Origin of the sequence: Klebsiella terrigena (genome assembly GCF_006539725.1) — a bacterium.
Lineage (GTDB): Bacteria > Pseudomonadota > Gammaproteobacteria > Enterobacterales > Enterobacteriaceae > Klebsiella > Klebsiella terrigena.
This window is the reverse complement of sequence record NZ_BJNO01000012.1, coordinates 1-56,524: the sequence shown is the minus strand read 5'-3', so window position 1 is coordinate 56,524 and position 56,524 is coordinate 1. Positions and strand designations below refer to the sequence as shown.

The window sequence follows — 56,524 nt, the reverse complement described above, 5'->3', positions numbered from 1 at the left end:
TGGTGTCCGGCATGTCGCGCTGATAAACAAAGCGCACCGGCTCGGCGGTGAGGCGCTGTTTCAGGCTGGAGGACATCAGCTCCATCAGGCTCGATTCCATCTCGTGCACCAGATCGTACTCGGCATCACGGGTCATTTTCATCGAGTAGGCGTTCAGCGCATCGTAATCGAAGAAGCCTTTAAAGATATCATCCAGGCAGTAGCGCAGAATGTTATCGAGCAGGATCATTGGCTTGCGGCGGCGCGGGGCTTCCGGCGGCAGGTTAACAAAGCGCGGAACTTTATCTGACGGAATTTCCAGCAGGGCGTAGTTAATGGTGTCGCCGCGAATGATTTCCACCGCCAGATAGGTGTAATCATCTTTCAAAAACTGGATCAGGTCCGTTTCGCGGTTAATCAAAATAGGGGTTATGTGCTGGCGCAGGTACTGCTTAAAGTAGTTGCGCAGCCAGGACTGCTGGTTGACCGACAGCTGGCGTTCGTTAATCAGGAAGATCTGATTTCGCGCCATCTCCAGCAGCAGCTCATTGTAGAGGCTGTCAAACTCCTGGTCGGCCTTCAGCACCCGGGCCTGGATTTTACCTAATAAGTGGCGAGAATGGGCGGTACTACCTTGCTCTTCACTGATGATGATGCGGCGCTTAAGTTCAGCGAAGCGCACTTTATAAAATTCATCGAGGTTGTTGGAGTAAATGCCCAAAAAACGCATGCGCTCAATCAGCGGGTTGCTCTTATCCGCCGCTTCCTGAAGTACGCGTTCGTTAAAGGATAACCAGCTGAGTTCTTTCTCGATGTATAGCTTTTCCTGGCCCATTACAACTCACACTCCGGTTGATTGATGTTGCTTTTTCATTATGGCGAGCTTTGCCATTGAATGTCCAACTATGTCAAAGAAGTATGACAGTTTTCTTTCAACGCGCTGCGAAGAAAAGGCGGTCGCTTTCCTTTGCTCGTTCTGTGTGCAAAAAACGCTGATTCTGATGTTTGCTGCCGCGCGTCGGGCGCAAAAAGGCATCCGTCGCCCGGGGTTATGGCGCAGATGAGCGGTGACTGCGGTGGCAAAAAAAAACGCCTCTGACGGATGTGAGAGGCGCTATCTATTACTCTTCTGCCGCATACCCCTGCGGCGGCAGAGGCGCATCGTCAAGCCAGGCCTGACCGCCCTCCATGCGCAGACGACCGTCGACAAACCAGCTGACGACGAGCGGGTAAATGGCGTGTTCCTGAGCCTGCACGCGAGCGGTAACGTCATCTTCGCTATCGCCGGCGAAAACCGGAACTTTGGCCTGCAGAATAACCGGGCCGCCGTCCAGCTCATCGGTGACGAAATGCACCGAAGTGCCGTGCTCCTCATCGCCGTTTTCCAGCACCTGGCGATGGGTATGGAGTCCGGGATATTTAGGCAGCAGGGAAGGGTGGATATTCAGCAGCCGCCCCTGATAGTGGGCAACAAACGCCGGGCTAAGAATGCGCATGTAGCCCGCAAGCACCACCACATCCGGCGCGTAGGCGTCGATCTCGTGCATCAGCTCGCGATCGAACGCTTCGCGGTTGGCGAACTGGCTGGCGGTGAGCGCATGGGTCGGGATACCGGCCTCACGCGCGCGTTCAAGGCCGAAAGCATCGGCCTTGTTGCTAAATACCGCTCGCAGGGTGCCGCCGATCTGTTTCCGCGCGCAGGCGTCAATCATTGCCTGCAGGTTACTGCCGCTACCGGAAATCAGCACCACGATGTTTTTCATTCAATGACCACACGCTGTTCGGAATCAGAGGCTTTGATATAGCCTATTTTCCACGCGTTTTCACCTTTTTCGTTCAGCAGAGCGAGGGCGCTATCGACGGCTTCCGGCGGCAGCGCGATGACCATGCCGACGCCGCAGTTGAAGGTCCGATACATTTCATGGCTGCTGACGTTGCCGGCAGTTTGCAGCCATTTGAAGACTTCCGGCCACTGCCAGGAGGACTCGTCGATCACCGCCTGGGTGTTATCCGGCAGAACGCGCGGGATATTTTCCCAGAAGCCGCCGCCGGTCAGGTGCGCAATAGCGTGAACTTCAACATTTGCGATCAGGTCCAGCACCGATTTTACGTAGATGCGGGTCGGCGCCAGCAGATGGTCGGCCAGTGACGCACCGTTCAGGTCGGTGGTCTGCGGGTCGACGCCGCTGACTTCAATAATTTTACGCACCAGCGAGTAGCCGTTGGAGTGCGGGCCGCTGGAGCCCAGTGCGACCAGCACGTCGCCGTCGGCAACTTTGCTGCCGTCGATAATTTCTGATTTTTCTACAACCCCGACGCAGAAGCCCGCGACGTCATAATCATCGCCATGGTACATGCCGGGCATTTCTGCGGTTTCGCCGCCAACCAGCGCGCAGCCTGACTGCAGGCAGCCTTCGGCGATGCCGCTGATAACGCTGGCCGCCGTATCGACGTCCAGTTTGCCGGTCGCATAGTAGTCGAGGAAGAAGAGCGGCTCAGCGCCCTGAACCACGAGGTCGTTGACGCACATGGCTACCAGGTCGATACCGATAGTGTCGTGACGCTTGAGGTCCATTGCCAGACGCAGCTTGGTGCCGACGCCGTCAGTGCCGGAGACCAGTACCGGTTCGCGGTATTTCTGCGGCAATGCGCACAGTGCGCCGAATCCGCCCAGTCCACCCATCACTTCAGGGCGGCGGGTTTTCTTCACCACACCCTTAATACGGTCGACGAGCGCGTTGCCTGCATCAATATCTACGCCGGCATCTTTATAGCTGAGAGAGGTTTTATCGGTCACTGCGAAGTCTCCACACATTTGCGGTAGCAAGAAAAATCGGCGCAATTCTAACAGGGATAGCAAACGTTTGCGAGCCTGCTTTACAGTCGGTGTTAATCGGCGGTGAGATGGACAAATTTGATACTGTTCACGAAAATGAAACCGGGTACATTCTTGTGCTTGCCTCGGCGCGCCAGAATGACCATCATGCCACTGAAACCGGTTTCTTTTTTTGTTTAAGCGAACCAAACGACGGTACCGAGGGGATTCAGGAGAGTGGACAGGATGATAATTGCCGCATTTGATATTGGTGGCACGGCACTAAAAATGGGCACTATGACCAGCACCGGCGAGCTGCTGGAGAAGGGAAAGCAGCCGATTCGCGACAGCGACGGCGAGCAAATTTTGCAGGCCATGCTGGCGTGGATCGCCGCGCACCCGGAGTGTGAAGGGGTGGCGATCAGCGCGCCCGGCTACGTTAATCCGCACACCGGCTATATCGAAATGGGCGGCGCTATTCGCAGATTCGATAATTTCGCTATCAAAACCTGGCTTGAACAACGGACCCGACTTCCCGTCGCCATTGAAAACGACGCTAACTGCGTGCTGCTGGCCGAGCGCTGGCAGGGCAAAGCCGCCAATATAAGTGATTTTCTGGTTCTGACGATTGGCACCGGGATCGGCGGGGCTATCTTCTGTAATGACCGGCTGGTGCACGGCGCAAGCTTTCGCGCAGGCGAATTTGGCTATATGCAGACCCAGCGCCCGGGCGCCCGCAACGTTCGTCGCTACTCAATGAATGAGAACTGTACCCTGCGCGTCTTACGCCAGCGCTACGCCGAGCATTTCGGAAAAACGCTGGAAGAGGTGACCGGGGAAGAGATATTCGATCGCTACGACAGGGGCGATGCGACCTGTCATCGGCTGGTGGCCGAATTCTTTAACGGCCTTGGCACCGGCCTTTATAACCTCGTCAACGTGTTCGATCCGCAGACTATCCTCATCGGCGGCGGCATCGTGGAACGGCCGGGCTTTTTGACGCTGCTGCGTGAACATCTGGCCTGGTTTGGCATTGCAGACTATATCGACACCGTTAGCCACGGCAACGACGCCGGGCTAATTGGCGCCGTTTACCATTTCAATCAGCAATACCGGTCGCCGACGGGCGATCGCTCATAAGGAAGAGAACATGTCTGGATTTAAAGAAGGTTTTCTGTGGGGCGGCGCGGTTGCGGCGCATCAGCTGGAAGGTGGTTGGCAGGAGGGCGGCAAGGGCGCGAGCGTTGCCGACGTGATGACCGCAGGCGCCCACGGCGTGGCGCGTGAAATTACCGACGGCGTAGTGGCGGGTAAAAATTACCCTAACCATGAGGCGATTGATTTTTATCATCGTTATAAAGATGACATTCAGCTGTTTGCGGAAATGGGCTTCAAATGCTTTCGTACCTCTATTGCCTGGACGCGTATTTTCCCGCTGGGCGACGAGCAGGAGCCGAATGAAGCCGGGCTGCAGTTCTATGACGATCTGTTCGACGAGTGCCTGAAGCACGGGATTGAGCCGGTTATTACGCTCTCCCACTTCGAGATGCCTTATCACCTGGTGAGCGAATACGGCGGCTGGCGTAACCGTAAGCTGATTGATTTCTTCGTGCGCTTTGCGCAGGTGGTGTTTAAGCGCTATCAGCATAAAGTGAAGTACTGGATGACCTTTAACGAGATCAACAACCAGGCAAACTTCCACGAAGACTTTGCGCCGTTCACCAACTCGGGGCTGAAGTTCCTGCCGGGTGAGGATCGCGAGCCGGTGATGTATCAGGCCGCGCACTACGAGCTGGTTGCCAGCGCCCTGGCGGTGAAAGCCGCGCGGGAGATTAACCCGGCGCTGCAGGTCGGCTGCATGATTGCGATGTGCCCCATTTACCCGCTCTCCTGCGCGCCGAACGATATGATGATGGCGATGAACGCCATGCACCGCCGCTACTGGTTCACCGACGTTCACGTGCGCGGTAAGTACCCTCAGCACCTGCTCAACTACTTTGAGCGCCGCGGCTTTGCGCTGGATATCACCGAAGAAGATCGCGTGGCGTTAAGCGAAGGCTGCGTCGACTATATTGGCTTCAGCTACTATATGTCGTTCGCCACCAAGGCCACCGAAGATAATCCGCAGCTGGATTATGATGAGACGAAAAGCCTGGTCTCCAACCCGTACGTGCAGAAATCGGACTGGGGCTGGCAGATTGACCCGGTTGGGCTGCGCTACTCCCTGAACTGGTTCTGGGATCATTACCAGCTGCCGCTGTTTATTGTTGAAAACGGCTTTGGCGCTATCGACGTGCGCGAAGCTGACGGCACGGTAGACGACCAGTACCGCATTGATTATCTCTCCGCCCATATCGCCGAAATGAAAAAAGCGGTGGTGGAAGACGGCGTTGACCTGATGGGCTACACCCCGTGGGGCTGTATCGACCTGGTCTCTGCCGGAACCGGCGAGATGAAAAAGCGTTACGGCTTTATCTACGTCGATAAAGACAACGAAGGTAACGGCACCCTTGCCCGCAGCCGCAAGAAATCTTTTGCGTGGTATCAGCAGGTTATCGGCAGTAACGGCGAAATACTCTAAACCGCCTGGAAGCCCCGTGAAACCCCGCCTGCGCGGGGTTTTTTTATTTTGATTTATACTGGCTCAGGCAGCGCAAAGCATTTTGGTTGATCCCGGTCAAACATATCGGCTATGGCGCAAATGGGAAAAAGCGGTATAATCCCGCGATTTTTTTTGTGGCTGCCCCTCAGAGGAGAAAGAGAATGAAGATTGTGGAAGTGAAACACCCACTCGTCAAACACAAGCTGGGCCTGATGCGCGAGCACGACATCAGCACCAAACGCTTCCGTGAACTCGCCTCAGAGGTTGGTAGCTTACTAACTTATGAAGCCACCGCCGACCTGGCGACCGAAAGGGTCACCATCGAAGGCTGGAATGGCCCGGTTGAAGTTGAGCAGATCAAAGGTAAGAAAATTACCGTCGTGCCTATTCTGCGCGCCGGTCTCGGCATGATGGAAGGCGTTCTGGAACACGTCCCGAGCGCGCGCATCAGCGTCGTTGGCATCTACCGTGATGAAGAAACCCTCGAGCCGGTGCCTTACTTCCAGAAGCTGGTCTCCAATATCGACGAACGTATGGCGCTGGTGGTTGACCCGATGCTGGCAACCGGCGGTTCGATGATCGCCACTATCGACCTGCTGAAAAAAGCGGGCTGCTCAAGCATCAAGGTGCTGGTACTGGTTGCCGCTCCGGAAGGGATTGCCGCGCTGGAGAAAGCGCACCCGGACGTCGAGATGTACACCGCGTCCATTGACCAGGGCCTCAACGAGCATGGATATATTATTCCCGGGCTCGGCGACGCCGGCGATAAGATTTTTGGTACCAAATAATTGCAGCATTAATAAGAAGCCGACTTTAAGAGTCGGCTTTTTTTTGAATAAAACACGCCAACAGCAACTAATAAACGACACTCAGAGGAAAACACTATGACGCGCCGCGCAATCGGGGTGAGTGAAAGACCGCCGCTTTTACAGACAATCCCGCTAAGTTTGCAACATCTGTTCGCTATGTTTGGCGCAACGGTGTTGGTGCCAGTCCTGTTTCACATCAACCCGGCTACCGTGCTGCTGTTTAACGGTATCGGCACGCTGCTGTACCTGTTTATCTGTAAGGGCAAAATCCCGGCCTATCTGGGGTCGAGCTTTGCGTTTATCTCCCCGGTTCTGCTGCTGCTGCCGCTGGGCTATGAGGTCGCGCTGGGCGGCTTTATTATGTGCGGCGTGCTGTTCTGCATCGTCTCCTTTATTGTTAAAAAGGCCGGCACCGGCTGGCTGGACGTGATGTTCCCGCCGGCGGCTATGGGGGCTATCGTCGCGGTTATCGGCCTTGAGCTGGCCGGCGTCGCGGCGAATATGGCCGGCCTGCTGCCCGCTGACGGGCAGTCGCCCGATAGCAAAACCATTATTATCTCAATGGTGACGCTGGGAGTGACGGTGTTTGGCTCGGTGCTGTTCCGCGGTTTCCTCGCCATCATCCCGATTCTTATCGGCGTGCTGGTGGGCTACGCGCTCTCCTTTGTGATGGGCGTTGTCGATACCACTCCTATCGTTGAGGCGCACTGGTTTGCGCTGCCGACCTTCTACACCCCGCGCTTTGAGTGGTTTGCGATTTTCACCATCCTGCCCGCCGCGCTGGTGGTGATTGCCGAACACGTCGGGCACCTGGTGGTGACGGCGAATATTGTTAAAAAAGATCTGATTCGCGATCCCGGCCTGCACCGCTCGATGTTTGCCAACGGCCTGTCGACGATGATCTCCGGCTTCTTTGGCTCGACGCCCAACACCACCTACGGTGAAAACATCGGCGTGATGGCGATTACCCGAGTCTACAGTACCTGGGTTATCGGCGGGGCGGCGATTATCGCCATTCTGCTCTCCTGCGTCGGCAAGCTGGCGGCGGCCATTCAGATCATTCCGCTGCCGGTAATGGGCGGCGTATCGCTGCTGCTGTACGGCGTGATCGGCGCATCGGGTATCCGCGTGCTGATTGAATCGAAGGTCGATTACAACAAGGCGCAGAACCTGATCCTGACCTCGGTGATTTTGATCATTGGCGTCAGCGGCGCGAAGGTGCACATCGGCGCGGCGGAGCTGAAAGGCATGGCGCTGGCCACGATCGTTGGCGTCGCCCTGAGCCTGATCTTCAAATTAATTAGCGTCCTGCGTCCGGAAGAGGTGGTTCTGGACGCGGCTGATTCGGCTGATGACGCCGAGGCAAAACGCTGATCCTCCAGCCGGGCGGCGATCCCGCCCGGTTCTCTCACGGCAGACTTCGTGATAAACTCTTCGCGTTTTTCTGTCAGTCTATGATGAGGTCCATCTGAACGCACCGGCACAGCTCTCCTTGCCACTGTACCTTCCTGACGATGAAACTTTTGCGAGTTTTTGGCCAGGTGGTAATCCTTCTCTTCTCGCTGCCTTACAGAACGTTCTGCGGCAGGAGCATAGTGGGTACATCTATATCTGGTCGCGTGAAGGCGCGGGGCGCAGTCACCTGCTCCATGCCGCCTGTGCGGAGCTTTCCCAGCGCGGCGATGCGGTGGGCTACGTGCCGCTGGATAAGCGTACGTGGTTTGTTCCGGAAGTGCTGGAGGGGATGGAACAGCTTTCGCTGGTTTGTATCGATAATATCGAATGCGCGGCCGGCGACGAGCCGTGGGAGATGGCGATCTTCAACCTTTACAACCGCATCCTGGAGTCGGGTAAAACCCGTCTGCTGATCACCGGTGATAGCCCTCCGCGCCAGCTCAATCTTGGCCTCGCGGATTTGGCATCGCGCCTCGACTGGGGACAAATCTACAAGCTGCAGCCGTTGTCCGATGAAGACAAGCTGCAGGCGCTGCAGCTGCGCGCGCGGCTGCGCGGGTTTGAGATGCCGGAAGACGTCTGCCGCTTCCTGCTCAAGCGCCTCGATCGCGAAATGCGCTCGCTGTTTATGACGCTCGATCAGCTCGATCGCGCTTCTATTACCGCCCAACGTAAGCTGACCATTCCCTTCGTTAAAGAGATCCTTAAGCTCTAGCGAGCCATTGGGTTCGGCGCCATCATGACGATGGCGCATCCTGCTTAATTCACGATATCCAGCACCTGCTCCGGCGGTCGGCCGATCCGCGCTTCGCCGTGGCTGACGACGATAGGGCGTTCAATCAGCTTCGGGTTGTCGACCATCGCCTGAATCAGCGCATCTTCGCTGAGCTGAGGATCGGCAAGTTCCAGTGACTTATACAGATCCTCCTTCTGGCGCATCAGCTCGCGGGCACTCACCATACCCAGCATTTTCAGCAGCTGGCGCAGCGTCGCCGCATCCGGCGGCGTCTCCAGATAGAGCACCACTTCAGGGTCGATACCGTTAGCCTTCAGCAGGCTGAGGGTGTCGCGGCTCTTGGAGCAGCGAGGGTTATGGTAGATTTTTACCGCGTCAGACATGGGGTCTCCTTACATTTTTTGATATGGGCGGAAGCGTTCCTGCAGCTGGCGCAGCTGATCGATGCGCGCATCGTAGCGAGCCTGCTGCAGGCTGCCCAACTTCACCTGTGAACTGGCGCTGCTGAGCAGCGAAATAGACTGTGCAAGCTGGCCGACCAGCGCCATCCCTTCCGCACGGGCCGCCAGCTCCTGATCGCGATGGCCAAGGGCCGCTTCCGCCTGCGCCAGCAGGTCCCAGCCGTTGCCGTCGTCTTTATTATTGAAGGTGTAGCGGTTAAGGATATTCGCCGCCTCTGCCGGCTGCCCGCCCTGCAGGTAAGCGTTGGCGAGGTTCAGCTGCAGCACCGGGTTGGTGCGGATTTCGCGGGCGTTCTTCAGGCGGTTAATCGCATCGGCCGTTTTCTTCTGGCCAAGGTCAATATCGGTTGCCAGATCGAGATACCAGGCATTTTGCGGATCGGCGCTCAGCAGGGGCTGCAGGGTTTTACGCGCAAGATCGTAGCTATTGTTGCCCATCGCCAGCAGGGCGCGGCCGTACTGCGCGGCGTGCTGCTCGCGGATATTGCCTTTCGCCCATGCGTTCAGCAAATCGTCGCCGAGCTTATTGTCCCCGGAGTTATACATCCCCAGCGTTCGCGCCTTGGCCATATAAAAATCGGCCGACGATTGCACCACCACCGGACGCATCTGATTCGCGCGGTTGCGGGCGTCGGACAGGCGGCTTTCCGGCAGCGGGTGGGTGAGCAGCATTTCCGGCGGCCGGGTGGAGTAGCGCGACTGGTCAAGCAGCTTGCTCATAAACGCCGGCATGGCCTGCGGATCGAACCCGGAGCGCTGCAGCACCTGAATACCGATGCGGTCGGCCTCTTCTTCATTCTGGCGGGTAAAGCTGATTAATCCCTGCTGGGTACCGGCCAGCGTGCCGGTGAGCGCGGCCATACCGGCCTGTGGGCTGGCCATCGCCAGCAGAATCGAGCCCAGCGCGCCGACCCAGGTCAGCGGGGCGTTGCGCTTTTGGTCTTCCATCGCGCGCGCGAGGTGGCGCTGGGTGACGTGCGAAATTTCGTGCGCCATGACCGACGCCAGCTCGCTCTCCGTATCCGAGTAGCGGAACAGGGCCGAGTGCAGCACGACGTTGCCGCCAAAGAAGGCGAAGGCGTTAATCTGGTCGTTGTTAATCAGGTAGAAGTGGAAGGGCGTTCGCACCGAGTTGGCGTGCGCAACCAGGCGCATGCCTAATCCGTTAATGTACTGCACCAGCAGCGGGTCGTTGATCAACGGAGCGCTGCCGCGGAGCTGGCGAACGTAGTAATCCCCCATCTGCATTTCCTGACCGATGGAAAGCGTGCTTCCTGCAGAGGTACCCATATCCGGCAGGGTATCTGCGGAGTCAGCAAAAGCAGGTAAAATCGAACCCAGCGTCAGCGACGCTATCACGGTTGCCACCAGCGTTTTCTTTAACTGCCTGAACATAACCTCTGTCCTGTGTATGTGGGTGTGCCAGTTTGACCGGTAGGGCGGCGTAATGTTCCATTTCCGCGCGTCCTGCGAGTTTAGCTGTCGTTGACGCCGTTGAAAATATGATCTTGCTGCGGGAAGTCATGTTTGTGGTTTTGCTAATAAAAAGCGAAGTCTTTTTTGTGACATTTAGATACACTTCCTCGGGTTGTTGCGGTTTTGCGCTTCAGGGAAGGGTTTATGCTTGAGATGTTAATACAGTGGTACCGCCGTCGGTTCAGCGATCCGGAGGCGATAGCGCTGCTGGTTATTTTGCTGGCTGGGTTCGGCATTATGTTCTTTTTCAGCGGTCTGCTGGCGCCGCTACTGGTGGCTATCGTGCTGGCCTATCTGCTGGAGTGGCCGACCGTCCGGCTCGAGCGTGTGGGGCTGTCTCGTACCTGGGCGACATCGTTCGTTCTGATACTGTTTGTCGGTATTTTGCTGCTGATGGCCTTCGTGGTGATGCCCGTCGCCTGGCAGCAGGGTATCTATCTGATCCGCGATATGCCGGGGATGCTGAATAAGCTCTCCGATTTTGCCGCCACCGTGCCGCGCCGCTATCCGGCGCTGATGGACGCCGGGATCATCGACGCGATGGCGGACAATATGCGCAACCGCATGCTGACCGTTGGCGATTCGGTGGTGAAGTACTCCCTGGCCTCGCTGGTGGGCCTGTTGACGCTGGCGGTCTATCTGGTGCTGGTGCCGCTGATGGTTTTCTTCCTGCTGAAAGACAAAGAGCAGATGCTCAACGCCGTACGCCGCGTGCTGCCGCGTAACCGCGGGCTGGCAGGGCAGGTGTGGAAGGAGATGAATCAGCAAATCACCAACTACATTCGCGGTAAAGTGCTGGAGATGATCGTCGTCGGCGTGGCGACGTGGATCGGCTTTATCCTCTTCGGGCTCAACTATTCGCTGCTGCTGGCGGTGCTGGTCGGCTTCTCGGTGCTGATCCCCTACATTGGCGCCTTCGTGGTCACCATTCCGGTGGTGGGCGTGGCGCTGTTTCAGTTCGGCGCGGGCACTGAGTTCTGGAGCCTGTTTGCGGTCTACCTGATTATTCAAGGACTGGACGGTAACCTGCTGGTGCCGGTGCTGTTCTCGGAAGCGGTTAACCTGCATCCGCTGGTTATTATTCTGTCGGTGGTTATCTTTGGCGGGCTGTGGGGATTCTGGGGCGTATTCTTTGCCATCCCGCTGGCGACGTTAATCAAGGCGGTGGTGCACGCCTGGCCGGACGGACTGGTGGTTGAAGAGGATAAATAGCGCGACGGCTTGATGAACCAGGCGCTAAAACGGACGCCGGGGCGGTGAAATGCCCCGGCGTCCTGCGTTCGATAAAACGTTAGCCGTTTTCTTTCAGCCAGTTCAGCACCACGTCGTGGTGATTGCTGGTTTTGAAGTTATCAAACACGTGTTCAACTTTGCCATCTGTATCAATCAGGAAACTAATACGGTGAATACCGTCGTAGGTTTTCCCCATAAACGATTTTTCGCCCCAGATACCAAACTGCTCGCAGACCTGATGGTTTTCATCAGACAGCAGCGTGAAGTTCAGCAGCTCTTTTTCGGCGAAACGGGAGAGTTTTTCTGGTTTATCCGTACTGATGCCCAGTACCTCAACGCCCGCTTTTTTTAAGTCATCCATATTATCGCGCAGGCCGCAGGCCTGGACGGTACAACCGGGGGTCATGGCTTTCGGGTAAAAATAAACCAGAACACGCTGTCCCTGGAAGTCGGTCAAATTTACTTCCTCGCCGTCCTGGTCTGGTAAGCTAAATTTCGGTGCAATATCACCGGCTTTCAGTGGATTCATTACTCAAACTCCATCCTGTTCATCATGCTGTGAATAATTAACGATGTTAATACTGCCTTGTGCATTGAGTTCTGTACATAGGGCTTTGAACGCTTGTTCGATATTTGATGCATTTTGCGTAGCGGGACTGTGCGCCGTTATCTGGATGAACAGTTGGGCTGAATCGTCATCGCTGCCGACCTGGGTACGAGAAACCAGCTCGGCGATATTCATATTCCACGCGTCAAACAGGGCGGTGAAGCGCTCGATAATATGCGGCGAGTCCGGTACCTCAACCTGGACCCAGACCGTATTCGGCATGGCCTGAGGCGGGCGAGCGGTCGTCCGTTTCATCACGATCAGCAGATCCAGCTCGGCACCTTTCAGCGGTAGAGTCGATTCAATCAGGTTAATCGCGTTCCACGTACCAGAAAGCAGCATGATAAACGTAAATTCGTCACCGAGCATGGCCAGCCGGCTGTCTTCGATATTACAGCCGCAGCTGCTGACGTGGCGGGTGATCGTATTCACGATGCCGGGACGGTCAGCGCCCAAAGCGGTAATAACCAGATAGTGTTGTAATGAGGCGGTCAAACCTGTTCTTCCTTTAAAAAGGTGAGGTAACATTAGGAAAGCATAAAAAAAACCGGCATACAACATCCCTGAAGGCATCGGGTCTCTTGCTTTTATTACGGCACCAAACGTAACATTGAGAATCTTGTCGCACTTCTGCTCTGAGGATGGCCCATGTTCACGGGAAGTATTGTAGCGCTTGTCACGCCGATGGATGAAAACGGTAACGTCTGCCGGACAAGCCTGAAAAAACTGATTGATTACCATGTCGCCAGCGGAACCTCGGCGATCGTTTCGGTAGGGACTACCGGTGAGTCCGCGACGTTGAGCCATGAAGAGCATGGCGACGTTGTGATGATGACGCTTGAGCTGGCTGACGGGCGTATCCCCGTTATCGCAGGGACCGGTGCAAATGCAACCGCAGAGGCGATCAGCCTGACCCAGCGCTTCAACGACAGCGGCATCGTTGGCTGTCTGACGGTAACCCCTTATTACAACCGCCCGACCCAGGAAGGCCTGTTCCAACACTTTAAAGCCATCGCAGAACACACCGACCTGCCGCAAATCCTGTATAATGTGCCGTCCCGTACCGGCTGCGATATGCTGCCGGAAACCGTCGGGCGTCTGGCGGAAGTAAAAAATATTATCGGTATTAAGGAAGCGACGGGGAACTTAAGTCGCGTTCATCAGATCAAAGAGCTGGTTTCAGACGACTTTATTCTGCTGAGCGGCGATGACGCCACCGGAATGGACTTTATGCAGCTGGGCGGTCATGGCGTAATTTCCGTTACCGCAAACGCTGCGGCTCGTGAAATGGCGGATATGTGCCGACTGGCTCTGGCCGGTCAATTTGCCGAAGCGCGGGCGATTAACCAGCGTCTGATGCCATTGCATACAAAATTATTTGTCGAACCCAACCCTATCCCTGTGAAATGGGCATGCAAGGCGTTGGGTCTTGTGGCGACCGATACGCTGCGCCTGCCGATGACGCCGATTACCGAAGACGGTAAGAAGGCGGTAACCGCAGCGCTGAAGCATGCCGGTTTGCTGTAAAGTTTAGGGAGATTTGATGGCTTACTCAGTACAGAAGTCGCGCCTGGCGAAGGTTGCGGGTGTTTCATTGGTCCTGCTTCTTGCGGCCTGTAGTTCGGATTCGCGCTACAAGCGTCAGGTTGGCGGTGACGAGGTTTACCTGCAAGCTACGCCGCTCAGCGAGCTTCACGCGCCTGCGGGGATGATCCTGCCGGTTCAGGTTGGCGATTATAATATTCCGGTTGCGACCAGCACCGGCGCGGTGGGTAAAGCTCTGGACATTCGTCCACCGGCCCAGCCTTTGGCCCTGGTAAACGGCGCACGCACTCAGTTTAATGGTGACACTTCGACGCTGATGGTGGAGAACGGCCGCAGCGGTTCGCTGTGGGCGCAGGTCAACACCATTCTGCAGTCAAAAAACTACGTCATCACCAAACGTGACGATGCCAGCCAGACGCTGAGCACCGACTGGGTGGAGTGGAATCGCCTCGATGAAGACCAGCAGTACCGTGGTCGCTATCAAATCTCAGTTAAACCGCAGGGCTATCAGCAGGCGGTTGTGGTGAAGCTGGTTAACCTCGAGCAGGCCGGGAAACCGGTATCCGATCCGGTATCGCTGCAGCGCTACAGCACCTCTATGCTGAACGTCATTTCCGAAGGTCTGGATATGAACGCCACCAGCGCGCAGAACGCGGCGCAGAAAAACGCCGGCGCGACCTTCGACGTGCAGAGCGCCGCCGACGATACCGGTCTGCCGATGCTGGTTGTTCGCGCGCCGTTTAACCTCGTGTGGCAACGTCTGCCTGGCGCGCTGGAAAAAGCGGGCATGAAGGTGACCGACAGCACGCGTTCTCAGGGCAGCATGGCGCTGACCTACAAGCCGCTGTCTGACAGCAGCTGGCAGGCGCTGGGTGCCCACGATCCGCAGCTGGTCTCTGGTGACTACAAGCTGCAGGTTGGCGACCTTGATAACCGCAGCAGCCTGCAGTTCATTGACCCGAAAGGTCATACGCTGACCCAGTCGCAGAACGACGCGCTGGTTGCCGTATTCCAGGCCGCATTCGGTAAGTAATAAACAGGGCTGGAGCAATCCAGCCCTTTTTTCTGTATAGTGACGCAAACGTGTGCGTCGGCACAGAAACGCCTTTTTTATCGTCTATATCTTCACTGGAGTGACAAAGATGAACAAGCAAGCTGAGTTGTATCGTGGTAAAGCGAAAACCGTTTACAGCACCGAGAACCCGGACCTGCTGATACTCGAGTTCCGTAACGATACTTCAGCAGGGGATGGCGCGCGCATCGAACAGTTCGACCGTAAGGGGATGGTGAATAACAAGTTCAACCATTTCATTATGAGCAAGCTGGAAGAAGCCGGCATTCCGACCCAGATGGAAGCGCTACTTTCTGACACCGAGTGCCTGGTGAAAAAGCTGGAGATGGTTCCGGTTGAGTGCGTAGTCCGCAACCGTGCGGCCGGCTCTCTGGTTAAGCGTCTGGGCATCGAAGAAGGTATTGAGCTGAATCCGCCGCTGTTTGACCTGTTCCTGAAAAATGATGCGATGCACGATCCGATGGTCAACGAGTCCTACTGCGAAACCTTCGGCTGGGTGAATAAAAAGAATCTGGCCCGCATGCAGGAGCTGACCTTCAAAGCGAACGACGTGCTGAAAAAGCTGTTTGACGACGCGGGCCTGATCCTCGTCGACTTCAAGCTGGAGTTTGGTCTGTTTAACGGCGAAGTGGTGCTGGGCGACGAGTTCTCGCCGGACGGCAGCCGCCTGTGGGATAAAAATACCCTCGACAAAATGGACAAAGACCGCTTCCGTCAGAGCCTCGGCGGCCTGATCGAGGCCTACGAAGAAGTGGCCCATCGTCTTGGCGTTAAGCTCGACTAATCCTCCTTTCGCCAGAAGGTATCTCTATCTTCTGGCGCTCTTCTTGTTGTTTCCAGTGGTAATCCTGCGCCGAACCGCCTACGATCTCTCATATTCGAGAACTTGATCAATTGAGGTGCCTATGCGCTGGCAAGGGCGTCGCGAAAGCGACAATGTAGAAGATCGACGTAATGATTCCGGTTCCCCCCTCGGCGGCGGCGGTGGCGGTTTCCGTCTTCCCAGCGGGAAAGGCGGTATCGTTCTGCTGATTATCGTGCTGGTTGCCGGCTATTACGGCGTGGATTTGACCGGCATGCTGACCGGAGAGCCGGTTTCACAGCAGCAAACCACCACCCAACGCTCCATCAGCCCGCAGGAAGAGCAGGCCGCGAAGTTCACTAAGGTGATCCTTGCGGATACCGAAGACACCTGGGGCGCCATCTTCCAAAAGATGGGCCGTCAATACCCGCAGCCGAAGCTGGTGCTCTATCGCGGCGCGACGCGGACCGGCTGCGGTACCGGCCAGTCAGTGATGGGGCCGTTCTACTGCCCGGCCGATAGCACGGTCTACATCGACCTCTCGTTCTACGATGAGATGAAAAGCAAGCTCGGCGCGGACGGCGATTTTGCTCAGGCCTACGTGATTGCGCACGAGGTTGGGCATCACATACAGAAGCTGCTGGGCATTGAATCCAAAGTGCGCCAGCTGCAGCAGAACGCATCGCAGGCTGAAGTTAACCGCCTGTCGGTGAAAATGGAGCTCCAGGCCGACTGTTTTGCCGGCGTCTGGGGTCACAGCATGCAGAATCAGGACGTGATGGAAACCGGCGATCTGCAGGAAGCGTTGAATGCCGCAGAGGCCATTGGCGACGACCGCCTCCAGCAGCAAAGCCAGGGGCGCGTTGTCCCGGACAGCTTTACCCACGGCACCTCCCAGCAGCGCTATACCTGGTTTAAACGCGGTTTTGACAGCGGAGATCCGGCGCAGTGCAATACGTTTGGTAATGCGCTCTGACCGCTATTGTAGATGGACGAAATCCTTAACCTGACGGCCCGGATGGCGCAGCAGGGCATTCGTCGCCTGCTGGTGCTCAGCGGCGACGAGGCGTGGTGCCTGCAGCAGGCGCTGGCGCTGCGTGAACGGCTGGCCGGGGATGGTCTGTGGATCTCTCCCCAGCCGATGCCGGCGCCCTCTGGCTCTCCCGGCGCCCTGAAGTCTCTGCTCGGGCGCGAATACCAGCACGCCTTTTTTGACGCCCGCAGCGGCTTCGACGTGGCGGCGTTTGCCGCCCTCTGCGGCACGCTGCGCGCCGGAAGCTGGCTGGTGCTGCTGACTCCTCCTTTTGCACGCTGGCCGACGCAGCCGGACGCGGATTCGCTGCGCTGGAGCGATGCGCCGGAGCCTATCCCAACCCCCAACTTTGTGCAGCGCTTTTGCCAGCGGATCGCAGCGGCTAAAGAGGCGCTGGTCTGGCAGCAGGGTGAGGCGCCGCGCCTGCCGGATGCCGCGTCCCGGCCCCTGTGGCATCCCGCTGACGGCCGCCCGCAGGCGGAACAGGCGGCTATCCTTGCCGACCTGGCTGCTTTCCCTCCCGGCATTGCCGCGGTAACCGCCGAGCGCGGGCGGGGGAAATCGGCGCTGGCGGGGATGCTGATCCGAGAGCTAAGGGGCGAGGCGATCGTTACCGCCCCCGCCCGCGGCGCCACGGACGTTATCGCCGCGTTTGCCGGGGAAGATTTTCGCTTTATGGCCCCCGACGCGCTGCTGGCGTCTGGGGTCAACGCCTCGTGGCTGATCGTTGACGAAGCGGCCGCCATTCCCGGGCCGCTGCTGCGTCGGCTGGTGGCGCGCTTCCCGCGCACGCTGCTGACCACGACCGTGCAGGGATATGAAGGAACCGGCCGCGGCTTTCTGCTTAAGTTTTGCTCAGGCTTCGCACAGCTGCGCCAGTTTAGCCTCTCTGCGCCCGTTCGCTGGGCGCCGGGCTGCCCGCTGGAGGCGCTGGTGAGCGAGTTGCTGCTGTTTGGGGATGAGGCCTTCAGGCATCCACCGCTGGGTCAGGTGACGCTGGAAACGGTACATCAGTCCAGCTGGCAGCGGCAGCCGGCCCTGCCGGAGGCGATGTATCAGCTCCTCTCCGGCGCCCACTATCGCACCTCCCCGCTGGATCTCCGCCGAATGATGGACGCTCCCGGACAGCGGTTTATCTGCGCGCGCGCCGGGAGCCACGTTGCCGGAGCGCTGTGGCTGGTGGAGGAGGGCGGTCTTGCCCCCGCCCTCAGTCAGGCGGTGTGGGCGGGATACCGCCGCCCGCGCGGCAATCTGGTGGCCCAGTCGCTGGCGGCGCACGGCGGCACTCCGCTGGCCGCTACGCTGGTGGCGCGACGAATTGGCCGCATTGCCGTGCATCCGTCGCGCCAGCGTGAAGGGGCAGGCCAGGCGCTGGTGGCGAAGGCCGTGGCCGAGGCGGAGGGGCTTGATTACCTCTCGGTGAGCTTCGGCTACACCGCCGAGCTCTGGCGCTTCTGGCAGCGCTGCGGCTTTACGCTGGTGCGCCTCGGTACCCACCGTGAAGCGAGCAGCGGCTGCTATACGGCGATGGCGCTCTATCCGTTAACGCCCGCGGGCCACCGCTTACGCCAGCAGGAGCTGGCGCGGCTGCAGCGCGACGAGTATTGGCTGCGCGAATGGCGGGAAGAGGCGCTGCCGCTGCCGGCTGTCGAGGCTGCTATGCTGACGGAAGAGGACTGGCTCGAGGCCGCCGGATTCGCCTTTGCCCACCGCCCGCTGCTGGCGACGATTGGCTGCCTGAACCGCCTGCTGCTGCGGGTTGACCTGGCGCTTCCGGCCCTGCGCGCCCGCCTTCGGCAGCAGGATGAGGCCGAGCTTTGCGCTTCGCTGCGGCTGGCCGGGCGCAAAGCGCTGCTGGCAAGGTTACGCGAGGAGGCGGGACAGGCGCTGCTCAGCCTGGATGCGGCCCGCGCCGATGCGCTGCGCCAGCAGGTTGAGCAACTGCAATTTTTTTAACTAACTCATTCAGTTAAATGTCATGGTCATATTTTATCTGCGGCGTACACTGCCCGCGTAGACTAAGGAGAAAGCCATGAAACACGATCACTTTATTGTTCAAAGCCCCGTGACACCTGCCCAACAGCTGCTGTTGCTGTTTCATGGCGTCGGTGATAATCCGGTTTCAATGGGGCAAATCGGCAGCCTGTTCGCGCCGCAGTTTCCGGATGCGCTAATCGTCAGCATCGGCGGCGTCGAACCGTGCGGACCGGCACCTGGCCGTCAGTGGTTCTCCGTGCAGGGAGTGACCGAGGAGAACCGGCAGGCGCGCATTGATGCCATTATGCCGACTTTTATTGAGACGGTGCGCTACTGGCAGAAGCACAGCGGCGTGTCCGCACTGGCAACGGCACTGATTGGCTTCTCGCAGGGGGCTATTATGTCGCTGGAAAGCATCAAGGCCGAACCGGGACTGGCCTCGCGGGTTATCGCCTTTAACGGACGATACGCCACGCTGCCGCAGTCGGCGACCACGGCGACCACCGTGCACCTGATCCATGGCGGCGACGATCGAGTTATCGATCTGGCGTGGGCCGTCTCCGCACAGGAGGCGCTGGTGCAGGCCGGCGGCGACGTGACGCTGGATATCGTTGAGGGGTTGGGGCACGCGATTGACGATCGCAGCATGCATTTTGCGCTCGAACGCCTGCGCTATACCGTGCCGAAGCACTATTTTGACGAAGCGCTAAGCGGCAGCACGCCAAAAGATGACGATATTATCGAACTGCTGTAATCAGGCGCTATCTGGCCCGGATAAGGCGCATAGCGCCGTTATCCGGGAGATCCCCCGGCGACGTGATGTTCACCGGGGAGAGGGGGCATAAATCCTACTTCTTCGATTGGTCGTTCTTCGGCCAGTCGTCTTCATCATCCCACTTATCGTTGCAATCACGATGAGGGGGAAGGTCCGGCTTATTGGCGAGAAATTTTTTGTGGTCGACGCGATTAAGGTCCTTAATCACGTTAATCATGACGCCCACTAAAAAGACTAACACCAGAATCCACCAGTACTTACTTAGCCATTCCATGCTGCTTCCTCTTTCATACCCGTCATCGTTCAGGGTATCTGTCGATGTTGTCAGGCGACCAGTTGTTCCATGATCCGTTGATACATCCGCGCCAGCAGCTGCAGGTCGGCGGCGTTCACGCACTCGTTAATTTTGTGGATCGTGGCATTCACCGGTCCCAGCTCAACCACCTGTGCTCCCATGCGAGCGATAAACCGCCCGTCGGAGGTACCGCCGTTGGTCAACAGCTGCGGTTTGATCTCATTATAGTGCTCAATGGCATTCACCACCGCTTCAACCAGTTTGCCGCGGCCGGTCAGGAACGGCTGGCCGGAGAGCCACCAGTCAAGGGAGTAGCGCAGCTGATATTTCTCCAGCAGCGCGACAACCCGGGCTTTGATCATCTCGTCGGTCAGCTCGGTGCTGAAGCGGAAGTTGAACTGCACGAACATGTCGCCCGGAATGACGTTATTGCTGCCGGTGCCTGCCTTGACGTTGGCAATCTGCATGCTGGTCGGTGGGAAGAATTCGTTGCCTTTGTCCCATTCGATTCCCACCAGTTCGGTGAGCATCGGCGCGGCGCGGTGCACCGGGTTATCCGCCAGATGAGGGTAGGCGACGTGGCCCTGCACGCCGTGGATGGTTAAATTGCAGGTTAACGAGCCGCGGCGGCCGTTCTTCACCACGTCCCCGACAACTTCGGTGCTGGAGGGCTCGCCCACCAGGCAGTAGTCGAGACGCTCCTTGCGGGCCATCAGGGCTTCGACGACTTTCACCGTGCCGTTGTGGGCGCTGGCTTCTTCATCGGAGGTGATCAAAAAGGCCAGGCGACCTTTATGGTTCGGATACTGGGCGACGAAGCGTTCGGCGGCCACTACCATCGCCGCCAGCGAGCCTTTCATGTCTGCCGCGCCGCGGCCAAACAGCATGCCGTCGCGAATAGTGGGTTCAAACGGTGGGTTAATCCACCGGTCCGCGTCGCCCGCCGGGACAACGTCGGTATGACCGGCGAAGGCCAGGGTTTCACCGCGTCCGCGCCAGGCCCAGAAATTTTGGGTATCGCCGAAATCCATCGGTTCAACGGTAAAACCAATCGCCCGCAGACGTTCAATCATTAACGCCTGACATCCCGCATCATCGGGGCTGAGGGAAGGGCGGCGAATAAGCTGCTGAGCCAGCTCAATGACCGGGCAAGACATAGACTATACCTCGTTAACAAGCTTCTTATAAGTGAGTTCACTGAAGCCCAGCAGCATAGGCTGACCGGGCGCGCAGAGCAATGGGCGTTTGATGATTGCCGGCATTTCGAGCATCAGCCCGGCGGCGGCATCGGCGTTATCGATGCGGGCGCGGACCGCTTCATCCAGCTTACGCCAGGTGGTGCCGCGGGTGTTGAGCAGGGCTTCCCAGCCCAGCTCAGCAATAAACGTATCTAATAATTCACGCTCCAGCCCATCGACGCGATAATCATGGAAGCGGTATTCAATCTGGTTAGCTTCCAGCCAGCGGCGGGCCTTTTTAACGGTGTCGCAGTTTTTTATCCCGTACATGGTCAGCATAATGAAACCTTTTTCATTGAATTAAGCGCGGAACGCAGATTTTTCCGAATATACTCGCGACGCGCCCGGCGGCCTGTCCGTGAGCATCCTGAAACTTGAGTTATTTCGGGGATATATAAGCCGATAGGGAATAATACGTTAATCGGTTTAATAAATGTAATTTTTTGCCGGGAATATATAACCATGCTTATATGTTGGTTAAATATTCATCTCTCGCCACAGGATTGTGACGGCGCTCGCGTGCTGAAATCCTGGTCCTTTCTGCCGTAGACGGTCAACCCATAAGAACGACCCTAATGTTGCAAAATGTTGCTGTCTATCACATTAAATTGACGGTGGCAGGGCCATAGTAGCGGTAAATCAGCGATAGCTATCCTGACAGTGGCCATCAGGTTATCAAAACAATAGGGGCAGGCAACTTCCCATCACCGATGAATTTACATAAAATCACCCATAATAATAAGAGAGGCTATTATGATTGATCATGAACTAGGGAACTGGAAAGATTTTATCGAAGGCATGCTTCGTAAATAAATTCCGCAATGTGAGCAGGGTAATCTAACTGCGAAAATAACGATGCAGTGGATCTGAACACATAAAAAAGGCGACCCTTGTGGTCGCCTTTTTGTTATTCCCGCGCGACGATAACCCTTCGCGCTGGCCGCGGTTTATTGCGGCCGCTCTTTCAGCGGGAAGCGGCGGCGTACCAGCACAAAGAACAGCGGCACGAAGAAGATGGCCAGCACGGTGGCGGAGATCATGCCGCCCATCACCCCGGTGCCGACCGCGTGTTGGCTGCCCGAACCCGCGCCGGTGCTGGTCGCCATCGGCAGCACGCCGAAAATAAAGGCCAGCGAGGTCATCAAAATTGGCCGCAGGCGCTGACGGCAGGCCGAAAGCGTCGCAACCAGTAAATCCTCGCCTTTTTCATTGAGCTCGTTGGCAAACTCGACGATCAGGATGGCGTTCTTCGCCGACAGGCCGATAACCGTCAGCAGCCCGACCTGGAAGTAAACATCGTTCTCAAGACCGCGCATCCAGGTTGCCAGCAGGGCGCCGATGACCCCCAGCGGCACCACCAGCATCACGGAGAACGGAACCGACCAGCTCTCATACAGCGCCGCCAGGCACAGGAAGACCACCAGCAGGGAGATCGCGTACAGCGCCGGGGCCTGGGCGCCGGATAAGCGTTCCTGGTACGACATCGCCGTCCATTCGAGGCCGAAGCCGTTCGGCAGCTGCTGCGCCAGCTCTTCCATAATCGTCATCGCCGTACCGGTACTGACGCCCGGCGCGGCTTCGCCGACGATTTCGACCGCCGAGTAGCCGTTATAGCGTTCCAGGCGCGGCGAGCCGGTTTCCCAGCGCGAGCTGGCAAAGGCCGAGAAGGGAACCATCGTGCCGCTGCTGTTGCGCACGTACCACTGATTAATGTCGTCCGGCAGCATGCGGTATTTTGCCGCCGCCTGGACGTAGACTTTTTTCACGCGACCGCGATCCATAAAGTCGTTCACGTAGCTCGAGCCCCAGGCGGTTTGCAGCGTATCGTTGATGTCATCAATCGATATCCCCAGCGCCTGCGCCTTGCGCTGATCGATATCAACCTGCAGCTGCGGGCTATCGTCAAGGCCGTTGTGGCGCACGCGGGTCAGCTGAGGATTGTTGGCGGCCAGCTCCAGCAGGGAGTCACGGGCGGCCATCAGCGCGTCGTGGCCGTTGCCGGCGTGGTCCTCAAGCTCCATATCAAAGCCGGCGGAGCTGCCCAGCCCGCTGATGGCCGGCGGGCTGCTGGCGAAGACGCGCGCCTCTTTAATCTTGTTAAAGGCTTTGGTCGCCCGTTCGATAATGGCAAAGGCGGAGCCGCTGGTGGGGTCCCGCTGGTCCCAGTCCTTCAGGCGCACGAACATTCGCGCCACGTTCTGGCCGTTGCCGCCCGGGCCGGAGCCGATGGTGGCGAACACCGATTCGACGTTGGTTTTCTCGTTCTTAAGGAAGTAGTCTTCGGCCTCCTGCACCACCTTCAGCGTCTGCTGCTGCGTAGATCCGGCGGGCAGCTGCACCGAGGTGGTGAACATCCCGCGATCTTCCTGCGGCAGGAACGAGGTCGGCAGGTGCATAAACAGGAACACCATCCCGCCCAGCAGCAGGACGTAGATCGCTATCCAGCGCAGCGAACGGTGCAGAATTTTGCCAACCGAAGATTCGTAGCGGCTGGCGTTACGGTCAAACATGCGGTTAAACCAGCCAAAGAAGCCTTTCTGACCGTGCAGCTCGCCCTTGTGAATCGGTTTGAGCAGGGTGGCGCACAGCGCCGGAGTGAGGATCATCGCCACCAGCACCGACAGCACCATCGCGGACACAATGGTGATTGAGAACTGGCGGTAAATGGCGCCGGTGGTGCCTCCGAAGAAGGCCATCGGGATAAACACCGCCGACAGCACCATGGCGATACCCACCAGCGCGCCCTGGATTTGACCCATCGATTTGCGGGTCGCCTCCCGGGGTGAAAGTCCCTCCTCGCTCATGATGCGTTCGACGTTCTCCACCACCACGATGGCGTCATCTACCAGCAGGCCGATCGCCAGCACCATGGCAAACATCGTCAGGGTGTTGATGCTGTAGCCGCAGGTATAGAGCACCGCGAAGGTGCCCATTAAGACCACCGGGACGGCAATGGTCGGGATCAGCGTGGCGCGGAAGTTTTGCAGGAACAGGTACATCACCAGGAACACCAGGGCGATCGCTTCAATCAGCGTTTTCACCACGTCGGTAATCGACGCCTTAACGAAGGAGGTGGTCTCGTAGGCGATTTTATACTCCAGGCCGTGGGGGAAATATTGCGAAAGCTCGTTCAGGCGGGTGATGACCCGCTCAGCGGTGGCCATTTCGTTGGCGCCGGAGGCGAGCTTAATACCCAGCCCTGATGCCGCCTGGCGGTTATAGCGGCTGAGGTAATCGTACTTTTCGGCTCCCATCTCAACGCTGGCAACGTCGCCGAGCGTCACTTCCGAGCCATCCTGATTAACGCGCAGCGTAATATCGCGGAACTGATCCGGCGTCTGCAGCAGCGACTGGGCGTTGATGGTGGCGTTAAGCGCCTGCTTATCAACCGACGGCGTGCCGCCCAGCTGGCCCACGGCAATCTGGGCGTTCTGCGATTCGATGGCGTCGGTCACGTCTTTCGCCGTCATCTGGTAGCTGTTGAGCTTCGTCGGATCGAGCCAGATACGCATCGAGTACTGGGAGCCATAGGCATCGATATCACCGACGCCGTTAACCCGGCTTAAGGGATCCTGGACGTTACTGGCAACGTAGTCGGCAATATCCTGCTTGTCCATGCTGCCGTCGGTGGAGACAAAAGCGAGGGTCAGAATATTGGTATCACCGGTTTTACGCACCGTGACGCCCTGATTTTGCACCGCCTGCGGCAGCTTACGCATCGCCGACTGCAGCTGGTTTTGCACCTGCTGCACCGCTTCATCGGGGTCGGTTCCGGCGGTAAAGCTCAGGGTGACAGTTGCCTGGCCGGTGGCGCTGCTCTGCGATGACATGTACATCAGGTTATCGAGGCCGGTCATATTCTGCTCAATAACCTGGGTGACGGTATTCTCCAGCGTTTGCGCGGAGGCGCCGGGGTAGTTGGCGGTGATCCTCACGTTCGGCGGCGCCAGCTCGGGATATTGCTCAACGGGAAGCGATAAAATCGCGAGCGTTCCGGTCAGGCATAAAAGAATAGCCAGTACCCACGCAAAAATGGGGCGATCGATAAAGAAATTCGCCATCAGAATTAGGACCTCATTTTGTACATTTTTTGTTATTGCACAGCCTGTGACACTCTAGCGGTAAGCCCGCAGGCAATCGTGGAGAAATTAAGGAGATAGTGTAATTTATCGTGTGCCTTTTACGGCACGGTAAAGAAGTGTCCTGCCCCTTTACCGAAGGTCGCTTCATTGCGTTACCCTTTCGCAATTGCTGCCGGAAGTAAACACGTTTTATCGCTTTTATGCCGGGCCTGATTATCGACTTAATAAGTAAAACATCATTTCATTTAAGTCAAAAAATTTGATCCAAAACGGATTATCGCCAGATAAGCGCTATCCTGGGCAAATGAACATTGTTTCCGCCCCATCTTGTCGGGTAATTAATAGCTATGCTAACCGCATGGTTATTTACCGGGAAGACGGAAGGATGCCATGAACCACTTTATTTTGAGCGATAGTCACAAATGTATCGGATGCCGGGCCTGCGAAGTGGCCTGCGTCATGGCGCATAACGATGAGCAGCACGTCCTGACCGAACGGCGTTTTTTGCCGCGGATTGTGCTCATCAAAGGCGAGCAAAAATGTAACCCCATAACGTGTCACCATTGTGAAGGCGCGCCCTGCGCCCGCAGCTGTCCGAACGGCGCGATAAGCCAGGTTGACGGCAGCGTACAGGTGCGCCAGGAAAAGTGTATCGGCTGTAAATCCTGCATGGTGGCCTGCCCGTTTGGGGTAATGCAAATCGTGCTTACGCCGCTGGCGGCGGGAAAAGTAATGGCCACCGCGCACAAGTGCGATCTGTGTCGCGAGCGCGAAGCGGGTCCGGCCTGCGTGCAAAACTGTCCGGCGCAGGCGCTGCAGCTGGCCGACGAAGAGACGCTGCTCGGCCTGGCGAAACGACGACGCCTGCGGGCGGCCCGCATGGAGGCGCAGCCGTGGCATAGCTATCCTGCAGACCTCATGCCAACAGAGCGTAACGATAAGGTTGAGCAGATGGCGGCAACGCCGCCGCGCGCGGAGGCCGAGAGGCTCGCACCGGCGCTGCGTAAAACGCATTTTTCTGAAATCTACCTGCCGCTTTCCGCGGCCCACGCGCAGCAGGAGGCTCAGCGCTGCATGAAGTGCGGCGAGCACAGCATCTGCGAATGGACCTGCCCGCTGCACAACCACATCCCGCAGTGGATTGAAAAGGTGAAGGCCGGGGATATCGCCGCTGCCGTTGAGCTTTCTCACCAGACCAACTGCCTGCCGGAGATCACCGGCCGCGTTTGTCCGCAGGATCGCCTGTGCGAGGGGGCCTGCACGCTGCATGATGAAAATGGCGCGGTCACCATCGGCAATATTGAACGCTATATTTCGGACCAGGCGCTGGCGGGCGGCTGGCGGCCGGATCTGTCGCAGGTGGTTGCCAGCGGCAAAAAGGTGGCGATTGTCGGCGCCGGCCCGGCCGGACTCGCCTGCGCAGACCTGCTGGTACGCAACGGCGTGCAGCCGGTAGTGTTTGACCGTCACCCGGAAATCGGCGGCCTGCTCACCTTCGGTATTCCCGCCTTTAAGCTGGATAAATCGCTGCTCTCCCGGCGGCGGGAGATCTTTAGCGCAATGGGCGTGCGCTTTGAGCTGAACTGCGAGGTGGGCAAAGATATTCCCCTCAACGCGCTGCTGGACGACTACGACGCGGTGTTTATCGGCGCCGGGACCTATCGCTCGATGAAGGCGGATTTGCCGAATGAGGAGGCTCCCGGGGTGTACGACGCGCTGCCGTTTCTGATTGCCAACACTAAGCAGGTGATGGGGCTGAGCGAGCTGGCGTCGGAGCCCTATATCGATACCCACGGGCTGGAGGTGGTGGTGCTGGGCGGCGGCGATACGGCGATGGACTGCGTGCGCACCGCGCTGCGTCACGGTGCGAAGCGGGTCACCTGCGCCTATCGTCGGGACGAGGCCAATATGCCGGGGTCGAAAAAAGAGGTCAAAAATGCCCGCGAAGAGGGGGCGATATTTGAATTCAACGTTCAGCCGGTGACCCTGGAGCTGGATGCTAACGGCCGGGTCAACGGGGTGCGCTTCCTGCGAACCCGGCTCGGCGAACCGGACGCCCAGGGGCGCCGCGCACCCTCGCCGATTGCGGGCAGCGAATTCGTGATGCCGGCGGATGCGGTGATTATGGCCTTTGGCTTTCACCCGCACCGCATGCCGTGGCTGGAGTCCGTCGGCGTGCAGCTGGACGGCCGCGGGCGGATCCGCGCGCACGTTGAAAGCCGCTACCGCTATCAGACCAGCCATCCGCAGATTTTCGCCGGCGGGGATGCGGTTCGCGGAGCCGACCTGGTGGTGACGGCGATGGCTGAAGGCCGCCATGCCGCGCGGGGGATCGTCGATTTCCTCGGCCTAAAATCGATTCCGCCCTGCTAACGACAAAGCGCGCTCCGCGGCGTAGTATGACTGCGTCATTCTCTGCTGCGGGGCCGTATGCCACTCAATATCAACGTCATTAAAGATAAAATCCTCTCTGAAAACTGGTTCGTTTTGCGCAACATGACCTACGAGCTGACGCGCGGCGACGGCAGCGTGGTGCGCCACAAGCGCGAGGTTTACGATCGCGGCAACGGCGCAACGGTTCTGCTCTACAACCGGCGTAAGCAGAGCGTGGTGCTGGTGCGCCAGTTCCGCGTCGCCACCTGGGTGAACGGTAACGAAGACGGCATGCTCATTGAGACCTGCGCCGGGCTGCTGGACAATGACGAGCCGGAAGCCTGCATTCGCAAAGAGGCGATCGAGGAGACCGGCTACGAGGTGGGCGAGGTGCGCAAGCTGTTCGAACTGTATATGTCTCCCGGCGGCGTCACCGAGCTTATCCACTTCTTTATCGCCGAATACAGCGATGCCCAGCGCAAAAACGGCGGCGGCGGGGTGGATGATGAGGAGATTGAGGTCCTGGAGCTGCCATTCTGCCAGGCGCTTGCGATGGTGGCCGGTGGCGAGATCCGCGACGGGAAAGCGGTTATCCTCCTGCAGTATCTCCACGCTTCGGGGTTGATGGCCGGGGATATCTGATAAATCCGATTGAGTAAACCCCCGGTGCTGGCGAAGATAGCGGCTGTTTTTCGCGCTAGCTTCCGGGGTTGTACCACGCATGTTTTATCGGCTTATCTTGGTTCTGCTTTTCGGTCTGTTCCCCGCCTCGCTGGCGTGGGCGGCGCCGGTGCAGCAGACGTTCAGCGACTGGCTGGTGACCTGTAATAATCAAAACTTTTGCGTAACCCGCAACGTCGGGCTGCACTATGGTCTGGTGATGACCCTCAGCCGCAGCGCCGGCGCGGCAACCGATGCCAGCCTGCGCATTGAGCTGGGCGGGGTCGGCAACCCGGTCGCGGCGCTGGCGCCGATCGGTCCTCGTCTGCTGCTGGACGGTAAACCTCTGGCGCTGGTGGATAAGCGCTGGCAGGTTGCCGATAAGCTGCTCAAAACCGGCGATAGCGCCACCATCGACGCTTTTCTCCAGCAGGTGCAGGAAGGGCAGGCGATAAGCCTGGTGGATGGCCTGCAGACCATTTCGCTGCAGGGCCTGAAGGCGGCGCTGCTGTTTATCGACAGCCGCCAGAAGCGGGTCGGCAGCGAAACGGCGTGGATTGGCAAAGGCGAAGAGCCGCCGCTCAGCGTCCCGCCGGCGCCGGCGCTGCGCACGGTGGCGAAAGTCGACGTATCGCAATCGCCGCTGAGCCGCGATGAGCTGAATGACCTGATGGACTATGGCAACGAGCGCATGAGCAACAGCGCCTGCTCGCTGGATCCCTCCCTGCGGGAAGTGCGGATTACCGCGCTGACCGATGAGAAGGTATTGCTGATGTTCAGCTGCGAAGCGGGGGCCTACAACACCGTATGGCTGGCGTGGCTGGTTTCGCGCCAGCAGCCGTACGTCGCGCATCCGCTGCGCCTGACTCTGCCTTTCCAGCCGCCCGGCGGCGCAGGACGTGAAATTGAGCTGATGAATGCCAGCATCGACGAGCAGCGCCACGAGCTGGTCACCCTTGAGAAGGGGCGCGCCCCGGGGGATTGCGGCACCCAGACCCGCTGGCGGTATGACGGCCAGCGGTTTAGCCTGGTGCGCTTTGCTCAGCAGCCGCAGTGCGATAACTGGCAGAGGCCAGATGCCTGGCCTACGCTGTGGATCACCCGTTAAGCAGCCCTTCGGCGGTGCTGACAATATTTTCGACGGTAAAGCCAAAGAACGGGAACAGCTTTTCCGCCGGCGCCGATTCGCCGTAGCTTCTCATGCCGACAATGGCCCCCTTCAGGCCGACGTATTTATACCAGTAGTCGGCAATCCCGGCCTCAACGGCAATGCGGGCGCTGACGTCAGACGGCAGCACGGATTCCCGGTATGCCTCATCCTGGGCATCAAACACGTCGGTTGACGGCAGCGACACCACCCGCACATTGACCCCTTTCGCCAGCAGCTTCTCCGCCGCCAGGGCGGTGATCTCTACCTCCGAGCCGGTGGCTATCAGGATCAGATCCGGCTTGCCTCCGGCATCTTTCAGCACGTAGCCGCCGCGCGCAATATCGTCCACCTGCTGCGGCGTGCGCGCCATCTGCGCCAGGTTCTGGCGCGACAGGATCAGCGCGGTCGGGCCGGTCTGCCGTTCGATGGCCGCCCGCCAGGCGACCGCGGTTTCTACCTGATCGCAGGGGCGCCAGGTGCTGAAGTTGGGCGTCAGCCGCAGGCTGGCCAGCTGCTCAACCGCCTGGTGGGTGGGGCCATCTTCCCCCAGACCAATGGAGTCATGGGTGTAAACCATGATCTGCCTGGCCTTCATCAGCGCGGCCATACGCGCGGCGTTGCGGGCGTACTCCACGAACATCAGGAAGGTTGAGGTGTAGGGAATGAATCCGCCGTGCAGGGCAATGCCGTTGGCGATGGCGGTCATGCCAAACTCGCGGACGCCGTAGTGGATATAGTTGCCGGCAGGATCGTCCTTAATAGAGGTCGAGCCCGACCAGATGGTCAGGTTGCTGGGCGCCAGATCCGCCGAGCCGCCGAGCAGCTCCGGCAGCGCGGGCCCGTAGGCGTTAAGCGCATTCTGCGAAGCTTTGCGGCTGGCAATTTTTTCCGGGCTGGCCTGCAGCTTCGCGATATAGCCGCGGACGATCTCGCTCCAGTTTTCAGGGAGATCGCCGTTCATCCGCCGCGTAAGTTCGTCCGCCAGCTCAGGGTATGCCTGACGATAGGCGGCGAATTGCTCGTTCCACGCGTGTTCGGCTTTTTCACCGCGCGGCCGGGCATCCCACTTTTGATAAATCTCTTTTGGGATCTCGAACGGCGGATATTTCCAGCCCAGCTTCTCGCGGGCTAAGGCGACCTCTTTTTCCCCGAGCGCCGCGCCATGCGCCTCTTCGGAGCCGGCTTTATTGGGGGAGCCGAAGCCGATGACGGTGCGGCAGATAATCAGCGACGGCTTATCTTTGACGCTTTGCGCCTCGCGAATTGCCTGCTCAATCGCCTGCGGGTCGTGGCCGTCGATATCGCCGATCACGTGCCAGCGATAGGCCCTGAAGCGTTCGGCGGTATCGTCGGTGAACCAGCCCTCAACGTGACCGTCGATAGAGATGCCGTTATGGTCATAGAAGCCGATAAGCTTACCCAGCCCCAGGGTGCCCGCCAGCGAGCTGGCCTCGTGCGAAACCCCCTCCATCAGGCAGCCGTCGCCCATGAAAACCCAGGTGTGGTGATCGACTATCTCATGTCCCGGGCGGTTGAACTGCGCCGCCAGCGTCCGTTCCGCAATCGCCATCCCGACCGCGTTCGCCAGCCCCTGACCGAGCGGGCCGGTGGTGGTCTCTACGCCTGGGGTGTAGCCGTGCTCCGGGTGGCCGGGGGTTTTAGAGTGCAGCTGGCGGAAGTTTTTGAGCTCTTCCATCGGCAGGTCGTAGCCGGTCAGATGCAGCAGGCTGTAGAGCAGCATCGAGGCGTGGCCGTTGGACAGCACAAAGCGGTCGCGATCGTACCAGTGCGGGTTCTCCGGGTTGTGCTGGAGGAAATCATTCCACAGGACTTCGGCGATATCCGCCATGCCCATCGGGGCGCCGGGATGGCCGGAATTGGCTTTCTGAACTGCGTCCATGCTAAGGGCGCGAATCGCGTTGGCAAGTTCTCTTCGGGACATAATGTACTCCTGAAACAATATGTTGCATGAGTTTTTTGTGATGAATGGTAGCGGAAGTTTTAGGGTGAATAACTAAAAAGCATAGCAGACAGGGCTATCATTGCCTGCGAAACTAGGTTACAAAAATGTTATAAATCGATAACAAATATACCTTTGTGATGGCGAGAGTTTGGCGGTGTTCAAAGTTTGGAAAGCCGTCAGGCGAGATACTATGCCCCACCTTGGGTGGACATCAGGATAGACATTGCCCGTCACCCCCTACGATCGATACGTGAAAGGAACAATAAAATGGATGAGCAGTTGAAACAAAGCGCCCTCGACTTCCATGAATTTCCAGTCCCTGGAAAAATTCAGGTCGTGCCGACCAAACCCCTCGCGACACAGCGCGACCTCGCGCTGGCCTACTCGCCGGGCGTAGCAGCGCCTTGCCTGGAGATCGAAAAAGACCCGCTGGCCGCCTATAAATACACCGCGCGCGGCAACCTGGTTGCGGTCGTCTCCAACGGTACCGCGGTGCTCGGTCTTGGCAATATCGGCGCGCTCGCCGGTAAGCCGGTGATGGAAGGTAAGGGCGTTTTATTTAAGAAGTTCGCCGGCATTGACGTGTTTGATATTGAAGTTGACGAGCTGGACCCGGATAAGTTTATCAACGTGGTGGCCGCGCTGGAGCCAACCTTTGGCGGCATCAACCTGGAAGATATCAAGGCGCCCGAGTGTTTCTACATCGAGCAGAAGCTGCGCGAGCGCATGAATATCCCGGTATTCCATGACGATCAGCACGGCACGGCCATTATCAGCACCGCCGCCATTCTTAACGGCCTGCGGGTGGTTGAGAAAAACCTCTCCGACGTGCGGATGGTGGTTTCCGGAGCGGGCGCCGCGGCTATCGCCTGTATGAACCTGCTGGTGGTGCTGGGCATGCAGAAACACAACATTGTGGTCTGCGACTCCAAGGGCGTGATTTATAAAGAGCGTGAGCCAAACATGGCGGAGACCAAAGCGGCCTACGCGGTGGACGACGACGGCAAACGCACCCTCGACGACGTGATCGACGGGGCGGATATTTTCCTCGGCTGCTCCGGCCCGAAAGTGCTGACGCCGGAGATGGTGAAAAAAATGGCCCGCGCGCCGCTGATCCTCGCGCTGGCTAACCCGGAACCGGAAATCCTGCCGCCGCTGGCGAAGCAGGTCCGCGAAGATGCGATTATCTGTACCGGCCGCTCTGACTATCCGAACCAGGTTAACAACGTGCTGTGCTTCCCGTTCATCTTCCGCGGGGCGCTGGACGTTGGCGCCACGGCGATTAACGAAGAGATGAAGCTGGCGGCAGTGCACGCGATTGCTGAACTGGCGCACGCCGAGCAGAGCGAAGTGGTGGCCTCCGCGTACGGCGATCAGGATCTGAGCTTCGGGCCGGAATACATTATTCCGAAACCGTTCGATCCGCGGCTGATCGTGAAGATCGCGCCGGCGGTGGCGAAGGCGGCGATGGACTCCGGCGTGGCGACGCGCCCGATTGAAGACTTTGATGCCTACATCGAGAAACTCAGCGAGTTCGTTTACAAAACCAACCTGTTTATGAAGCCGATTTTCTCCCAGGCGCGCAAAGAGCCGAAGCGCGTGGTGCTGGCAGAAGGGGAGGAGACGCGGGTCCTGCACGCGACTCAGGAGCTGGTCTCTCTGGGGCTGGCGAAGCCGATTCTGGTGGGGCGCCCGAGCGTTATCGAAATGCGCATTCAGAAGCTGGGCCTGCAGATTAAAGCCGGGGTTGATTTTGAGATCGTCAACAATGAATCCGATCCGCGCTTCAAAGAGTACTGGAGCGAATACTACCAGCTGATGAAACGCAGCGGCATTACCCAGGAGCAGGCGCAGCGCGCGGTTATCAGCAATACCACGGTGATTGGCGCGATCATGGTTCATCGCGGCGAGGCGGATGCGATGATCTGCGGCACCATCGGTGATTACCATGAGCACTACGCCGTGGTTCAGCCGCTGTTTGGCTATCGTGACGGCGTGAGCACGGCGGGGGCGATGAACGCGCTGCTGCTGCCGAGCGGTAACACCTTCATTGCCGATACCTACGTCAACCATGACCCGACGCCGGAGCAGCTGGCCGAAATCGCCCTGATGGCGGCGGAGAGCGTGCGCCGCTTCGGTATCGAGCCGCGCGTTGCGCTGCTGTCGCACTCTAACTTCGGCTCCGCCAACTGCCCGTCAGCGAGCAAAATGCGCAAGACCCTGGAGCTGGTGAAGGCGAGCGCGCCGGATCTGATGATCGACGGCGAAATGCACGGCGACGCCGCGCTGGTCGAAAGTATTCGTCACGATCGGATGCCGGACAGCCCGCTGAAAGGGGCGGCCAACATTCTGGTGATGCCGAATATGGAAGCCGCGCGCATTAGCTACAACCTGCTGCGGGTCTCGAGCTCGGAAGGGGTGACCGTTGGGCCGGTGCTAATGGGGGTGGCAAAACCGGTGCATATTCTGACGCCGATTGCCTCCGTTCGCCGCATTGTCAATATGGTGGCGCTGGCGGTAGTGGAAGCGCAAACTCAGCCGCTGTAATGAACGCAGCCCCGGATGACCGGGGCTGGGTTTAAATCCACTCTTTGACTTTGATAAAGTCGCTCAGGGCAGCCTCAGGGCTGCCTTCCTGCGGCTGGTAGTCATACTCCCAACGCACCAGCGGCGGCATCGACATCAGAATCGACTCCGTGCGTCCGCCGGTCTGCAGGCCAAATAGCGTCCCGCGATCCCATACCAGGTTGAACTCAACGTAGCGCCCGCGGCGGTAAAGCTGAAACTGACGCTCCCGCTCGCCGTACGGCATCGCTTTGCGCCGCTCAACGATCGGCAGATAGGCATCGGTGTAGCCGTTGCCCACCGCCTGCATAAAGCTGAAGCAGTGGTCAAAGTCCGGGGTATTTAAATCGTCAAAGAACAGGCCGCCAATGCCGCGCTGCTCGTTGCGGTGTCTGAGGAAGAAGTAGTCATCGCACCACTTTTTGTAGCGCGGATAGACCACTTCGCCAAACGGCTGGCACAGGTCGTGCGCGGTGCGGTGCCAGTGGCGAGCGTCCTCTTCAAAACCGTAGTAGGGGGTTAGATCGAAACCGCCGCCAAACCACCACACCGGGTCCGCGCCGGGCTTTTCGGCGATGAAAAAGCGCACGTTGGCGTGGCTGGTCGGCACGTAGGGACTGCGCGGGTGAACCACCAGCGAAACGCCCAGCGCTTCAAAGCTACGGCCGGCCAGCTCCGGGCGATGAGCCGTGGCCGAAGCCGGCATGGCGTCGCCGTGAACGTGAGAAAAGTTGACCCCGGCCTGCTCAAAGATAGCGCCTTCACGCAGCACCCGGCTTCGCCCGCCGCCTCCGCCTTCGCGCTGCCAGCTATCTTCGATAAACGGCTGACCGTCGAGGGCGCTTAGCTGCTGGCAGATAGCGTCCTGCAGCTGGAGGAGGTAGCGTTTAACCTGTTGCACGTCGGGCTTCATTTACGTCTCTTTGAGTGGGCTTTTTGATTATCGAACCAGTGGAAGTAGCTGATGATGCCGGAGGCAATGGCGCTGGCGATTTTCTGCCGAAACGCGGTGGTACCTAACAGCTTTTCCTCGCCCGGATTGGTAATAAATGAGGTTTCAACCAGCACCGATGGAATCGACGGCGACTTCAGCACGACGAAGGCCGCCTGTTCGGTGTTGCGGCTGTGAAGCTTATGCACCGGCTTAATATTTTTCAGAATATGCGAGCCCAGCGTCAGGCTGTTTTTGATGGTATCCGTCTGGACCAGATCGAAAAGCACCTGCTGTAACAGATGGTCTTTCGCGGTGGTCTTTTTGCCCGCCACCTCATCGGCGCGGTTTTCGCGATCGGAGAGGTATTTCGCCATCGCGCTACTGGCGCCGCGGTTGGAGAGGGCAAACACGGACGCCCCGGCGGCGCTGGGGTTAGTAAAGCCGTCGGCGTGAATAGACATAAACAGATCCGCACCGTGCTGATGGGCAATTTCCACGCGGTCGTACAGCGGAATAAAGGTATCGCCGGTGCGCGTCAGGCGCGCGTCGATGCCGTTACTGCGCAGAATGCTGCGCACGGTTTTGGCAATCGCCAGCACGACATGTTTCTCTTTGGAGCCGTTATGGCCGATAGCGCCGGTATCAATACCGCCGTGTCCCGGGTCGAGCATCACGACGCGCTTCGCGCCCGCTTTTTTGGCGGCCGGCTTACTGTGCCCATTGGAAGTCGTCAACGGCTGTTCTTTTGCGCTGGCCTGCGAGGCAATCCCGCTAAGGGTTACGGCAGCCAGCCCGGCTTTCAGCACCTGGCGGCGCGAAGCAAGTATTTTTAATGGTTTAAAAGTGCTCATTCGGCCTGAATTACAAACAAGTGGTACCCAATGTTATATCGTATCGTGTTTTCCGTTACGACCTTTCGTAATAAGAATTGTTTTACTTTTCATTTCAATACGTGACAAGGTCATATTATGTCATTTTTTGAGGTTAATTTCGCCTGATATTGGCTATCGGGCATAATCACGCCATAATCACTTTTTTTATGCCTAAAAGATGGGGAATACCATGGAGATACGCGTTTTTCGCCAGCAGGATTTTGAAGAGGTGATAACTCTCTGGGAGCGCTGCGAGCTTCTGCGCCCGTGGAATGACCCGGAAATGGATATCGAGCGTAAGGTTAATCACGATGTCAGCCTGTTTCTGGTTGCCGAGGTTAACGGTGAGGTCGTTGGCACGGTGATGGGCGGCTACGACGGTCATCGCGGTTCGGCCTACTATCTCGGCGTTCATCCGGAGTATCGCGGACGCGGAATCGCCAACGCGCTGCTTAACCGGCTGGAAAAAAAGCTCACCGCCCGCGGCTGCCCAAAAATTAATATCATGATCCGCGAAGACAACGAGGTCGTGCAGGGCATGTATGAACGGCTTGGCTACGAATATGCGGACGTGCTCAGCCTGGGTAAGCGTTTGATTGAAGATGAAGAATACTGAGTTCATCCCCGCCGATTTTGATGCGCACGGCCGGCTAAGGCTGCCGTTCCTCTTCTGGTGCGTCCTGCTGCTGCAGGCGCGAACCTGGGTGCTGTTTATTATGGCCGGGGCGTCGCGGCAGCAGGGCGATGTTCTGCTGAATCTGTTCTACCCCGATCATGACAACTTCTGGCTTGGGCTGCTGCCCGGAATACCGGCGGTGCTGGCGTTTATCGTCAGCGGCCAGCGGCAGCGCTTTCCCCGCTTCTGGCCGCTGATACGCTGGCTGCTGGTGCTCTCTCAGACGCTGCTGCTTATCTGGCAGCCGCTGCTATGGCTGGGCGGCGAGTCGCCTTCGGCTCTGACCATCGGCCTGCTGGTGGCGGATATTTATGCGCTGTGGTGGCTGCTGCGCAGCCGTCGGCTGAGAGCCTGTTTCCAGGAAGAGCAGGTTTAACGGCACTTTTTGCCGATCTCGCACTCCAACAGGCGTCAAATTAACAGGAAAGGACGATCTCATGAAATCGCTACGTTTACTTCTTTGCGCGCTCCCGCTGGCGTTAACCGGCTGCTCGACGATGAGCGCGGTCAACTGGTCCGGGGCGCTGCCGTGGAACTGGTTTGGTTCCTCCATGGAGGTCACCGAGCAGGGGGTGGGTAATCTGACGGCCGCCACGCCGCTAAATGAACAGGCCATCAGCGACGCGCTCGGCGGCGGCTACCGCCTGCGCAGCGGCATGAAAACCGCCAACGGCAATATCGTGCGCTACTTTGAGGCGCTGAAGGATGACAAGGTGGTGATGACGATTAACGGCGAGAACGGCACCATCAGCCGCATCGACGTGCGCGACAGCGAAATCAAAACCGAGAGCGGCGTGCAGGTAGGGACTCCGTTCAGCGAGCTGTACAGCAAAGCGTTCGGCAACTGTCAGAAGGCCAGCAGCGACAACGGCGCGGTGGTCGAGTGTCAGGCGCAGGGCAGCCAGCATATCAGCTACGCCTTCACCGGCCACTGGAGCGGCCCGGAAGAGCTGATGCCTTCAGACGATACGCTGAAAAACTGGAAAATCGGTAAAATCACCTGGCACCGCTAATTTGATCTGGAGAGACACGACGGCGGCAAAAAACGCGTACAATAGACGCGTTTAAGCGCCACAGCGTTGTGGTTGTCTCATTTCAGGAGGAGCGATGTCTCAGGTTCAGAGCGGCATTTTGCCGGAACATTGCCGTGCGGCGATTTGGATTGAAGCCAATGTAAAAGGGGACGTTAACGCCCTGCGTGAAGCCAGCAAAAACTTTATCGATAAGTTAGCCACCTTTCAGGCTAAATACCCGGACGCGCAGCTGGGGGCGGCCATTGCCTTTGGCAATAACGTCTGGCGCGAGCTGAGCGGCGGCGTGGGTGCCGAAGAGCTAAAAGAGTTTCCCGTTTACGGAAAAGGCCTGGCGCCATCGACTCAGTACGATCTGCTGATTCATATCCTGTCCGCTCGTCATGAAGTGAACTTCTCCGTCGCCCAGGCGGCGATGGCAGCGTTTGGCGGCATCGTTGAGGTCAAAGAGGAAGTCCACGGCTTCCGCTGGATCGAAGAGCGTGATCTCAGCGGCTTTGTCGACGGTACCGAAAACCCGGCCGGCGAAGAGACGCGTCGTGATGTCGCCATTATCAAAGATGGCGTCGATGCGGGCGGGAGCTACGTCTTTGTTCAGCGCTGGGAGCACAACCTCAAGCAGCTAAACCGCATGAGCGTTCCGGATCAGGAGATGATGATTGGCCGGACCAAAGAGGCCAATGAAGAGATTGACGGCGACGATCGCCCGGAGACCTCGCATCTCAGCCGCGTTGACCTGAAAGAGGACGGCAAAGGGCTGAAGATTGTGCGCCAGAGCCTGCCGTACGGTACCGCCAGCGGCACGCACGGCCTCTATTTCTGCGCCTACTGCGCCCGTATCTACAACATTGAACAGCAGCTGCTGAGCATGTTTGGTGATACCGACGGCAAGCGCGACGCCATGCTGCGCTTTACCAAACCGGTAACCGGCGGCTATTACTTCGCGCCGTCTGTAGATCGTATTCTGGCGCTGTAGGTCTTCCTGCGCCATCGCCCTCTCCCCGGCGGGGAGGGCTGCTATCCGCACTCGCCCCTCTCTAACTCTGCCGCCGGCCGCGGTTTTCAAACCCCTTATTCTCTTTTCTACTTCCAAATCGCCAAACGGTATATAAAACCGTTACTCCTTTGGTACTCGTTATAAATATTATGACCATATGAAAGTCATCAATCTTATAAGGGTGCGCAATGGCCGTTAAATCACTGAACAAAGGATACCTGGCGCTGGCTGCTTCTGTGCTGCTGGTTGCGCAGGCTCAGGCGACTGAATTGCTGAACAGTTCCTACGATGTTTCGCGCGAGCTGTTTGCCGCCCTTAACCCGCCGTTTGAACAGCAGTGGGCGAAAGATAACGCCGGCGATAAGCTGACGATTAAGCAGTCCCACGCCGGCTCGTCAAAGCAGGCGCTGGCGATCCTGCAGGGCTTAAAAGCCGACGTGGTGACCTATAACCAGGTGACCGACGTGCAGGTCCTGCATGACAAAGGCAACCTGATCCCGGCCGACTGGCAGAGCCGCCTGCCGAACAACAGCTCGCCGTTCTACTCCACGATGGGCTTCCTGGTGCGCAAAGGGAACCCGAAAAATATCCATGACTGGAACGATCTCGTCCGTTCCGACGTGAAGCTTATCTTCCCGAACCCGAAAACGTCGGGCAACGCGCGCTACACCTATTTAGCCGCATGGGGCGCAGCGGATAAAGCCGACGGCGGCGATAAAGCCAAAACCGAGCAGTTCATGACCCAGTTCCTGAAAAATGTCGAAGTGTTTGATACCGGCGGCCGCGGCGCGACCACCACCTTCGCGGAGCGCGGACTGGGCGATGTGCTGATTAGCTTCGAATCGGAAGTGAACAACATCCGCAAACAGTATGAAGCGCAAGGGTTTGAGGTGGTGGTACCGAAAACCAACGTTCTTGCCGAATTCCCGGTGGCGTGGGTGGATAAAAACGTCAAGGCCAACGGTACGGAGAAGGCGGCAAAAGCCTACCTGAACTGGCTCTACAGCCCGCAGGCGCAGACGATCATCACCGACTACTACTACCGCGTGAATAACCCGCAGGTGATGGAAACGCTGAAGGATAAATTCCCGCAGACCGAACTGTTCCGCGTTGAGGACAAGTTTGGCTCCTGGCCGCAGGCCATGAAAACGCATTTTGCCAGCGGCGGTGAGCTGGACAAACTGTTGGCGGCGGGGCGTAAGTAATGTTTGCTGTTGCCTCTAAGCGCGTGCTGCCGGGCTTTACCCTGAGCCTCGGCACCAGCCTGCTGTTTGTCTGTTTAATTCTGCTGCTTCCTCTGAGCGCGCTGGTGATGCAGCTGGCGCAGATGAGCTGGGGACAGTACTGGGATGTTGTTACCAACCCGCAGGTGGTTGCCGCGTATAAGGTGACGCTGCTGTCGGCCTTTGTGGCCTCTATTTTTAACGGCGTGTTTGGCCTGCTGATGGCGTGGATTCTGACGCGCTATCGTTTTCCTGGCCGCACGCTGCTCGATGCGCTGATCGATCTGCCCTTTGCGCTGCCGACGGCGGTAGCGGGCCTGACCCTGGCGTCGCTGTTTTCGGTCAACGGCTTTTACGGCGAGTGGCTGGCGAAGTTTGATATCAAGGTCACCTATACCTGGCTGGGTATTGCGGTGGCGATGGCTTTTACCAGCATCCCGTTCGTGGTGCGTACCGTTCAGCCGGTGCTGGAAGAGCTGGGCCCTGAATACGAAGAGGCCGCGGAAACGCTGGGCGCCACGCGTCTGCAGAGCTTCCGTAAAGTCGTGCTTCCGGAGCTCTCTCCGGCGCTGCTGGCCGGCGTTGCCCTGTCATTTACCCGCAGCCTGGGTGAGTTCGGGGCGGTTATCTTTATCGCCGGAAATATCGCGTGGAAGACGGAAGTCACCTCGCTGATGATTTTTGTGCGTCTGCAGGAGTTTGACTACCCGGCGGCGAGCGCAATCGCCTCGGTGATCCTGGCCGCCTCGCTGCTGCTGCTGTATTCCATCAACACCCTGCAAAGTCGCTTTGGTCGACGTGTGGTAGGTCACTAATGGCGGAAGTTACTCAATTGAAGCGTTACGACACGCCCCGCATCAACTGGGGGAAATGGTTTCTGATTGGTACCGGGATGCTGGTTTCCGCCTTCATTCTTATCGTGCCGATGGTTTACATCTTCGTTCAGGCCTTTAGTAAAGGCCTGATGCCGGTCCTGCAAAACCTCGCCGACCCGGATATGCTGCACGCGATCTGGCTGACGGTGATGATTGCGCTGATTACGGTACCGGTGAACCTGGTATTCGGTACGCTGCTGGCCTGGCTGGTGACGCGCTTTACCTTCCCCGGCCGCCAGCTTCTGCTGACGCTGCTGGATATCCCTTTTGCCGTTTCGCCGGTAGTGGCGGGGCTGGTCTATCTGCTGTTTTACGGCTCTAACGGCCCGCTTGGCGGCTGGCTGGATGAGCATAACCTGCAGATTATGTTTGCCTGGCCGGGCATGGTGCTGGCAACGATCTTCGTGACCTGTCCGTTTGTGGTGCGCGAGCTGGTGCCGGTGATGATGAGCCAGGGCAGCAACGAAGATGAGGCGGCGATTCTGCTCGGCGCATCGGGCTGGCAGATGTTCCGTCGGGTCACGCTGCCCAATATTCGCTGGGCGCTGCTGTACGGCGTGGTGCTGACCAACGCGCGCGCCATCGGCGAGTTCGGCGCGGTGTCGGTGGTCTCCGGGTCAATTCGCGGCGAGACGTTATCGCTGCCGCTGCAAATTGAGCTGCTGGAGCAGGATTACAATTCCGTGGGTTCATTTACCGCCGCAGCCCTGCTGACGTTAATGGCTATTTTGACCCTGTTTTTGAAAAGTTTTGTGCAATGGCGTTTGGCCAATCAGGAAAAACGCGCGCAGCTGGAGGGAAATCATGAGCATTGAGATTGCCAATATTAAGAAATCTTTTGGTCGCACCCAGGTGCTGAATGATATCTCGCTGGATATCCCTTCCGGACAGATGGTGGCGCTGCTGGGGCCTTCAGGCTCCGGGAAAACGACGCTGCTGCGCATTATTGCCGGCCTGGAGAATCAGTCCAGCGGCCATATTCGCTTTCACGGCACCGACGTGAGCCGCGTGCACGCCCGCGATCGTAAAGTGGGCTTTGTGTTCCAGCACTACGCGCTGTTCCGCCATATGACGGTATTCGACAATATCGCCTTTGGCCTGACGGTGCTGCCGCGCCGCGAACGGCCGAACGCCGCCGGGATCAAGGCCAAGGTGACGAAGCTGCTGGAAATGGTGCAGCTGGCGCATCTTGCCGATCGCTATCCGGCGCAGCTCTCCGGCGGTCAGAAACAGCGCGTGGCCCTTGCGCGCGCGCTGGCCGTTGAACCACAGATTCTGCTGCTTGATGAGCCCTTCGGCGCGCTGGATGCCCAGGTGCGTAAAGAGCTCCGCCGCTGGCTGCGTCAGCTGCATGAGGAGCTCAAGTTTACCAGCGTGTTTGTGACCCACGATCAGGAAGAGGCGATGGAAGTCGCCGATCGCGTGGTGGTCATGAGCCAGGGCAGCATCGAGCAGGCCGACGCCCCGGAACGGGTCTGGCGCGAGCCTTCTACCCGCTTCGTGCTGGAGTTTATGGGCGAAGTTAACCGCCTGAAGGGGACCATCCGCGGCGGCCAGTTCCACGTTGGCGCACACCGCTGGCCGTTGGGCTATACCCCGGCGTATCAGGGGCCGGTCGATCTGTTCCTGCGTCCGTGGGAGGTCGATATCAGCCGCCGTACCAGCCTTGATTCACCGCTGCCGGTACAGGTGCTGGAAGCCAGCCCGAAAGGCCACTACACCCAATTAGTCGTGCAGCCGCTCGGGTGGTATGACGAGCCGCTGACCGTGGTCCTGCCCGGCAACGACGCGCCGTATCGCGGCGAACGCCTGTTTGTCGGCTTGCAAAACGCGCGCCTGTATAACGGCAAAGAGCGCATCGAGCCGCGCGAGGAGCTTGCTCTGGCAGAATCTGCCTGATAGCTTAACCCTCAGTTTATCGTCGTTCAGGCGACGGCAGGGATGAGGTAGCCCGGATGCAACGCCATCCGGGGACGTTTGCAGGCCGGGTAAACTCAGACCCCGGCCTTTTTATTGGGTAAAAACCGTGAATACATTAGAACAAACCATCGGCAATACTCCTCTGGTTAAGTTGCAGCGCCTGGGGCCGGACAACGGCAGCGAAATCTGGGTCAAACTGGAAGGTAATAACCCGGCGGGTTCCGTTAAGGACCGCGCTGCGCTTTCGATGATCGTTGAGGCGGAAAAACGTGGCGAAATCGCCCCCGGCGACGTGCTGATTGAAGCGACCAGCGGCAATACCGGCATCGCGCTGGCGATGATTGCGGCGCTGAAAGGCTATCAGATGAAGCTGCTGATGCCCGATAATATGAGCCAGGAGCGCCGTGCCGCCATGCGGGCATACGGCGCCGAGCTGATTTTGGTCACCAAAGAGCAGGGAATGGAAGGCGCGCGCGACCTCGCCGCCGAGATGGCGCAGCGTGGCGAAGGTACGCTGCTGGATCAGTTCAATAATCCCGATAATCCCTACGCGCACTACACCACCACCGGGCCGGAAATTTGGCAGCAGACCGATGGGCGCATCAGCCATTTTGTCTCCAGCATGGGGACGACCGGTACGATTACCGGCGTTTCACGCTTCCTGCGCGAACAGCATAAGCCGGTGAGCATTGTCGGCCTGCAGCCGGAGGAGGGGAGCAGCATCCCGGGCATCCGCCGCTGGCCGGCAGAGTATATGCCGGGCATTTTTAACGCCTCGCTGGTGGACGTGGTGATGGATATTCATCAGCAGGATGCGGAAAACACCATGCGCATGCTGGCTACCCGGGAAGGCATTTTTTGCGGCGTAAGCTCCGGCGGTGCGGTAGCCGGCGCGCTGCGTATTGCCCGGGAAAATCCCGGGGCGGTAGTGGTGGCGATCGTCTGCGATCGCGGCGATCGCTATCTCTCTACCGGCGTGTTTGGCGAAGAGCACTTTGCCCAGGGCGCGGGTATTTAAACCGGCGGCTGGTCCAGCAGATCGGTGCCGTAGGAGTTATCAACGCTGCAGAGCCAGCGATCGTCCTGCAGCTGAAAAACGTAGGTCGCGCGGCGCGTGACCTGCGTTGAACCGCCCTCCGCGGTGGGGATATCCAGCCGCGTTTCCATTATCACCAGCGCATTTCCCGCGCCTTCAATAATCTCCATTTTTCCCTGGGTGACGACCAGCCGATGCTGAAAATAGTCGGCAATCGCGACGAAAGCCTTGCGGATATTCTCTTTGCCCCTGACCACCATTCCCGGCTTAACGACCAGCACGGCGTCTTCCGCGTAGTAGGCCATTAAGGTGGCGTAGTCTTCCTGCGAGATAGCCCGGTCGCAGGCTTCGATGGCCGCTTTTAGCTGCGGGTTTGACATGATATTGACTCCGGTTTGTGTGGGAAGAGTGCGTGATGGAGATCCCCGGCCAGCCGGTCAATCTCATCAGAAGTGAGGGCGGCGAGCGAGAGCCGCAATCCATACGACGGCGCGCGAATGCCAAAGGGCTCGCCTTCGCGCACCAGCCAACCGGCGCGGGCCAGGCGCAGCGCAAGCGGCTGGCTCGGCGCCGACAGCGGAAGCCAAAAGTTCAGGCCATCGCCGGGGCCAGGGTTATCGATACCGCGGCGGGTAAGGGCGCTGGCCAGCCTTTCATTACGCTGGCGGTAGGCGAGGCGAGTTTGCGCCAGGGAGGCGGTAAAGACGCTATCATTCAGACAGGCCAGCGCCAAATCCTGCAGCAGATGGCTGACCCACTGGCTACCGGAGTTGAGGCGCAGCCTCAGCGCCTCTGAGGTGGTGGGATCGCTGGCGACAACCGCCAGCCGCAAGTCGGGTCCCAGGGCCTTTGACATCGAGCGGATCAGCGCCCAGCGCCGGGTCTCCTCGGGCAGAGGAGAGTGCCACGGCGTGGATGAGAGCAGCGCAAAATGGTCGTCGAGAATGACCAGCACCTGCGGGTAGCGGGCCAAAATTTCGCGGATCGCCGCGGCCCGCGCCTCGCTCAGGCTGCAGCCGGTGGGATTGTGCGCGCGCGGGGTGATAATTACCGCCCGGGCGCCCTGGCGTAACGCCTCCTCCAGCGCGGCAGGCTGCATGCCTTCGCTATCGACCGGCACCGGACAGGCGTTAAAACCGGCATAGCGCAGCATGTTGATGCTGCTGAGAAAGCAGGGGTCTTCCACCACCACCCGATCGCCGGACAGCAGCAGCGCGCACAGGAGCCGCTCCAGGGCGTCAATCGCGCCGCTGGTGAGATTGATTTCGCTCTCAGCGCTCACGTCTTTTTGCACCCAGTCGTGCGCCCAGCGGGCCAGCTTCGGGTCGACGGCGGCGCTGCCGTACAGGCGCGGAGCCGGGCTGAGGCCCGGGAGGTAGCGGGTGAGGTCGGGAAGACGCTGTGGGTCGGGGTTGCCGCCGGAAATATCGTTCAGCGCAGAGCCCTGGGCGCTGCCTTCGAGCACCATTGGCGCGCCGGGGGCTCTGATTGCCGTACCGTTGCGCCCCTGGCTTACGGCCAGGCCAGAGGTCACCAGGCGCTTATAGGCCGCGGCGACGGTATTGCGGTTAACGGCGAGTCTGGTAGCCAGCTCGCGAACCGGAGGCAGCATGTCGCCGGGTTGTAACGTTCCGCTCTGCACCAGATGACGGATGTTATCGAAGATATCATTGGCGGTTTTTCCGGCGAACATTATTGACCTATGACAAAATGAATTTTAGCATAAGACGAATAATAATCAGGGTATAACCCGCTGTCCAGCGGGAGGAGACGGGATGGGCCAGCAAGACGAAATACAATCGGTGCTCTTCAATGACAAAAGCCGGGCGCTGCAGGTCGATATCGTTGCCGTGCAGTCGCAGGTCGTTTACGGCAGCGTGGGCAACAGCATCGCGGTGCCGGCAATCGAACAGCACGGCCTGCGGGTCATGGCGGTACCGACGGTGCTGTTCAGCAATACGCCGCACTACGATACCTACTACGGCGGGGTGATCCCTGAAGAGTGGTTCGTGGGCTATCTGCGCGCGCTGGAAGAGCGCGATGCGCTACGCGAGCTGCGGGCGGTTACCGCGGGCTATATGGGGAGCGCGGTGCAGATTGAGCGTCTGGCGCAGTGGCTGATGCGGATCCGCGATAGCCACCCTGAGCTGTGTATTCTGGTCGATCCGGTGATCGGCGACGTTGACAGCGGCATTTACGTTAAGGCCGAAATCCCGGAGGCCTATCGTCGCCACCTGCTGCCGCTGGCCCAGGGGATCACGCCTAACCTCTTTGAGCTGGAAACGCTCAGCGGTATGTCCTGCCGCAGCCAGCAGGAGGCGGTGAGCGCCGCGCGTAGCCTGCTGTCCGAAACGCTGAAATGGGTGGTTATCACCAGCGCGCCGGGCCTCGATAGCGCCACCATGAATGTGCTGGTAGTGACGGCAGAGTCGGTGGAGGTGGTTATCCATCCGCGGGTAGAAACGGATCTGAAGGGAACGGGCGACCTTTTCTGCGCTGAGCTGATCAGCGGTTTAGTGAGCGGACAGGCGTTAGGTGACGCGACGCGCGCAGCGGCGCAGCGGGTGCTGGCGGTGATGACCTGGACCGCAGAGCACGGTAGCGATGAGCTGATCCTGCCAGCGTTGAGAAGAGAGTAACGACCGGATTCGGCGATGCGGAGATAAAAAAAATGGCGCCAGAAGGCGCCATTTTTCTGCGGCAAGAATTACTTCTTGATGCGAATAACCGGAGTTTCACCCACGGTCACGCTACCGGACAGTTTGATCAGCTCTTTGATCTCGTCCATGTTGGAGATAACAACCGGAGTCAGGGTAGACTTGGCTTTCTCTTCCAGCAGCGGCAGGTCAAATTCGATAACCGGGTCACCGATTTTCACGCGCTGGCCTTCTTCAGCAATACGCTTGAAGCCTTCGCCTTTCAGCTCAACGGTATCAATACCGAAGTGAACGAACAGCTCGATGCCGCTATCGGATTCGATAGAGAACGCATGGTTGGTTTCAAAGATTTTACCGATGGTGCCGTCTACCGGCGCAACCATTTTGTTGCCGGTAGGCTTGATGGCGATGCCATCACCCACAATTTTTTCTGCAAAAACCACATCCGGCACGTCTTCGATGTTAACGATCTCGCCAGAGAGCGGAGCAATAATCTCAATAGTTCCGGTGTCTTTTTTGTCATCAGAAACCAGAGATTTCAATTTATCGAACAAACCCATGATCTTCTCCTAAGCAGTAATTTGGGCCGCGCATCTTATGGATTAGCAGATTGTTTTTTCTTCAATGAACTTGTTAACCAGCGTCATTAACTCGTCCGTTGTCGGTTGAGCAAGAGCCTGCTCTGCTAATACTTTCGCATCTTCGAAGTTCGTGTTACGAATAATCTTCTTGATGCGCGGGATGGAAATGGCGCTCATAGAGAATTCGTCCAGCCCCATACCCAGCAACAGAAGTGTAGCACGTTCATCGCCCGCAAGCTCACCACACATGCCGGTCCATTTGCCTTCAGCGTGAGAAGCATCAATAACTTGCTTAATCAGCGTCAGGACGGATGGTGACATTGGCTGGTAAAGATGTGAAATCATATCATTACCACGGTCAACTGCCAGAGTATACTGCGTTAAATCATTGGTTCCGATACTAAAGAAATCAACTTCCTTCGCTAAGTGACGGGCAATCGTGGCAGCGGCCGGTGTTTCAACCATCACGCCAACTTCGATTGTTTCGTCAAATGCTTTACCTTCGTCACGCAGTTCCTGCTTATAGATTTCAATCTCTTTCTTCAGCGCACGCACTTCTTCAACAGAGATGATCATCGGGAACATGATGCGCAGCTTACCGAAAGCAGAAGCACGCAGGATGGCGCGAACCTGGTCACGCAGGATCTCTTTACGATCCATTGCGATACGCACGGCACGCCAGCCGAGGAACGGGTTCTCTTCTTTCGGGAAGTTCATGTACGGCAGCTCTTTATCGCCACCGATATCCATGGTGCGCACGATAACGGCCTGAGAGCCGCACGCTTCAGCTACCGCTTTGTAGGCGGCGAACTGTTCTTCTTCAGTCGGCAGCGCGTCGCGGTCCATGAACAGGAATTCGGTACGGTACAGGCCTACGCCTTCGGCGCCGTTACGTTCAGCACCGTCGATATCGCGAACGGTACCGATGTTGGCGCACACTTCAACCTGATGGCCGTCGAGCGTGATGGCCGGCAGATCTTTCAGCTTCGCCAGCTCGGCTTTCTCTTCAGCGACCTGAGCCTGCAGATCGCGCAGCTCTTCAATTTGTTCGTTGCTTGGGTTAACCAGCACCTGGTTGTTGACCGCGTCAAGAACCAGATAGTCGCCGTTTTTCACCTGCGTGGTTACGCTACCGGTGCCGACAATTGCCGGCAGCTCAAGGGAGCGCGCCATGATGGAGGTGTGGGAAGTACGGCCGCCCGCGTCGGTGATAAAGCCCAGCACCTTGTTCAGGTTCAGCTGTGCAGTTTCTGACGGGGTAAGATCGGCGGCAACCAGAATGACTTCATCCTGAATCGCGCTCAGATCGATGATAGCCAGGCCGAGGATGTTACGCAGCAGGCGCTTACCAATATCGCGTACGTCAGCCGCACGCTCTTTCAGGTATTCATCATCCAGCTCTTCCAGAGCGATAGCCTGGCCTTCGATAATTTCATTAGCTGCCGCGTCGGCAGTCATGTGCTTATCTTTAATCAGGGCTATGATTTCCTGCTCAAGCTCCTCATCTTCCAGCAGCATGATGTGCCCTTCGAAGATGGCTTCTTTTTCTTCACCGAAAGTTTCACCAGCTTTGGTTTTGATGACCTCCAGCTGGGCGGAGGCCTTGGTGCGGCCACTCAGGAAACGTTCAATTTCCTGCTCAACCTTATCGGCAGAAATTTTCTTCCGGTCGATGACAATTTCGTCTTCTTTCAGCAGGAGAGCCTTACCGAAAGCGATACCCGGGGATGCTAAAATGCCTGAAATCATAACCCTACCTTACTTGTGACTGATATTAAAAAGAACCCGTGAACTTATTCGAGTTCAGCCATCAGTTTTACCAGATGCTCAACTGCTTTCTGCTCATCTTCGCCTTCAGCGGAGATGGTGACTACGGTACCCTGAGTCAGACCCAGAGTTTGCAGTTTGAACAGGCTTTTGGCGCTGGCGCTTTTGCCGTTGGAGGTAACAGTGATCTCAGAAGTAAAGCCTTTAGCTTCTTTAACAAACTGAGCAGCAGGGCGGGTGTGCAGACCGTTCGGAGCGGTAATGGTAACTTCTTGCTGGAACATTATATTTCCCCAACTTATAGGTTTAGTGTTGTGGACCTAAAGTCTAGCCTAACGGCCAGGCTTTAGCCTGTATTGTTAGCGCCGGCGTTACGTGTCTGGCTAAGGTGTCGGCAGCGGTGAATCGCTGTGAGGACCATCTGGCCGTTGACGTCTGGCACGTCATTAAACATTATGCCGCGAAAGGAAGACTTGAACCAAATCATAAAATCGATTCAGCTTATGGAAATCCAATTCTGAATAATTTCGCGCATCAAAATAAATGTGCTGGTTAAATACCAGACCCTACGCGGTGAATCAATGCCAGGAGGGGTAAAACTTTGACGTATGCCACAAAAAAGCACCTAAAAAGGTGCTTTTTTACACGATACTTACAAGCTGGCATCACTGTTGCAGTTCTTTCTCGGTGAAGAGATCGGCAAACAGGGCTGTGCTTAAATAACGCTCACCAGAAGAAGGTAGGATAACCACTATATTCTTATTGGTAAAGGCCTCATCTTCCTGCAGCTTAAGCGCGGCGGCGACGGCGGCGCCGGAGGAGATACCGGCAAGGATACCCTCTTCATCCATCAGGCGACGGGCGGTCGAGATAGCCTCTTCGTTGGTGATGGCCACGACTTTATCGACCAGCTTCAGATCGAGGTTGCCTGGAATAAAGCCGGCGCCGATCCCCTGAATTTTGTGCGGGCCTGGCTTGAGCTCCTGGCCTGCCAGCGCCTGAGCGATCACCGGTGAATCGGTCGGCTCAACGGCAACGGTAATCAGATCTTTTTTGCCCTTGGTGCCTTTAATGTAGCGACTTACGCCGGTCAGCGTACCGCCGGTGCCGACGCCGGAGATAAAGACGTCAACCTGACCATCGGTATCTTCCCAGATTTCCGGGCCGGTGGTCTTTTCATGGATTTCCGGGTTTGCCGGGTTGCTGAACTGCTGCAGCAGCAGATATTTTTCCGGGTTGCTGGCAACGATTTCTTCGGCTTTTTGAATCGCCCCTTTCATGCCTTTCGCGCCTTCGGTCAGTACCAGGTTTGCACCCAGCGCTTTCAGCAGCTTACGGCGTTCGATGCTCATAGTTTCCGGCATGGTCAGCGTCAGCTTGTAGCCGCGGGCTGCGGCGACGTAGGCGAGGGCGATACCGGTGTTGCCGCTGGTCGGTTCTACCAGCTCAACGCCTGCTTTCAATACTCCGCGTTTTTCAGCATCCCAAATCATATTGGCACCGATACGGCATTTAACGCTAAAGCTCGGGTTGCGAGATTCAACCTTTGCCAGGATGCGTCCGTTACCGATTCGGTTCAGTCGGACTAGCGGCGTATGACCGATAGTCAGGGAGTTATCTTCAAAAATCTTACTCATGGCCCGTCCTTAACTGTATGAAATTTGGGAGTACGGCTTCAGCATACCCGCTTAAAGAATATGCGGAAGTAAGGATTTAGCATATCTATATTCGTAAGGGAAATAATGGCAAGCCAGAAGGAATAAGGCGCGGCATAAGCCGTCGCCCGGTGACGCTGAAAATGAGGGACCGCGAAGTCGCGATTTTTGGCCCATCCATAGGCCTGGCTCATCCGTCAGGGCCTATTTCCACATCGCATGTTTATCGCGATAGCAGTCGACCCACATCGCCGTTGCGCCGCAAATGGCCACCGGCAGGATAACGAGGTTGAGAACCGGGATCATGGTGAACAGGCTGGTCAGCGCGCCAAACTGCATGTTGGTGACTTTGCGCGTACGCAGCGCCTCACGCATGGTCTTAAACGGTACCTTGTGGTTATCAAACGGGTAGTCGCAGTACTGAATGGCCAGCATCCACGCGCTGAACAGGAACCACAGCACCGGCGCCACGGTCTGGCCGATGCCTGGAATGAAGTACAGGATCAGCAGAATGATGGCGCGCGGCAGATACCAGGAAAACTTTTGCCACTCACGCTTCATGATGCGCGGAACATCTTTCATGATGCCGAATACGCCGACGTCGGGTGGCGTGGCGCCGGTTAGGCGCGCCTCCAGCTGCTCCGCCAGCAGGCCGCTAAACGGGGCGGCAATCCAGTTGGCAATGGTGGAGAAAAAGTAGCCGAAGACCAGCAGAATCGAGATGACCATGACCGGCCACAGCAGATAGTTGAGCCAGTTCAGCCATTCCGGCACGTGGCTCATCAGCGAGGGGATCCAGCTATCAAGGCGCGTGAACAGCCACCAGAAGGCGCCACCCATCAGAATAATATTGACTAATAAAGGCAGAAATACGAAACGACGAATTCCCGGCAGCCCGATCAGTTTCCAGCCCTGCGAAAAATAGTAAACGCCGCTACGCGGGGAAGTGGTGGATGTTGAAACCATGGTCAGGCGATGCTCCTTTTTTGGCATTCAGGCTGAATGCCCGCTTATTTTATCGGGTTGTCAGACAATAACCAGTTAGGAAATGTTCGAAAAAGCAGCAAAAAGCACGATTTAGTTCATCTTTATGTAGTGAAAGCGGTAGACCCACTTGCACTCGGCGTAATCGACAAATACTCTTAGTAAGTAAATGTTTGCCGTGGTGGCAAGGTGTTAGAACAACAGAGAATATAATGATGCAGGATTTGCGTCTGATATTAATCATTGTTGGCGCGATCGCCATAATCGCTTTACTGGTACACGGTTTCTGGACCAGCCGTAAAGAACGTTCCTCGATGTTTCGCGATCGCCCACTAAAACGTATGAAGTCTCGCGATGACGAAGAGTCTGAAAGCGATGGCTTCGATGACGATGTTGAAGGCGTAGGTGAAGTTCGCGTTCATCGGGTTAATCACGCCCCAAATGGTCACAATGGGGAGCAAGAGGCACCTCGTCAGACGCCGCAACACCAGTATCAGCCGCCTTACGAACGTCAGGTGCAGCCGCCCGTGCGTGCGGAAGAACCCGTTCGCCAGCCGCAGCCTGCCCATCACCAGCCGCAGGCTCCGCAGCCGCAAACCAGCGTGCCCCAGCATCAGCCGGTAGCGCCGCAGCCCGTGCCGCAGCAGCCAGTGCCGCATCAGCCCGTAGCGCAGGCGCCTCAGCAGCCGGTAGCGCAGAGCGCACCGCAGCCTGCTCCGGTCCAGCCAGCCGCCGCCGCACCGACTCAGCCCGCGCCTGAACCGGCGATTGCGGAACCCGCGCCGGCAGCCCCTCAGCCAAAAGAGCGTAAAGAGACGGTCATCGTGATGAACGTGTCTGCGCATCAGGGCTCGCAGATCAACGGCGAAGTGTTGATCAACAGCATCCAGCAGGCGGGCTTCAAATTTGGCGATATGAATATCTTCCATCGTCATCTCAGCCCGGACGGCAGCGGCCAGGTCCTGTTCAGCCTCGCGAATATGGTGAAACCCGGTACCTTCAACCCGGACAGCATGGCGGATATGACGACGCCTGGGGTCACTATCTTTATGCAGGTGCCGTCCTTCGGCGACGAGCTGCAAAACTTTAAGCTGATGCTGCAGTCTGCACAGTACATCGCTGACGAAGTCGGTGGCGTGGTGTTGGACGATCAGCGTCGGATGATGACTCCGCAGAAAATGCGTGAATATCAAGACCGTATTCGTGAAGTGAAAGAGGCTAACGCCTGATTCACCGACCTGCGTTTCGTCTCCCAATCCTGAACCCCCGCCCGTCGGGGGTTTTTTATCATTGATGGTGCGATATGGAACCGATCGAACAAAAACTGACTGAACTGCGAACCACGCTTCGCCATCATGAATATCTGTACCACGTTATGGATACCCCTGAAGTTCCCGATGCGGAATATGACCGGCTGATGCGCGAACTGCGCGAGCTGGAAGCCGAGCATCCCGAACTCATCGTCTCGGACTCGCCGACTCAGCGCGTGGGCGCGGCTCCGCTGGCCTCCTTCAGCCAGATTCGCCATGAAGTCCCGATGCTTTCTCTGGATAACGTCTTTGACGAAGAGAGCTTCCTCGCGTTTAACAAGCGCGTTCAGGACCGGCTGAAAAGCAGCGACGATCTGGTCTACTGCTGTGAGCTGAAACTGGACGGGCTGGCGGTGAGTATTCTCTACGAAAACGGCGTGCTGGTGCAGGCGGCAACGCGCGGCGACGGCACCACCGGCGAGGATATTACCTCTAATGTGCGGACGATTCGCGCGGTCCCGCTGAAGCTGCGCGGTGACAATATTCCTGCGCGCCTGGAAGTGCGCGGCGAGGTGTTCCTGCCGCAGGCCGGGTTCGAAAAAATTAACGACGAGGCGCGTCGTAGCGGCGGCAAGGTCTTTGCTAACCCGCGCAATGCGGCCGCAGGCTCCCTGCGCCAGCTCGACCCGCGGATCACAGCGAAGCGACCGCTTACTTTCTTTTGCTACGGCGTGGGTGCGCTGGAAGGCGGCGAGCTGCCGGCGAGTCATTCCGGGCGTCTGCAGCAGTTTAAGGCCTGGGGATTGCCGGTCAGCGAGCGCGTAACGCTCTGCCGCACTCCAGAGGAAGTACTTACTTACTATCGTAAGGTTGAGGAGGACCGCCCGACGTTAGGCTTTGATATCGACGGCGTGGTCATCAAAGTGGATTCTCTGGCGCTTCAGGAGCAGCTCGGCTTTGTCGCCCGCGCCCCGCGCTGGGCCGTTGCCTTTAAGTTCCCCGCTCAGGAGCAGATGACCTTCGTGCGCGACGTGGAGTTCCAGGTTGGCCGTACCGGAGCTATCACGCCTGTGGCGCGCCTTGAGCCGGTCCATGTTGCCGGCGTGCTGGTGAGTAACGCCACGCTGCACAACGCTGATGAAATTGAGCGCCTGGGTCTGCGAATCGGCGATAAGGTGGTGATCCGCCGCGCCGGGGACGTTATTCCTCAGGTGGTTAACGTTGTGCTCTCCGAACGTCCTGAAGATACGCGAGAAATCCTCTTCCCGACCCACTGCCCGGTCTGTCATTCAGACGTTGAGCGCGTGGAAGGCGAAGTGGTGACGCGCTGTACCGGCGGATTAATTTGCGGTGCGCAGCGTAAAGAGGCCTTAAAGCACTTCGTTTCCCGCCGCGCGTTAGACGTTGAGGGCATGGGCGACAAGATCATCGACCAGCTGGTTGAGAAAGAGTACGTGCATACGCCGGCCGACCTGTTCCGCTTAAGCCCGGGTAAGCTCACCGGCCTTGATCGTATGGGGCCAAAATCGGCGCAAAACGTGGTCAATTCGCTGGAAAAATCGAAAGAGACCACCTTTGCCCGCTTCCTTTACGCGCTCGGCATTCGTGAGGTTGGCGAAGCTACGGCCGCGGGGCTGGCGGCGCATTTTGCGACGATTGAGGCGCTCGAGCAGGCATCCATTGACGATCTGCAGAAGGTGCCGGACGTCGGTATTGTGGTGGCTACCCACGTGCGAAATTTCTTTGCTGAAGAGAGCAACCGCGAGGTTATCGCCCAGCTGCGCGCGGAGGGCGTCCGCTGGCCCGCGCCGGTGGTGATCAATGCCGAAGAGATCGATAGCCCGTTTGCCGGCAAAACCGTGGTCCTCACCGGCAGCCTGAGCCTGCTGTCCCGTGATGATGCCAAAGCGCGGCTGGTGGCGTTAGGGGCGAAAGTGGCGGGCAGCGTATCAAAGAAAACCGATCTGGTGATTGCCGGGGAAGCGGCGGGGTCGAAGCTGGCTAAAGCGCAGGAGCTGGGTATTGCGGTGATCGATGAAGCCGAAATGCTGCGGCTGTTGGGAGATTAACATGGATAAGGAACGGCTTATCGAGATTGCCAATACGGAAATGCCGTTTGGCAAATATAAAGGTCGTCGTTTGATTGACGTGCCTGAAGAGTATTTGCTGTGGTTTGCCCGTAAGGAGCAGTTTCCCGCCGGGCATCTTGGCGAGCTGATGGCGTTAACCTTATTGATTAAAACCGAAGGGCTGACCCAGCTGGTTCAGCCCCTCAAGCAGCCGCGTTAAGCCTCTGGCGCGCTGGCGTTTTCACGCGCCAGCCGCTCTTCCGCCTGTCGTTTATAGCGTCGTGCCAGCACGGCGCACACCATCAGCTGGATCTGATGGAAAATCATCAGCGGCAGCACCATGATCCCCAGAATCGAGGTTGGAAAGAGAATATTGGCCATCGGGATCCCGTTGGCCAGGCTCTTTTTCGATCCACAGAAGACAATGGTAATTTCATCCGCTTTATTGAAGCCGCATTTGCGCGCCACAAAGATGTTAATGGCGATAACGATGGCCAGCAGCACGATGCTGACGGCGACGATGAAAAGCAGCGAGCCTGGACCGACTTTATGCCAGATACCGTTCACCACCGCCTCACTAAACGCCGAGTAGACGACCAGCAGGATAGAGGTCTGATCGGTTTTTGAAATCCATTTTTTATGCCGTGCCACCCATGCGCCAATCCACGGACGGGACAGATGACCGAGGACGAACGGCAGCAGAAGCTGCAGCATAATCTTGCCGACCTGCTCCAGGCTGCCGCCGGCGCCGTGCATATTCATCAGGAGTCCGACCAGCAGCGGTGAAATGAAAATTCCCAGCAGGCTCGATGCCGAGGCTGAACATACGGCCGCCGCTACGTTTCCGCCAGCCAGCGAAGTGAAGGCGATCGCTGACTGCACGGTAGCGGGCAGAATGCAGAGATAAATAAAGCCGGTATAGAGCGCTGGATCGACGTTTATCGGCGCCCACCACGCAAACAGCACCCCTAAAACGGGGAAGACGATAAAGGTGCTGCACATCACCCACAGATGCAAACGCCAGTGGCCGCCGCCGGAGATAATCGCCTCGCGGGAGAGCTTTGCGCCGTGCATAAAGAACAGCAGGGCGATAGCCGCGGTGGTGAGGTGCTCAAAGAAGGGGACAAATTCGCCGCGCGCCGGGAAAAAGGAGGCCAGCAGGACGACGGTAACCAGGGTAAGGGTAAATGGGTCAAGAATGCGGAAAAATTTCATAATCGCTCCTGAAAATCGATTTCGCTATTGTGCTTTTTTTAGTTTGAGAAATAAAATTGATTTATTGCATCTATTCATGAATAAAAAAGATGAATTATTCGCTGCGTCAGTTAAAGGTATTTGTCACCGTCGCCAGGGCGAGAAGCTTCAGCCGGGCAGGGGCGATGATTGGGCTCAGCCAGTCGGCGGTGAGCCATAGCGTTAAGGAGCTGGAGCATCAGACCGGCGTGCGGCTGCTCGACAGAACCACCCGAGAGGTGGTGCTGACGGAGGCGGGGCATCAGCTGGCGGGTCGGCTTGAGCGGCTGCTGGACGAGCTGAACAGTACGCTGCGCGACGCCGGACGCGTGGGTCAGCAGCTGACGGGAACCGTGCGGGTTGCCGCCAGTCAGACGATTTCCGCTCACCTCATCCCCCAGTGTATTGCCCACAGCAATCAGCGTTACCCGGAGATTGATTTTGTGCTGCACGATCGCCCTCAGCAGTGGGTTCTGGAGAGCATTCGCCAGGGAGAGGTGGATTTTGGCATTGTTATCGATCCCGGCGCCGCGACGGATTTGCAGTGTGAGACGGTCCTGTCTGAGCCGTTTTTGCTTTTATGTCGGGAGGATCATCCTTTTGCCGAAAGGGCATCGGTGAGCTGGCAGGATCTTCAGCACCAGCGGCTGGTATTGCAGGACTACGCCTCCGGCAGCCGGCCGCTGATTGACGCCGCGCTGGCGCGCTTTGGTATTGACGCCAATATTGTGCAGGAGATTGGGCATCCGGCGACGCTGTTTCCGATGGTGGAGTCAGGAATTGGTATCAGCATCCTACCGGCGCTGGCGCTACCGCTGCCTCAGGGCAGCCATTTGCGGGTCAAGCGGCTAACGCCGGTCGTTGAGCGTCAGCTGATGCTGGCGCAGCGCAAAAAACGCTCGCTTTCAACCGCCGCCCAGGCGCTGTGGGAGGTGGTGCGCGAAGAGGGGAATACGCTGACCGCGGGCAGAACTGAGGATCCGCTGTATCAGCGGTGAGGCGTTTGGCTCTCCAGGGGCGTGCGTGGTGTTCAGAAATAAAAGAAAAGTGAGGGATAGAGC

General features: G+C 57.9%; 52 protein-coding genes and 1 pseudogene (1 of these 53 cut by a window edge). 31 read left to right on the top strand and 22 right to left on the bottom strand.

The genetic code is table 11. The features are described 5' to 3' along the window. The 3 genes from ppk1 to purM all read right to left on the bottom strand — a co-directional run. On the bottom strand, window positions 1–814 hold the beginning of the coding sequence (gene ppk1 / locus RTE01_RS14515) for a polyphosphate kinase 1 (RefSeq protein ID WP_041146692.1). It extends 1,247 nt beyond the left edge of the window; 814 of the gene's 2,061 nt are visible here — the first part of the coding sequence; the start codon lies at window positions 812–814; its stop codon lies off the left edge, out of view. A 286-nt stretch (window positions 815–1,100) separates the two neighbouring features. Beyond that, on the bottom strand, window positions 1,101–1,742 hold the full coding sequence (purN, locus tag RTE01_RS14510) for a phosphoribosylglycinamide formyltransferase (protein WP_041146691.1): 642 nt from the start codon (window positions 1,740–1,742) through the stop codon (window positions 1,101–1,103). After that, complete coding sequence (gene purM / locus RTE01_RS14505; RefSeq protein ID WP_115192131.1) at window positions 1,739–2,776, bottom strand: phosphoribosylformylglycinamidine cyclo-ligase; 1,038 nt, start codon at window positions 2,774–2,776, stop codon at window positions 1,739–1,741. Before purM ends, purN begins: the two co-directional genes overlap by 4 nt. A gap of 264 nt (window positions 2,777–3,040) precedes the next feature. Here purM and bglK point away from each other — a divergent pair, with 264 nt between their 5' ends. The 5 genes from bglK to RTE01_RS14475 all read left to right on the top strand — a co-directional run bounded on the left by bglK (window position 3,041) and on the right by RTE01_RS14475 (window position 8,375). After that, window positions 3,041–3,934, top strand: a complete 894-nt coding sequence (gene bglK, locus RTE01_RS14495; protein WP_041146689.1) for a beta-glucoside kinase BglK — start codon at window positions 3,041–3,043, stop codon at window positions 3,932–3,934. 10 nt (window positions 3,935–3,944) lie between these two features. Further along, entirely contained in the window at window positions 3,945–5,375 is a 1,431-nt protein-coding gene (locus RTE01_RS14490; protein ID WP_115192132.1) for a 6-phospho-beta-glucosidase, read from the top strand. A gap of 182 nt (window positions 5,376–5,557) precedes the next feature. Beyond that, window positions 5,558–6,184, top strand: a complete 627-nt coding sequence (gene upp / locus RTE01_RS14485; protein ID WP_041146687.1) for a uracil phosphoribosyltransferase — start codon at window positions 5,558–5,560, stop codon at window positions 6,182–6,184. A 96-nt stretch (window positions 6,185–6,280) separates the two neighbouring features. Continuing rightward, entirely contained in the window at window positions 6,281–7,579 is a 1,299-nt protein-coding gene (uraA, locus tag RTE01_RS14480) for a uracil permease (protein ID WP_041146686.1), read from the top strand. Between the two features lie 94 nt (window positions 7,580–7,673). Next, window positions 7,674–8,375 (top strand): DnaA inactivator Hda, encoded by a 702-nt coding sequence (locus RTE01_RS14475; RefSeq protein ID WP_217698328.1) that lies wholly within the window; start codon window positions 7,674–7,676, stop codon window positions 8,373–8,375. 44 nt (window positions 8,376–8,419) lie between these two features. On the opposite strand, the gene arsC is transcribed toward RTE01_RS14475, so the two are convergent. After that, the gene (gene arsC, locus RTE01_RS14470) at window positions 8,420–8,779 is read right to left on the bottom strand and encodes an arsenate reductase (glutaredoxin) (RefSeq protein ID WP_041146684.1); all 360 of its coding nucleotides are present in this window, start codon (window positions 8,777–8,779) and stop codon (window positions 8,420–8,422) included. Between the two features lie 9 nt (window positions 8,780–8,788). Further along, the gene (gene bepA, locus RTE01_RS14465) at window positions 8,789–10,252 is read right to left on the bottom strand and encodes a beta-barrel assembly-enhancing protease (RefSeq protein WP_041146683.1); all 1,464 of its coding nucleotides are present in this window, start codon (window positions 10,250–10,252) and stop codon (window positions 8,789–8,791) included. Between the two features lie 225 nt (window positions 10,253–10,477). Here bepA and RTE01_RS14460 point away from each other — a divergent pair, with 225 nt between their 5' ends. Then, the gene (locus tag RTE01_RS14460) at window positions 10,478–11,545 is read left to right on the top strand and encodes an AI-2E family transporter (RefSeq protein WP_041146682.1); all 1,068 of its coding nucleotides are present in this window, start codon (window positions 10,478–10,480) and stop codon (window positions 11,543–11,545) included. Window positions 11,546–11,624: 79 nt separating this feature from the next. On the opposite strand, the gene bcp is transcribed toward RTE01_RS14460, so the two are convergent. Both bcp and RTE01_RS14450 read right to left on the bottom strand, forming a co-directional pair. Further along, on the bottom strand, window positions 11,625–12,095 hold the full coding sequence (gene bcp, locus RTE01_RS14455; protein ID WP_041146681.1) for a thioredoxin-dependent thiol peroxidase: 471 nt from the start codon (window positions 12,093–12,095) through the stop codon (window positions 11,625–11,627). Window positions 12,096–12,098: 3 nt separating this feature from the next. Continuing rightward, on the bottom strand, window positions 12,099–12,668 hold the full coding sequence (locus RTE01_RS14450) for a glycine cleavage system transcriptional repressor (protein ID WP_041146680.1): 570 nt from the start codon (window positions 12,666–12,668) through the stop codon (window positions 12,099–12,101). Window positions 12,669–12,821: 153 nt separating this feature from the next. Here RTE01_RS14450 and dapA point away from each other — a divergent pair, with 153 nt between their 5' ends. From dapA to ypfH, 6 genes are all read left to right on the top strand, one after another. Next, entirely contained in the window at window positions 12,822–13,700 is an 879-nt protein-coding gene (gene dapA / locus RTE01_RS14445; protein WP_041146679.1) for a 4-hydroxy-tetrahydrodipicolinate synthase, read from the top strand. A gap of 16 nt (window positions 13,701–13,716) precedes the next feature. Next, the gene (bamC, locus tag RTE01_RS14440; protein WP_134527257.1) at window positions 13,717–14,751 is read left to right on the top strand and encodes an outer membrane protein assembly factor BamC; all 1,035 of its coding nucleotides are present in this window, start codon (window positions 13,717–13,719) and stop codon (window positions 14,749–14,751) included. Window positions 14,752–14,860: 109 nt separating this feature from the next. Continuing rightward, window positions 14,861–15,574, top strand: coding sequence for a phosphoribosylaminoimidazolesuccinocarboxamide synthase (gene purC, locus RTE01_RS14435; protein ID WP_041146677.1), 714 nt, complete (start codon window positions 14,861–14,863; stop codon window positions 15,572–15,574). Window positions 15,575–15,695: 121 nt separating this feature from the next. After that, window positions 15,696–16,568: a KPN_02809 family neutral zinc metallopeptidase gene (gene ypfJ / locus RTE01_RS14430; RefSeq protein WP_134527254.1), complete on the top strand. Its 873-nt coding sequence runs from the start codon at window positions 15,696–15,698 to the stop codon at window positions 16,566–16,568. 12 nt (window positions 16,569–16,580) lie between these two features. Next, the gene (locus tag RTE01_RS14425) at window positions 16,581–18,581 is read left to right on the top strand and encodes a tRNA(Met) cytidine acetyltransferase TmcA (RefSeq protein WP_134527250.1); all 2,001 of its coding nucleotides are present in this window, start codon (window positions 16,581–16,583) and stop codon (window positions 18,579–18,581) included. A gap of 76 nt (window positions 18,582–18,657) precedes the next feature. Further along, window positions 18,658–19,356: an esterase gene (gene ypfH / locus RTE01_RS14420; protein WP_134527247.1), complete on the top strand. Its 699-nt coding sequence runs from the start codon at window positions 18,658–18,660 to the stop codon at window positions 19,354–19,356. A 94-nt stretch (window positions 19,357–19,450) separates the two neighbouring features. Here the strand turns inward: ypfH and RTE01_RS14415 are convergent, their stop codons facing one another. Genes RTE01_RS14415 through RTE01_RS14405 form a run of 3 tightly spaced genes read right to left on the bottom strand, consistent with a single transcriptional unit; the run spans window position 19,451 to window position 21,189 of the window. After that, on the bottom strand, window positions 19,451–19,651 hold the full coding sequence (locus RTE01_RS14415; RefSeq protein WP_041146673.1) for a YpfN family protein: 201 nt from the start codon (window positions 19,649–19,651) through the stop codon (window positions 19,451–19,453). Between the two features lie 50 nt (window positions 19,652–19,701). Further along, a complete protein-coding gene (gene dapE, locus RTE01_RS14410) occupies window positions 19,702–20,829 on the bottom strand; it encodes a succinyl-diaminopimelate desuccinylase (RefSeq protein ID WP_041146672.1) in 1,128 nt (375 codons plus the stop codon). Between the two features lie 3 nt (window positions 20,830–20,832). After that, window positions 20,833–21,189: an ArsC family reductase gene (locus RTE01_RS14405; RefSeq protein WP_041146671.1), complete on the bottom strand. Its 357-nt coding sequence runs from the start codon at window positions 21,187–21,189 to the stop codon at window positions 20,833–20,835. 474 nt (window positions 21,190–21,663) lie between these two features. On the opposite strand from RTE01_RS14405, the gene ypfM reads away from it, so the two are divergent. Then, complete coding sequence (gene ypfM, locus RTE01_RS14400; protein WP_115193902.1) at window positions 21,664–21,723, top strand: protein YpfM; 60 nt, start codon at window positions 21,664–21,666, stop codon at window positions 21,721–21,723. A gap of 134 nt (window positions 21,724–21,857) precedes the next feature. Here the strand turns inward: ypfM and acrD are convergent, their stop codons facing one another. After that, window positions 21,858–24,971, bottom strand: a complete 3,114-nt coding sequence (gene acrD, locus RTE01_RS14395; protein WP_041146670.1) for a multidrug efflux RND transporter permease AcrD — start codon at window positions 24,969–24,971, stop codon at window positions 21,858–21,860. 411 nt (window positions 24,972–25,382) lie between these two features. Here acrD and aegA point away from each other — a divergent pair, with 411 nt between their 5' ends. From aegA to RTE01_RS14380, 3 genes and pseudogenes are all read left to right on the top strand, one after another. Beyond that, window positions 25,383–27,365 carry a formate-dependent uric acid utilization protein AegA gene (gene aegA, locus RTE01_RS14390; protein WP_134527244.1) on the top strand — a complete coding sequence of 661 codons (1,983 nt, stop codon included), beginning with the start codon at window positions 25,383–25,385 and terminating at the stop codon, window positions 27,363–27,365. 57 nt (window positions 27,366–27,422) lie between these two features. After that, window positions 27,423–28,020 (top strand): annotated as a pseudogene (gene nudK / locus RTE01_RS14385) (GDP-mannose pyrophosphatase NudK). 66 nt (window positions 28,021–28,086) lie between these two features. Continuing rightward, window positions 28,087–29,133, top strand: a complete 1,047-nt coding sequence (locus RTE01_RS14380; protein ID WP_134527238.1) for a DUF1176 domain-containing protein — start codon at window positions 28,087–28,089, stop codon at window positions 29,131–29,133. Here RTE01_RS14380 and tkt read toward each other — a convergent pair. Further along, window positions 29,123–31,117 (bottom strand): transketolase, encoded by a 1,995-nt coding sequence (gene tkt, locus RTE01_RS14375; RefSeq protein ID WP_115192139.1) that lies wholly within the window; start codon window positions 31,115–31,117, stop codon window positions 29,123–29,125. The genes RTE01_RS14380 and tkt overlap by 11 nt on opposite strands. 288 nt (window positions 31,118–31,405) lie before the next feature. Between tkt and maeB the strand changes: the two genes are divergently transcribed. Continuing rightward, window positions 31,406–33,685, top strand: coding sequence for an NADP-dependent oxaloacetate-decarboxylating malate dehydrogenase (gene maeB / locus RTE01_RS14370; RefSeq protein WP_041146665.1), 2,280 nt, complete (start codon window positions 31,406–31,408; stop codon window positions 33,683–33,685). Window positions 33,686–33,716: 31 nt separating this feature from the next. On the opposite strand, the gene hemF is transcribed toward maeB, so the two are convergent. Further along, window positions 33,717–34,616: an oxygen-dependent coproporphyrinogen oxidase gene (gene hemF / locus RTE01_RS14365; protein ID WP_134527235.1), complete on the bottom strand. Its 900-nt coding sequence runs from the start codon at window positions 34,614–34,616 to the stop codon at window positions 33,717–33,719. After that, complete coding sequence (amiA, locus tag RTE01_RS14360; protein WP_041146663.1) at window positions 34,613–35,488, bottom strand: N-acetylmuramoyl-L-alanine amidase AmiA; 876 nt, start codon at window positions 35,486–35,488, stop codon at window positions 34,613–34,615. Before amiA ends, hemF begins: the two co-directional genes overlap by 4 nt. A gap of 211 nt (window positions 35,489–35,699) precedes the next feature. On the opposite strand from amiA, the gene RTE01_RS14355 reads away from it, so the two are divergent. The 9 genes from RTE01_RS14355 to cysM all read left to right on the top strand — a co-directional run bounded on the left by RTE01_RS14355 (window position 35,700) and on the right by cysM (window position 43,249). Beyond that, window positions 35,700–36,125, top strand: a complete 426-nt coding sequence (locus tag RTE01_RS14355) for a GNAT family acetyltransferase (protein ID WP_041146662.1) — start codon at window positions 35,700–35,702, stop codon at window positions 36,123–36,125. Then, a complete protein-coding gene (locus tag RTE01_RS14350; RefSeq protein WP_134527232.1) occupies window positions 36,112–36,561 on the top strand; it encodes a DUF2919 domain-containing protein in 450 nt (149 codons plus the stop codon). The genes RTE01_RS14355 and RTE01_RS14350 overlap by 14 nt, the downstream gene beginning before the upstream one ends. Before the next feature lie 61 nt (window positions 36,562–36,622). Further along, on the top strand, window positions 36,623–37,198 hold the full coding sequence (locus RTE01_RS14345) for an RpoE-regulated lipoprotein (RefSeq protein WP_134527229.1): 576 nt from the start codon (window positions 36,623–36,625) through the stop codon (window positions 37,196–37,198). A 94-nt stretch (window positions 37,199–37,292) separates the two neighbouring features. Continuing rightward, window positions 37,293–38,192: a Dyp-type peroxidase gene (locus tag RTE01_RS14340; RefSeq protein WP_041146659.1), complete on the top strand. Its 900-nt coding sequence runs from the start codon at window positions 37,293–37,295 to the stop codon at window positions 38,190–38,192. A 209-nt stretch (window positions 38,193–38,401) separates the two neighbouring features. Continuing rightward, window positions 38,402–39,418: a sulfate ABC transporter substrate-binding protein gene (locus tag RTE01_RS14335; protein ID WP_134527226.1), complete on the top strand. Its 1,017-nt coding sequence runs from the start codon at window positions 38,402–38,404 to the stop codon at window positions 39,416–39,418. Then, window positions 39,418–40,251 (top strand): sulfate/thiosulfate ABC transporter permease CysT, encoded by an 834-nt coding sequence (cysT, locus tag RTE01_RS14330; protein WP_041146657.1) that lies wholly within the window; start codon window positions 39,418–39,420, stop codon window positions 40,249–40,251. Before RTE01_RS14335 ends, cysT begins: the two co-directional genes overlap by 1 nt. Next, window positions 40,251–41,126, top strand: coding sequence for a sulfate/thiosulfate ABC transporter permease CysW (gene cysW, locus RTE01_RS14325; protein ID WP_041146656.1), 876 nt, complete (start codon window positions 40,251–40,253; stop codon window positions 41,124–41,126). The genes cysT and cysW overlap by 1 nt, the downstream gene beginning before the upstream one ends. Then, window positions 41,116–42,210, top strand: coding sequence for a sulfate/thiosulfate ABC transporter ATP-binding protein CysA (gene cysA, locus RTE01_RS14320; RefSeq protein WP_076947705.1), 1,095 nt, complete (start codon window positions 41,116–41,118; stop codon window positions 42,208–42,210). Before cysW ends, cysA begins: the two co-directional genes overlap by 11 nt. A gap of 127 nt (window positions 42,211–42,337) precedes the next feature. Next, on the top strand, window positions 42,338–43,249 hold the full coding sequence (gene cysM, locus RTE01_RS14315; RefSeq protein ID WP_115192144.1) for a cysteine synthase CysM: 912 nt from the start codon (window positions 42,338–42,340) through the stop codon (window positions 43,247–43,249). Here the strand turns inward: cysM and RTE01_RS14310 are convergent. Next, complete coding sequence (locus RTE01_RS14310; protein WP_115192145.1) at window positions 43,246–43,647, bottom strand: YybH family protein; 402 nt, start codon at window positions 43,645–43,647, stop codon at window positions 43,246–43,248. The genes cysM and RTE01_RS14310 overlap by 4 nt on opposite strands. Beyond that, window positions 43,629–44,960 (bottom strand): MocR-like B6 salvage transcription factor PtsJ, encoded by a 1,332-nt coding sequence (ptsJ, locus tag RTE01_RS14305; protein WP_134527223.1) that lies wholly within the window; start codon window positions 44,958–44,960, stop codon window positions 43,629–43,631. Before ptsJ ends, RTE01_RS14310 begins: the two co-directional genes overlap by 19 nt. Before the next feature lie 82 nt (window positions 44,961–45,042). On the opposite strand from ptsJ, the gene pdxK reads away from it, so the two are divergent. Then, on the top strand, window positions 45,043–45,906 hold the full coding sequence (gene pdxK / locus RTE01_RS14300; protein WP_123551804.1) for a pyridoxine/pyridoxal/pyridoxamine kinase: 864 nt from the start codon (window positions 45,043–45,045) through the stop codon (window positions 45,904–45,906). Window positions 45,907–45,974: 68 nt separating this feature from the next. Here the strand turns inward: pdxK and crr are convergent, their stop codons facing one another. From crr to cysZ, 5 genes are all read right to left on the bottom strand, one after another. Beyond that, window positions 45,975–46,484 carry a PTS glucose transporter subunit IIA gene (gene crr, locus RTE01_RS14295; RefSeq protein WP_041146650.1) on the bottom strand — a complete coding sequence of 170 codons (510 nt, stop codon included), beginning with the start codon at window positions 46,482–46,484 and terminating at the stop codon, window positions 45,975–45,977. Between the two features lie 42 nt (window positions 46,485–46,526). Further along, window positions 46,527–48,254 carry a phosphoenolpyruvate-protein phosphotransferase PtsI gene (gene ptsI, locus RTE01_RS14290; RefSeq protein ID WP_041146649.1) on the bottom strand — a complete coding sequence of 576 codons (1,728 nt, stop codon included), beginning with the start codon at window positions 48,252–48,254 and terminating at the stop codon, window positions 46,527–46,529. Between the two features lie 44 nt (window positions 48,255–48,298). Then, a complete protein-coding gene (gene ptsH, locus RTE01_RS14285; protein WP_000487600.1) occupies window positions 48,299–48,556 on the bottom strand; it encodes a phosphocarrier protein Hpr in 258 nt (85 codons plus the stop codon). Between the two features lie 381 nt (window positions 48,557–48,937). Then, a complete protein-coding gene (gene cysK / locus RTE01_RS14280; RefSeq protein WP_041146648.1) occupies window positions 48,938–49,909 on the bottom strand; it encodes a cysteine synthase A in 972 nt (323 codons plus the stop codon). Window positions 49,910–50,131: 222 nt separating this feature from the next. Further along, the gene (gene cysZ, locus RTE01_RS14275; protein WP_115192147.1) at window positions 50,132–50,893 is read right to left on the bottom strand and encodes a sulfate transporter CysZ; all 762 of its coding nucleotides are present in this window, start codon (window positions 50,891–50,893) and stop codon (window positions 50,132–50,134) included. A 230-nt stretch (window positions 50,894–51,123) separates the two neighbouring features. Here cysZ and zipA point away from each other — a divergent pair, with 230 nt between their 5' ends. From zipA to RTE01_RS14260, 3 genes are all read left to right on the top strand, one after another. Beyond that, on the top strand, window positions 51,124–52,140 hold the full coding sequence (zipA, locus tag RTE01_RS14270) for a cell division protein ZipA (protein ID WP_166793749.1): 1,017 nt from the start codon (window positions 51,124–51,126) through the stop codon (window positions 52,138–52,140). Window positions 52,141–52,214: 74 nt separating this feature from the next. Next, on the top strand, window positions 52,215–54,230 hold the full coding sequence (gene ligA, locus RTE01_RS14265; RefSeq protein ID WP_134527220.1) for an NAD-dependent DNA ligase LigA: 2,016 nt from the start codon (window positions 52,215–52,217) through the stop codon (window positions 54,228–54,230). Window position 54,231: 1 nt separating this feature from the next. Continuing rightward, a complete protein-coding gene (locus RTE01_RS14260) occupies window positions 54,232–54,450 on the top strand; it encodes a DUF3820 family protein (protein ID WP_041147715.1) in 219 nt (72 codons plus the stop codon). Here the strand turns inward: RTE01_RS14260 and RTE01_RS14255 are convergent. Further along, window positions 54,447–55,445, bottom strand: a complete 999-nt coding sequence (locus RTE01_RS14255) for a bile acid:sodium symporter family protein (protein WP_041146644.1) — start codon at window positions 55,443–55,445, stop codon at window positions 54,447–54,449. The genes RTE01_RS14260 and RTE01_RS14255 overlap by 4 nt on opposite strands. An 89-nt stretch (window positions 55,446–55,534) precedes the next feature. Here RTE01_RS14255 and RTE01_RS14250 point away from each other — a divergent pair, with 89 nt between their 5' ends. Beyond that, a complete protein-coding gene (locus RTE01_RS14250) occupies window positions 55,535–56,461 on the top strand; it encodes a LysR family transcriptional regulator (protein WP_041146643.1) in 927 nt (308 codons plus the stop codon). The last annotated feature ends 63 nt before the right edge of the window (window positions 56,462–56,524 follow it).

What these genes read in the sequence shown, in the direction of transcription:
- RTE01_RS14255 (WP_041146644.1), bottom strand. Translation starts at nt 55,445, where the DNA reads ATGAAATTTTTCCGCATTCTTGACCCATTTACCCTTACCCTGGTTACC.
- RTE01_RS14345 (WP_134527229.1), top strand. Translation starts at nt 36,623, where the DNA reads ATGAAATCGCTACGTTTACTTCTTTGCGCGCTCCCGCTGGCGTTAACC.
- cysA (WP_076947705.1), top strand. Translation starts at nt 41,116, where the DNA reads ATGAGCATTGAGATTGCCAATATTAAGAAATCTTTTGGTCGCACCCAG.
- zipA (WP_166793749.1), top strand. Translation starts at nt 51,124, where the DNA reads ATGATGCAGGATTTGCGTCTGATATTAATCATTGTTGGCGCGATCGCC.
- bglK (WP_041146689.1), top strand. Translation starts at nt 3,041, where the DNA reads ATGATAATTGCCGCATTTGATATTGGTGGCACGGCACTAAAAATGGGC.
- crr (WP_041146650.1), bottom strand. Translation starts at nt 46,484, where the DNA reads ATGGGTTTGTTCGATAAATTGAAATCTCTGGTTTCTGATGACAAAAAA.
- cysZ (WP_115192147.1), bottom strand. Translation starts at nt 50,893, where the DNA reads ATGGTTTCAACATCCACCACTTCCCCGCGTAGCGGCGTTTACTATTTT.
- RTE01_RS14405 (WP_041146671.1), bottom strand. Translation starts at nt 21,189, where the DNA reads ATGCTGACCATGTACGGGATAAAAAACTGCGACACCGTTAAAAAGGCC.
- uraA (WP_041146686.1), top strand. Translation starts at nt 6,281, where the DNA reads ATGACGCGCCGCGCAATCGGGGTGAGTGAAAGACCGCCGCTTTTACAG.
- ptsI (WP_041146649.1), bottom strand. Translation starts at nt 48,254, where the DNA reads ATGATTTCAGGCATTTTAGCATCCCCGGGTATCGCTTTCGGTAAGGCT.
- bamC (WP_134527257.1), top strand. Translation starts at nt 13,717, where the DNA reads ATGGCTTACTCAGTACAGAAGTCGCGCCTGGCGAAGGTTGCGGGTGTT.
- RTE01_RS14350 (WP_134527232.1), top strand. Translation starts at nt 36,112, where the DNA reads ATGAAGAATACTGAGTTCATCCCCGCCGATTTTGATGCGCACGGCCGG.
- RTE01_RS14415 (WP_041146673.1), bottom strand. Translation starts at nt 19,651, where the DNA reads ATGGAATGGCTAAGTAAGTACTGGTGGATTCTGGTGTTAGTCTTTTTA.
- purN (WP_041146691.1), bottom strand. Translation starts at nt 1,742, where the DNA reads ATGAAAAACATCGTGGTGCTGATTTCCGGTAGCGGCAGTAACCTGCAG.
- RTE01_RS14260 (WP_041147715.1), top strand. Translation starts at nt 54,232, where the DNA reads ATGGATAAGGAACGGCTTATCGAGATTGCCAATACGGAAATGCCGTTT.
- ptsH (WP_000487600.1), bottom strand. Translation starts at nt 48,556, where the DNA reads ATGTTCCAGCAAGAAGTTACCATTACCGCTCCGAACGGTCTGCACACC.
- RTE01_RS14425 (WP_134527250.1), top strand. Translation starts at nt 16,581, where the DNA reads ATGGACGAAATCCTTAACCTGACGGCCCGGATGGCGCAGCAGGGCATT.
- ypfJ (WP_134527254.1), top strand. Translation starts at nt 15,696, where the DNA reads ATGCGCTGGCAAGGGCGTCGCGAAAGCGACAATGTAGAAGATCGACGT.
- cysK (WP_041146648.1), bottom strand. Translation starts at nt 49,909, where the DNA reads ATGAGTAAGATTTTTGAAGATAACTCCCTGACTATCGGTCATACGCCG.
- hemF (WP_134527235.1), bottom strand. Translation starts at nt 34,616, where the DNA reads ATGAAGCCCGACGTGCAACAGGTTAAACGCTACCTCCTCCAGCTGCAG.
- cysW (WP_041146656.1), top strand. Translation starts at nt 40,251, where the DNA reads ATGGCGGAAGTTACTCAATTGAAGCGTTACGACACGCCCCGCATCAAC.
- arsC (WP_041146684.1), bottom strand. Translation starts at nt 8,779, where the DNA reads ATGTCTGACGCGGTAAAAATCTACCATAACCCTCGCTGCTCCAAGAGC.
- maeB (WP_041146665.1), top strand. Translation starts at nt 31,406, where the DNA reads ATGGATGAGCAGTTGAAACAAAGCGCCCTCGACTTCCATGAATTTCCA.
- pdxK (WP_123551804.1), top strand. Translation starts at nt 45,043, where the DNA reads ATGGGCCAGCAAGACGAAATACAATCGGTGCTCTTCAATGACAAAAGC.
- RTE01_RS14380 (WP_134527238.1), top strand. Translation starts at nt 28,087, where the DNA reads ATGTTTTATCGGCTTATCTTGGTTCTGCTTTTCGGTCTGTTCCCCGCC.
- amiA (WP_041146663.1), bottom strand. Translation starts at nt 35,488, where the DNA reads ATGAGCACTTTTAAACCATTAAAAATACTTGCTTCGCGCCGCCAGGTG.
- RTE01_RS14490 (WP_115192132.1), top strand. Translation starts at nt 3,945, where the DNA reads ATGTCTGGATTTAAAGAAGGTTTTCTGTGGGGCGGCGCGGTTGCGGCG.
- aegA (WP_134527244.1), top strand. Translation starts at nt 25,383, where the DNA reads ATGAACCACTTTATTTTGAGCGATAGTCACAAATGTATCGGATGCCGG.
- cysT (WP_041146657.1), top strand. Translation starts at nt 39,418, where the DNA reads ATGTTTGCTGTTGCCTCTAAGCGCGTGCTGCCGGGCTTTACCCTGAGC.
- RTE01_RS14355 (WP_041146662.1), top strand. Translation starts at nt 35,700, where the DNA reads ATGGAGATACGCGTTTTTCGCCAGCAGGATTTTGAAGAGGTGATAACT.
- RTE01_RS14335 (WP_134527226.1), top strand. Translation starts at nt 38,402, where the DNA reads ATGGCCGTTAAATCACTGAACAAAGGATACCTGGCGCTGGCTGCTTCT.
- RTE01_RS14250 (WP_041146643.1), top strand. Translation starts at nt 55,535, where the DNA reads ATGAATTATTCGCTGCGTCAGTTAAAGGTATTTGTCACCGTCGCCAGG.
- acrD (WP_041146670.1), bottom strand. Translation starts at nt 24,971, where the DNA reads ATGGCGAATTTCTTTATCGATCGCCCCATTTTTGCGTGGGTACTGGCT.
- ypfH (WP_134527247.1), top strand. Translation starts at nt 18,658, where the DNA reads ATGAAACACGATCACTTTATTGTTCAAAGCCCCGTGACACCTGCCCAA.
- bcp (WP_041146681.1), bottom strand. Translation starts at nt 12,095, where the DNA reads ATGAATCCACTGAAAGCCGGTGATATTGCACCGAAATTTAGCTTACCA.
- ligA (WP_134527220.1), top strand. Translation starts at nt 52,215, where the DNA reads ATGGAACCGATCGAACAAAAACTGACTGAACTGCGAACCACGCTTCGC.
- tkt (WP_115192139.1), bottom strand. Translation starts at nt 31,117, where the DNA reads ATGTCCCGAAGAGAACTTGCCAACGCGATTCGCGCCCTTAGCATGGAC.
- RTE01_RS14310 (WP_115192145.1), bottom strand. Translation starts at nt 43,647, where the DNA reads ATGTCAAACCCGCAGCTAAAAGCGGCCATCGAAGCCTGCGACCGGGCT.
- dapE (WP_041146672.1), bottom strand. Translation starts at nt 20,829, where the DNA reads ATGTCTTGCCCGGTCATTGAGCTGGCTCAGCAGCTTATTCGCCGCCCT.
- RTE01_RS14460 (WP_041146682.1), top strand. Translation starts at nt 10,478, where the DNA reads ATGCTTGAGATGTTAATACAGTGGTACCGCCGTCGGTTCAGCGATCCG.
- RTE01_RS14340 (WP_041146659.1), top strand. Translation starts at nt 37,293, where the DNA reads ATGTCTCAGGTTCAGAGCGGCATTTTGCCGGAACATTGCCGTGCGGCG.
- dapA (WP_041146679.1), top strand. Translation starts at nt 12,822, where the DNA reads ATGTTCACGGGAAGTATTGTAGCGCTTGTCACGCCGATGGATGAAAAC.
- ptsJ (WP_134527223.1), bottom strand. Translation starts at nt 44,960, where the DNA reads ATGTTCGCCGGAAAAACCGCCAATGATATCTTCGATAACATCCGTCAT.
- upp (WP_041146687.1), top strand. Translation starts at nt 5,558, where the DNA reads ATGAAGATTGTGGAAGTGAAACACCCACTCGTCAAACACAAGCTGGGC.
- purC (WP_041146677.1), top strand. Translation starts at nt 14,861, where the DNA reads ATGAACAAGCAAGCTGAGTTGTATCGTGGTAAAGCGAAAACCGTTTAC.
- bepA (WP_041146683.1), bottom strand. Translation starts at nt 10,252, where the DNA reads ATGTTCAGGCAGTTAAAGAAAACGCTGGTGGCAACCGTGATAGCGTCG.